General features: G+C 67.3%; 53 protein-coding genes (1 of these 53 only partly in view). 22 read left to right on the top strand and 31 right to left on the bottom strand.

The window, feature by feature from the left end; translation table 11 throughout:
- From NRB20_RS39105 to NRB20_RS32465, 4 genes are all read right to left on the bottom strand, one after another.
- Positions 1-3,916 (bottom strand): DUF6531 domain-containing protein (locus tag NRB20_RS39105; protein WP_194290090.1); only part of this gene is annotated, 3,916 nt, incomplete at its 3' end.
- Between the two features lie 373 nt (positions 3,917-4,289).
- Complete coding sequence (locus NRB20_RS32455; RefSeq protein ID WP_319945682.1) at positions 4,290-4,547, bottom strand: DUF397 domain-containing protein; 258 nt, start codon at positions 4,545-4,547, stop codon at positions 4,290-4,292.
- A complete protein-coding gene (locus NRB20_RS32460) occupies positions 4,502-4,699 on the bottom strand; it encodes a DUF397 domain-containing protein (RefSeq protein WP_153415240.1) in 198 nt (65 codons plus the stop codon). The genes NRB20_RS32455 and NRB20_RS32460 overlap by 46 nt, the downstream gene beginning before the upstream one ends.
- Positions 4,696-5,589, bottom strand: coding sequence for a helix-turn-helix domain-containing protein (locus NRB20_RS32465; protein ID WP_153415241.1), 894 nt, complete (start codon positions 5,587-5,589; stop codon positions 4,696-4,698). Before NRB20_RS32465 ends, NRB20_RS32460 begins: the two co-directional genes overlap by 4 nt.
- A 285-nt stretch (positions 5,590-5,874) precedes the next feature.
- Between NRB20_RS32465 and NRB20_RS32470 the strand changes: the two genes are divergently transcribed.
- From NRB20_RS32470 to NRB20_RS32480, 3 genes are all read left to right on the top strand, one after another.
- Positions 5,875-6,213 carry a hypothetical protein gene (locus NRB20_RS32470; RefSeq protein WP_153415242.1) on the top strand — a complete coding sequence of 113 codons (339 nt, stop codon included), beginning with the start codon at positions 5,875-5,877 and terminating at the stop codon, positions 6,211-6,213.
- On the top strand, positions 6,210-6,560 hold the full coding sequence (locus tag NRB20_RS32475) for a hypothetical protein (protein ID WP_153415243.1): 351 nt from the start codon (positions 6,210-6,212) through the stop codon (positions 6,558-6,560). Before NRB20_RS32470 ends, NRB20_RS32475 begins: the two co-directional genes overlap by 4 nt.
- A 136-nt stretch (positions 6,561-6,696) precedes the next feature.
- Positions 6,697-6,951, top strand: a complete 255-nt coding sequence (locus NRB20_RS32480; protein ID WP_153415244.1) for a hypothetical protein — start codon at positions 6,697-6,699, stop codon at positions 6,949-6,951.
- A 6-nt stretch (positions 6,952-6,957) separates the two neighbouring features.
- Here the strand turns inward: NRB20_RS32480 and NRB20_RS32485 are convergent, their stop codons facing one another.
- On the bottom strand, positions 6,958-7,893 hold the full coding sequence (locus tag NRB20_RS32485; protein ID WP_153415245.1) for an AraC family transcriptional regulator: 936 nt from the start codon (positions 7,891-7,893) through the stop codon (positions 6,958-6,960).
- Positions 7,894-7,996: 103 nt separating this feature from the next.
- On the opposite strand from NRB20_RS32485, the gene NRB20_RS32490 reads away from it, so the two are divergent.
- Complete coding sequence (locus NRB20_RS32490; RefSeq protein ID WP_153415246.1) at positions 7,997-8,416, top strand: nitroreductase family deazaflavin-dependent oxidoreductase; 420 nt, start codon at positions 7,997-7,999, stop codon at positions 8,414-8,416.
- Between the two features lie 120 nt (positions 8,417-8,536).
- Here NRB20_RS32490 and NRB20_RS32495 read toward each other — a convergent pair whose 3' ends face one another.
- Together NRB20_RS32495 and NRB20_RS32500 are read right to left on the bottom strand one after the other, a co-directional pair.
- Positions 8,537-9,244, bottom strand: coding sequence for a VC0807 family protein (locus NRB20_RS32495; protein ID WP_153415247.1), 708 nt, complete (start codon positions 9,242-9,244; stop codon positions 8,537-8,539).
- Positions 9,245-9,999: 755 nt separating this feature from the next.
- Positions 10,000-10,503, bottom strand: coding sequence for a MarR family winged helix-turn-helix transcriptional regulator (locus tag NRB20_RS32500; RefSeq protein WP_153415248.1), 504 nt, complete (start codon positions 10,501-10,503; stop codon positions 10,000-10,002).
- Positions 10,504-10,608: 105 nt separating this feature from the next.
- Between NRB20_RS32500 and NRB20_RS32505 the strand changes: the two genes are divergently transcribed.
- Both NRB20_RS32505 and NRB20_RS32510 read left to right on the top strand, forming a co-directional pair.
- Positions 10,609-11,061, top strand: a complete 453-nt coding sequence (locus NRB20_RS32505; RefSeq protein WP_153415249.1) for a nitroreductase/quinone reductase family protein — start codon at positions 10,609-10,611, stop codon at positions 11,059-11,061.
- A gap of 38 nt (positions 11,062-11,099) precedes the next feature.
- A complete protein-coding gene (locus NRB20_RS32510; RefSeq protein ID WP_153415250.1) occupies positions 11,100-11,531 on the top strand; it encodes a PPOX class F420-dependent oxidoreductase in 432 nt (143 codons plus the stop codon).
- A 29-nt stretch (positions 11,532-11,560) separates the two neighbouring features.
- Here NRB20_RS32510 and NRB20_RS32515 read toward each other — a convergent pair whose 3' ends face one another.
- Entirely contained in the window at positions 11,561-12,130 is a 570-nt protein-coding gene (locus NRB20_RS32515) for a TetR/AcrR family transcriptional regulator (protein ID WP_153415251.1), read from the bottom strand.
- The gene (locus tag NRB20_RS32520; protein WP_153415252.1) at positions 12,123-12,974 is read right to left on the bottom strand and encodes an alpha/beta fold hydrolase; all 852 of its coding nucleotides are present in this window, start codon (positions 12,972-12,974) and stop codon (positions 12,123-12,125) included. Before NRB20_RS32520 ends, NRB20_RS32515 begins: the two co-directional genes overlap by 8 nt.
- 426 nt (positions 12,975-13,400) lie before the next feature.
- Between NRB20_RS32520 and NRB20_RS32525 the strand changes: the two genes are divergently transcribed.
- Both NRB20_RS32525 and NRB20_RS32530 read left to right on the top strand, forming a co-directional pair.
- Positions 13,401-15,167 carry an ABC transporter substrate-binding protein/permease gene (locus NRB20_RS32525; protein ID WP_153415253.1) on the top strand — a complete coding sequence of 589 codons (1,767 nt, stop codon included), beginning with the start codon at positions 13,401-13,403 and terminating at the stop codon, positions 15,165-15,167.
- 46 nt (positions 15,168-15,213) lie between these two features.
- Positions 15,214-16,014, top strand: a complete 801-nt coding sequence (locus tag NRB20_RS32530) for an amino acid ABC transporter ATP-binding protein (RefSeq protein ID WP_153415254.1) — start codon at positions 15,214-15,216, stop codon at positions 16,012-16,014.
- 1 nt (position 16,015) lies between these two features.
- Here the strand turns inward: NRB20_RS32530 and NRB20_RS32535 are convergent, their stop codons facing one another.
- Positions 16,016-16,774 carry a glycoside hydrolase family 25 protein gene (locus tag NRB20_RS32535; RefSeq protein WP_153415255.1) on the bottom strand — a complete coding sequence of 253 codons (759 nt, stop codon included), beginning with the start codon at positions 16,772-16,774 and terminating at the stop codon, positions 16,016-16,018.
- Between the two features lie 123 nt (positions 16,775-16,897).
- Entirely contained in the window at positions 16,898-18,232 is a 1,335-nt protein-coding gene (gene ggh / locus NRB20_RS32540; protein WP_153415323.1) for a glucosylglycerate hydrolase, read from the bottom strand.
- Positions 18,233-18,460: 228 nt separating this feature from the next.
- Between ggh and NRB20_RS32550 the strand changes: the two genes are divergently transcribed.
- Positions 18,461-19,354 (top strand): SDR family oxidoreductase, encoded by an 894-nt coding sequence (locus NRB20_RS32550; RefSeq protein ID WP_454786553.1) that lies wholly within the window; start codon positions 18,461-18,463, stop codon positions 19,352-19,354.
- A gap of 195 nt (positions 19,355-19,549) precedes the next feature.
- A complete protein-coding gene (locus NRB20_RS32555) occupies positions 19,550-20,401 on the top strand; it encodes a polysaccharide deacetylase family protein (protein ID WP_153415256.1) in 852 nt (283 codons plus the stop codon).
- A 507-nt stretch (positions 20,402-20,908) separates the two neighbouring features.
- Here NRB20_RS32555 and leuS read toward each other — a convergent pair.
- Entirely contained in the window at positions 20,909-23,755 is a 2,847-nt protein-coding gene (leuS, locus tag NRB20_RS32560; protein WP_319945683.1) for a leucine--tRNA ligase, read from the bottom strand.
- 439 nt (positions 23,756-24,194) lie between these two features.
- On the opposite strand from leuS, the gene NRB20_RS32565 reads away from it, so the two are divergent.
- Both NRB20_RS32565 and NRB20_RS32570 read left to right on the top strand, forming a co-directional pair.
- Entirely contained in the window at positions 24,195-24,683 is a 489-nt protein-coding gene (locus NRB20_RS32565) for an SdpI family protein (RefSeq protein WP_319945684.1), read from the top strand.
- A gap of 46 nt (positions 24,684-24,729) precedes the next feature.
- Positions 24,730-25,350 carry an HAD family hydrolase gene (locus tag NRB20_RS32570; protein ID WP_319945685.1) on the top strand — a complete coding sequence of 207 codons (621 nt, stop codon included), beginning with the start codon at positions 24,730-24,732 and terminating at the stop codon, positions 25,348-25,350.
- 62 nt (positions 25,351-25,412) lie between these two features.
- Here NRB20_RS32570 and NRB20_RS32575 read toward each other — a convergent pair whose 3' ends face one another.
- The 3 genes from NRB20_RS32575 to NRB20_RS32585 form a co-directional block, all read right to left on the bottom strand.
- Positions 25,413-26,186, bottom strand: a complete 774-nt coding sequence (locus tag NRB20_RS32575) for an ABC transporter permease (protein WP_153415257.1) — start codon at positions 26,184-26,186, stop codon at positions 25,413-25,415.
- Positions 26,183-27,154 (bottom strand): ATP-binding cassette domain-containing protein, encoded by a 972-nt coding sequence (locus NRB20_RS32580; RefSeq protein WP_153415258.1) that lies wholly within the window; start codon positions 27,152-27,154, stop codon positions 26,183-26,185. Before NRB20_RS32580 ends, NRB20_RS32575 begins: the two co-directional genes overlap by 4 nt.
- Positions 27,155-27,277: 123 nt before the next feature.
- On the bottom strand, positions 27,278-27,793 hold the full coding sequence (locus NRB20_RS32585; protein WP_153415259.1) for an EXLDI protein: 516 nt from the start codon (positions 27,791-27,793) through the stop codon (positions 27,278-27,280).
- Positions 27,794-27,942: 149 nt separating this feature from the next.
- Between NRB20_RS32585 and NRB20_RS32590 the strand changes: the two genes are divergently transcribed.
- From NRB20_RS32590 to NRB20_RS32605, 4 genes are read left to right on the top strand one after another with little or no spacing between them, the layout of a single operon-like run.
- Positions 27,943-29,652 carry a thiamine pyrophosphate-binding protein gene (locus NRB20_RS32590; RefSeq protein ID WP_153415260.1) on the top strand — a complete coding sequence of 570 codons (1,710 nt, stop codon included), beginning with the start codon at positions 27,943-27,945 and terminating at the stop codon, positions 29,650-29,652.
- Entirely contained in the window at positions 29,649-30,308 is a 660-nt protein-coding gene (locus tag NRB20_RS32595; RefSeq protein WP_319945686.1) for an SRPBCC family protein, read from the top strand. Before NRB20_RS32590 ends, NRB20_RS32595 begins: the two co-directional genes overlap by 4 nt.
- Before the next feature lie 9 nt (positions 30,309-30,317).
- A complete protein-coding gene (locus NRB20_RS32600) occupies positions 30,318-31,349 on the top strand; it encodes a 3-oxoacyl-ACP synthase III family protein (protein WP_153415261.1) in 1,032 nt (343 codons plus the stop codon).
- Positions 31,349-32,536: an aminotransferase class I/II-fold pyridoxal phosphate-dependent enzyme gene (locus NRB20_RS32605; protein WP_153415262.1), complete on the top strand. Its 1,188-nt coding sequence runs from the start codon at positions 31,349-31,351 to the stop codon at positions 32,534-32,536. The genes NRB20_RS32600 and NRB20_RS32605 overlap by 1 nt, the downstream gene beginning before the upstream one ends.
- A gap of 100 nt (positions 32,537-32,636) precedes the next feature.
- Here NRB20_RS32605 and NRB20_RS32610 read toward each other — a convergent pair whose 3' ends face one another.
- The 3 genes from NRB20_RS32610 to NRB20_RS32620 form a co-directional block, all read right to left on the bottom strand.
- Positions 32,637-33,386 (bottom strand): anti-sigma factor family protein, encoded by a 750-nt coding sequence (locus NRB20_RS32610; protein ID WP_319945687.1) that lies wholly within the window; start codon positions 33,384-33,386, stop codon positions 32,637-32,639.
- Positions 33,383-33,970 carry a sigma-70 family RNA polymerase sigma factor gene (locus tag NRB20_RS32615; protein ID WP_153415263.1) on the bottom strand — a complete coding sequence of 196 codons (588 nt, stop codon included), beginning with the start codon at positions 33,968-33,970 and terminating at the stop codon, positions 33,383-33,385. The genes NRB20_RS32610 and NRB20_RS32615 overlap by 4 nt, the downstream gene beginning before the upstream one ends.
- Before the next feature lie 66 nt (positions 33,971-34,036).
- A complete protein-coding gene (locus NRB20_RS32620) occupies positions 34,037-34,651 on the bottom strand; it encodes a YqgE/AlgH family protein (protein ID WP_319945688.1) in 615 nt (204 codons plus the stop codon).
- 542 nt (positions 34,652-35,193) lie between these two features.
- On the opposite strand from NRB20_RS32620, the gene NRB20_RS32625 reads away from it, so the two are divergent.
- A complete protein-coding gene (locus NRB20_RS32625) occupies positions 35,194-35,955 on the top strand; it encodes a lysophospholipid acyltransferase family protein (RefSeq protein WP_153415264.1) in 762 nt (253 codons plus the stop codon).
- A gap of 2 nt (positions 35,956-35,957) precedes the next feature.
- Here the strand turns inward: NRB20_RS32625 and NRB20_RS32630 are convergent, their stop codons facing one another.
- From NRB20_RS32630 to NRB20_RS32640, 3 genes are all read right to left on the bottom strand, one after another.
- Complete coding sequence (locus NRB20_RS32630) at positions 35,958-36,275, bottom strand: GNAT family N-acetyltransferase (RefSeq protein WP_153415265.1); 318 nt, start codon at positions 36,273-36,275, stop codon at positions 35,958-35,960.
- Positions 36,276-36,420: 145 nt separating this feature from the next.
- Positions 36,421-36,852 carry a type II 3-dehydroquinate dehydratase gene (aroQ, locus tag NRB20_RS32635; RefSeq protein WP_153415266.1) on the bottom strand — a complete coding sequence of 144 codons (432 nt, stop codon included), beginning with the start codon at positions 36,850-36,852 and terminating at the stop codon, positions 36,421-36,423.
- A gap of 181 nt (positions 36,853-37,033) precedes the next feature.
- Positions 37,034-37,633, bottom strand: coding sequence for a hypothetical protein (locus tag NRB20_RS32640; RefSeq protein WP_153415267.1), 600 nt, complete (start codon positions 37,631-37,633; stop codon positions 37,034-37,036).
- A 280-nt stretch (positions 37,634-37,913) separates the two neighbouring features.
- Here NRB20_RS32640 and NRB20_RS32645 point away from each other — a divergent pair, with 280 nt between their 5' ends.
- On the top strand, positions 37,914-39,593 hold the full coding sequence (locus NRB20_RS32645) for an NTF2-like N-terminal transpeptidase domain-containing protein (RefSeq protein WP_153415268.1): 1,680 nt from the start codon (positions 37,914-37,916) through the stop codon (positions 39,591-39,593).
- 76 nt (positions 39,594-39,669) lie between these two features.
- Here NRB20_RS32645 and NRB20_RS32650 read toward each other — a convergent pair whose 3' ends face one another.
- The 6 genes from NRB20_RS32650 to NRB20_RS32675 all read right to left on the bottom strand — a co-directional run bounded on the left by NRB20_RS32650 (position 39,670) and on the right by NRB20_RS32675 (position 46,344).
- Positions 39,670-40,050 carry a DUF3054 domain-containing protein gene (locus tag NRB20_RS32650; RefSeq protein WP_194290096.1) on the bottom strand — a complete coding sequence of 127 codons (381 nt, stop codon included), beginning with the start codon at positions 40,048-40,050 and terminating at the stop codon, positions 39,670-39,672.
- Between the two features lie 28 nt (positions 40,051-40,078).
- Positions 40,079-41,212 carry a lysylphosphatidylglycerol synthase transmembrane domain-containing protein gene (locus NRB20_RS32655; RefSeq protein WP_319945689.1) on the bottom strand — a complete coding sequence of 378 codons (1,134 nt, stop codon included), beginning with the start codon at positions 41,210-41,212 and terminating at the stop codon, positions 40,079-40,081.
- 38 nt (positions 41,213-41,250) lie between these two features.
- Complete coding sequence (locus tag NRB20_RS32660; RefSeq protein ID WP_153415271.1) at positions 41,251-42,804, bottom strand: adenylate/guanylate cyclase domain-containing protein; 1,554 nt, start codon at positions 42,802-42,804, stop codon at positions 41,251-41,253.
- Positions 42,805-43,073: 269 nt separating this feature from the next.
- Entirely contained in the window at positions 43,074-43,751 is a 678-nt protein-coding gene (locus NRB20_RS32665) for a response regulator (RefSeq protein WP_153415272.1), read from the bottom strand.
- A 1-nt stretch (position 43,752) separates the two neighbouring features.
- Positions 43,753-44,943: a MacS family sensor histidine kinase gene (macS, locus tag NRB20_RS32670; RefSeq protein ID WP_153415273.1), complete on the bottom strand. Its 1,191-nt coding sequence runs from the start codon at positions 44,941-44,943 to the stop codon at positions 43,753-43,755.
- A 159-nt stretch (positions 44,944-45,102) separates the two neighbouring features.
- Positions 45,103-46,344 carry an AI-2E family transporter gene (locus NRB20_RS32675; RefSeq protein ID WP_406603908.1) on the bottom strand — a complete coding sequence of 414 codons (1,242 nt, stop codon included), beginning with the start codon at positions 46,342-46,344 and terminating at the stop codon, positions 45,103-45,105.
- A 223-nt stretch (positions 46,345-46,567) separates the two neighbouring features.
- Here NRB20_RS32675 and NRB20_RS32680 point away from each other — a divergent pair, with 223 nt between their 5' ends.
- Both NRB20_RS32680 and NRB20_RS32685 read left to right on the top strand, forming a co-directional pair.
- Positions 46,568-47,245, top strand: a complete 678-nt coding sequence (locus tag NRB20_RS32680; protein ID WP_153415275.1) for a DUF1707 SHOCT-like domain-containing protein — start codon at positions 46,568-46,570, stop codon at positions 47,243-47,245.
- A 38-nt stretch (positions 47,246-47,283) separates the two neighbouring features.
- A complete protein-coding gene (locus tag NRB20_RS32685) occupies positions 47,284-48,096 on the top strand; it encodes an alpha/beta fold hydrolase (RefSeq protein WP_153415276.1) in 813 nt (270 codons plus the stop codon).
- Positions 48,097-48,629: 533 nt separating this feature from the next.
- Here the strand turns inward: NRB20_RS32685 and NRB20_RS32690 are convergent.
- The 4 genes from NRB20_RS32690 to NRB20_RS32705 all read right to left on the bottom strand — a co-directional run bounded on the left by NRB20_RS32690 (position 48,630) and on the right by NRB20_RS32705 (position 54,750).
- Positions 48,630-51,659 carry an MMPL family transporter gene (locus NRB20_RS32690; RefSeq protein ID WP_319945690.1) on the bottom strand — a complete coding sequence of 1,010 codons (3,030 nt, stop codon included), beginning with the start codon at positions 51,657-51,659 and terminating at the stop codon, positions 48,630-48,632.
- A gap of 1 nt (position 51,660) precedes the next feature.
- Positions 51,661-52,401: an NYN domain-containing protein gene (locus tag NRB20_RS32695; protein WP_153415332.1), complete on the bottom strand. Its 741-nt coding sequence runs from the start codon at positions 52,399-52,401 to the stop codon at positions 51,661-51,663.
- Between the two features lie 91 nt (positions 52,402-52,492).
- Positions 52,493-53,329 (bottom strand): tRNA (guanosine(46)-N7)-methyltransferase TrmB, encoded by an 837-nt coding sequence (gene trmB / locus NRB20_RS32700; RefSeq protein WP_153415277.1) that lies wholly within the window; start codon positions 53,327-53,329, stop codon positions 52,493-52,495.
- Positions 53,330-53,388: 59 nt separating this feature from the next.
- Positions 53,389-54,750 carry a lipase family protein gene (locus tag NRB20_RS32705; protein WP_153415278.1) on the bottom strand — a complete coding sequence of 454 codons (1,362 nt, stop codon included), beginning with the start codon at positions 54,748-54,750 and terminating at the stop codon, positions 53,389-53,391.
- A gap of 796 nt (positions 54,751-55,546) precedes the next feature.
- Here NRB20_RS32705 and NRB20_RS32710 point away from each other — a divergent pair.
- Together NRB20_RS32710 and NRB20_RS32715 are read left to right on the top strand one after the other, a co-directional pair.
- Positions 55,547-56,677 carry a hypothetical protein gene (locus NRB20_RS32710; RefSeq protein WP_319945691.1) on the top strand — a complete coding sequence of 377 codons (1,131 nt, stop codon included), beginning with the start codon at positions 55,547-55,549 and terminating at the stop codon, positions 56,675-56,677.
- Positions 56,664-56,814 carry the 5' end (the start) of a hypothetical protein gene (locus NRB20_RS32715; RefSeq protein WP_319945692.1) on the top strand. It continues 1,379 nt past the right edge of the window, so only the first 151 of its 1,530 coding nucleotides appear in the window; it begins with the start codon at positions 56,664-56,666; its stop codon lies beyond the right edge, outside the window. The genes NRB20_RS32710 and NRB20_RS32715 overlap by 14 nt, the downstream gene beginning before the upstream one ends.

Raw genomic sequence — 56,814 nt, forward strand, 5'->3', positions numbered from 1 at the left:
TGACGGCCGCGTTCGGTGCGCCCGGGGTGCTGGTGATGTTGGAGAGGGGGTCGTAGGTGTAGTGCTCGGTGGGGGTGTTGTTGGTGGTGATGGTGGTGATTCGGCCGGCGGGGTCGAGGGTGTAGTCGCGGTGTTCGGGGGGTTGGTTGGGGCGGGTGGTGGTGTGGTGGGTGAGGTAGCCGTCGGGGCGCCAGGTGTAGTTGTCGCGGCGGAGGATTCGGGAGGTGGGGCCTGGGTGGGTGCCGGGTGTGGTTGGGGCGGTGCGGTTTTCGTGGGGAGGTGGGGTGGGGGTTCGGGTGGTTAGTTCGCGGTGGGTGATGTGGCCTGTGGGGGAGAGGGTTTGGTGGAGGGTGAGGGTGTCGAGGTGCCAGCCGGTGGGGCGGCCCAGGCGGTCGTGGGTGAAGTTGATGGTGTGGTTGTCGGCGGTCATGGTGGTGACGCGGCCCGACGGGTCGTGGCCCCAGGTGGTGACCGCGCCTGAGGGGGTGCGGCGGGCGGTGCGGCGGCCGTGGGGGTCGTAGGCGTATTGCGTCGGTGGCTGGTTGTCGATGCGTTGGGTGGTGAGTTGGCCTGCGGGGTTGTAGGTGAATTCGATTGTGTGGGTGGGGTCTTGGCCGGTGCCGGAGGTGGCGGTGCGGACGCGGCCCAACAGGTCGTGGGTGTAGTGGAGGTATTCGCCGGTGTCGGCTTGGATGCGGACCAGGTTGCCCAGGGGGTCGTACCAGTGGCGGCGGGTGAGGCCGGTGGGGGTGGTGACGGTGGATACGCGGCCGCTCGGATCGTTGGCGTAGCGGGTGGTGGCGCCGGTGTAATCGGTTTCGGCGGCGAGGTTTCCGGCGAGGTCGTAGGTGTAGGTCCAGGTTTGGGCGAGGGGGTTGGTGACGGTGGTGAGGCGGCGTTCGCCGTCCCAGGTGTAGCGGGTGGTGGTGTGGTCTGGGTCGGTGCGGGCGGTCAGGAGGTCGAAAGCGCTGTAGTGGTAGCGGGTTTCGCCGCCTGCGCGGTCGGTGTGGGTCAGGAGGTTGCCTTCGCCGTCCCAGGTCCATTGTTCGTGGTGGCCGTCGGGGTCGGTGCGGCGCAACAGTTTTCCCTCGGGCGACCATTCGTAGTGGGTGGTGTTGCCCAGGGCGTCGGTGACCGCGGTTTGGCGGCCCAGGTGGTCGCGTTCGATGTGGGTGGTTGCGCCGTCGGGGTCGGTGACGGTGGTCGGCATGCCCGCGTCGTCGACGTCGATAGTGGTTGTGGCGCTTGTGGATTCGGTGATGCTGGTGACCGCGCCGTGGTGGTCGTGGCGGAATTCGGTGCGGATTCCGGCTTCGTCGATCGTGGCGGTGAGGTTGCCGTGGGCGTCCCATTCCTGGTGGCGGGTGGAGCCGTCGGCGTCGGTGATGGTGGTGGGGCGGTTGCGGGCGGTGTAGTCGATCGTGATGGTGTGTTCGTCGGGGCGGGTGATCTTGGTCAGGTCGCCGTGGGTGTTGTAGCTGTAGCCGGTGTGGTTTCCGTCCGGTCCGGTGATGCGGACGGGTTTGCGGTTGCGGAGGTAGAGGGTGGTGGTGCGGCCGCCGAGGGGATCGATGAGGCCGGTGAGTTGGAGGTCGGAGGTGAATTCGTAGATGGTGGCCGCGCCGGTGGTGTCGGTGACGGTGGTGCGGTGGCCGGTGCCATCGGGGTAGGTGAAGTAGTCGAATTCGGCGCTCATGATCCCGCCGGTGCCGCGTTGGTGGGCGATGCGTCCGGCGGGGTCGTAGGTGTTGAGCATCGAGGTGTTGTTGGAATCGGTCCAGGACGTCATCCGGTGTTCGGTGTCGTAGGTGTAGGTGTAGGTTGCGCCGACGCCGTTGGTGACGGTGGTCAGATCCCCTGCCTGGTAACCGAATTCACGAACCCTCGTGACGATCTCATCGCTGTCGCCACGGCCACCGCTATCGGCATCGCTATCGTCACCAGCACCAGCACCAGCATCGCCACGGGCACGGGCATCGCCGTCGCCATTGGCATGGGCATCGCTATCGCCGCTGCTATCGCTGTCGACATCGGCACCGCTATTGCCATTGCTATCCGCATCGGTACTGGAATGCCCGTCGCCACCGTGATCGCCATCGCCATCGCCATCGCCATCGGCACCGGCACCGGCAGCGCTGTCGCGATCGGCATTGGCATTGCGATCGGCATTGGCATTGCCATTGCTGTCGGCGTTGCCATCGCTGTCAGCATCGGTATTGGAATGCTCGTTGCCGTTGCCGTTGCCGTTGCCGTCGGCATCGGTACTGCGGTCGTTATTGGTACCGCCGTCGCTATCGGTATTGGTGTGCTGGTCGGGGTCGGTGTTCGGTGGGGTGGTTGGTGGGTGGCCGATGACCGAGAGGGCGGTGATGCGGCCTTCGGCGGTGTCGATGCGGACGTGGTAGCCGCCGGAGTGGGTGATGTGGGTGGGGGTGCCGTCGGGGGTGTAGTGGAATTGGATCCAGTTGTGGTGGCGGTCGCTGATGCCGCTGATGGCGTAGTTGCCGAGTTGGACGTCCAGGCCGGCGAGGGCGGGTTCGGGTTCGAAGTGCCAGGTGATTTCGGCGGTGGGGTCGTGGACGCGGTAGCCGCCGGTGTCGGTGCGGGTCAGGGTCCAGTCGAGGCCGGGTTTGGTGGGGGTGACCGGGATTCCGGGTTCGGAGAGGGGATAGGGCAGCAGGATGCCGTCTTCGCCGACGAAGGTGATGGCGTTGGTTTCGGCGACGATGCGCATGTCGAGGGTGGCGGACCAAGATGGTCCGAACCAGCGGCCGTAGCGGTAGTTGGAGCGGTGTCGTCGTTTCAGGATCAGCGGGAGGATGCCGGGGAGTTCGAGGTCGGTTTCCGGGAGTAGGAATTCGCCGGTTGCGGCGTCGACGGGGTCTTTGCAGCTGGTGGTTTGGTCGTCGGTGCGGTTGTTCTCCGAGGTCGGTTTGGTGGCCTCGTCGCTGACGCCCTCGTCCTTGGTGGCGCGGTCGTGGGCGTTGTTGCTACTGGTGTCGTGGTTGCTGGTGTGGGTGTCGCTGTCGTGCGAGGAAGTAGAGGTGTCGGTGTCATGGGACGAGGTATGAGTGTCGGTGTCGTGTGAGGTGGTGTGGGTGTCGTGGCTGGTGGAGGCCGGTTTGGTGGTGGTGTGGGTGTCATGGGTGGTGGTGTGGCCGCGTTCTTTGAGGGCTTTTTTCAGGTCCTGCCAGATCGTTTTCAGCTTCTTCAGCAGGGGGGTGAGTTTTTTGAAGCTGGCGGCGAGTTTGGCGAACAGTTCCGAGATCGTGGTCACTGTTTTGGCGACGTAGGTGGTGGCTTGGGCGGCGACCAGGGGTGTGGCCGCCCCCAGGGTGAATACTTCTTCCGCGGCCCAGGAGGCGAGGTGGCCGATGGCTTGGGCGATGAGGTCGCGGACGGTTTGGCGGACGAACGAGACGATCGCTCCGGCGAGTTCGACCGCGGAGGCGGCGGTGGAGGCGGCGTTGGCGGCGGTGGTGATCAGGCCGGTGGTGGTCGCGGCGTGGGTTTTGTATGCCTCGGCGGTGGCGCCGGTCCAGTCGGTGATGTCTTTCTCGACCGCGGATTTGTGTTGTTCGGCGGCTTGGGTGAGTGCGTTGGAGACGTTGGTCCAGGTCGTCGCGTAGGCGGTGATGGCGTCGGGGTCACCGGCGACCCAGTTCAGTGCTTTGCGGAGGGGTTCGACGTGTTCCATCAGGAAGCTGACCCCGTAGGAGGCCAGGGTGCCGATGGGGTCGATCACCAGTTGCGCGGTGTCCATCGCGGTGCTGGCGACGGTGAGTCCGGCTTCGATCCAGGATCCTGAGGAGATCGATTGGTGTAGTCCGGCAACGTCTTCGGCGATCGCGATGCCGGTGTACCACTGCGTCGAATCCTGCTTCTGCGCCACCAGCGGATTGGTCTCAGTGCTCATCGCATTCCCCCCGTGCCGCTATCCCGTACCTGCGCCCTCGTCACCGCTTCCAGCGTCGAGTGTTCAACAGGTAATATAGCCAACCCTTGCAACATCTTTCGGGTCCGAAGTCGGAACTATCCAGGTCCGAGGTCGGTGCTCACAGCACCGCTGGATCCGCTGTCGATCCTCGCCGCCGCTTTCCTGATCATCCGGTCAGCGATTGCTACGGCTGGCCGCGAGGTTGCGCAGGTCGAACCCAGCTGCGCGGACTCAGGAGACCGCGGACGTTGGGCGCTATGGCTTTCTGGAACGTCCCGATGTGGTGAATACGTCGACTCGGGTCCGGCGTTGAACTTCGTGAGGTTCGCTCGGTCGCCAATTCTTGTTGGGATCAGTCGAATTGGCTGTCTCGGATGCTGATGGTGAAGGCGTTCCACTCGTCGGTGTCGAAGACGAGTGTGGGGCCATCGGGATTCTTCGAGTCGCGGATGCCGACGTGTTGGGCTGTGAGCCAAGCGATCTCGACGCACTCCCGAGCCGAGCCGCTGTATGATGCCTCGAACCACTGCACGTGGATGACAGATCGCGGTGATCCCTTGGATGTCAGTCGAATTCGCCGCTTCGGATGCCGGTTGTGAAGGCCGTCCACTGCTCGGTGTCGAAGACGAGTGCCGGGCCATCGGGATTCTTGGAGTCTCGAACGCCGACCTGACCAGCGGTGAGCCAGGCGACCTCGACGCAAGCCTCCTTGGCAGTGCTCAGGCTGGATTTGAACCACTGTGCATGGGATAGGTCCGTCATGACTCGTGCCTCCTCGCGACCTGCCTGAGCAGGCTTCGTGACTGTTGTTCATCCAGGGCGGCACCGCCCAACTCCGCGTGGATCTCCCGATAGCGTCCCACATCCTCAGGCTCCTCGAAAAACATTGTGCCGATTGCACCTTCGGTGTAGACGATGGGTGGCTCCGCCTGGAACCGAGGGCTATCGGCTGGGAACTCCAGGATGATGTAAGGCGGCACGGCGATACCTCCGGCGGGTATGCTGGCCGAGAACGGCAGGACGCGTACGGTGAGGTTGGCGCGGGTACTCAGATCGGCGATATGACGAAGCTGTTCAGCCATGACCGCGTGCGATCCGACTACTGTGTGCAGGACGGATTCGGTGAGGATGAACTCCGCTGATGCCGGGCTGCGTTGCCGGGTCAGGATCGAAGCGCGACGTATTCGGAGATCGACTCGACGTTGGACGTCTTCTGGAGTCTCATCCGGAAGATACTGGTGCTCAACGGCTTTCGCGTATCTCAAGGTCTGGAGCAGTCCTGGGACGACGAGCGGCTGATAGAACAACAGTCTCGATGCCCCCGCCTCCAACCCCAGGTACGTGTTGTACCCCGGAAACAGCAGATGCCGCGACGCCTGCCACCACGACTTCGTCGCCATCTGCTGGGCGAGCGCCTTCAACTCCTCGATCCGTTCGGCCCCGAGCTCGTACAGCTCCCCGAGGGCCTCGATATCTCTCAGTCTGACTTTGTCGTTCTGCCCCTTCTCGATTCGGCCGAGCGAGGTCTTCCCCATCTCCATGAGTTGGGCGGTGCGTTCCAGGGTGAACCCGGAGCCTTCGCGGGCGTCGCGGAGTGCGCGGCCGAGTTGGCGGCGCGGGAGGGTGGAACCGGGTTGATCGTCCTTCGTCATGAGCTCCCCTTCTCGCTCGGTCCGAAATGCTCGGTCCGGATCGGACCTTTATTCGGTCCGAATCGGACTTTATTCTAGGGCGGATCGGACCAGACTCTGGGCCGATACGTGAATTCTTTCCGGCGAGGTTTCGCAACTGTCGCGATGTTGTTCGGCTGCCGCAGGATGGACGGCACGGTTCCGCAATTCGGATATCGCCCGATCGTGCTGTTAAGAGCTGGTCAGAGCGGGTGTCGAATTACTGGAATATCCATTTGATCAGATGCCGCAAGGGGAATGCGAGAAATGCTGTTCTACACCGGAAGTGGAGATGAGCTGGTGATTCCGTCGGGGGTGTGCGACCGTGCCGAACTGGAATTGTCCCATATGCTGATGCAGCAACATCACGTATGCCGAATGGACGGGTGCGCGTGGAAATGGGTCGCGTACGGCACGCTCGTCCATCACGGCCGCATCGTCCCGCCGGAATCGAGTCCGCGCCAGCGCGCCCACGCTCGCGGTATCGAATTCCCGGTCACCCCGGTGACATCGCCCGCGAATTCCCTTGAGCCACAAACCTTCCGGCATGTCCTGGATGCCCTGGACAAGCTGGCCGCCGATATGCGCGCGGAGGTGCGGAAGTGAGCGCGGTGAACGCCTGGGAGGCGTTGTCCAGCATCATCACCGTGATCGCGGTGAGCGTCGCGGCCCTGCTCACCCTGGCCTGCCTCTGGCCCGAACCAGACCGCCGCCCACCGCACGCCCGCTCCCGCGCCCGAAACCCCTACGCCGGTATCCCGGCCCCGTGGCCCGCCCACTGGAGCTGCGACTTCCCCGGCCGCCCCCTGACCGTCGACGAAGCCCACCGCGCCATGCAACTCCACCGCGAACACGACTGTGCGAGAAAGAGAGTCGCCATGACCATGCTCGTAGCCGAGGGCCGCATCACCCCCGATTCCTCCCGCCACTACCGGCGGCGAGCGCGAGCGTGACAGATGGATCGTGGGTGGAGATGTTCACCCCCGCACCGGCTGAGCCGTGGTCGTCGCCGAGTGCCCTTGGCCGCGAACAGGATTCCGGATGAACTTCGCTCCGAATCGCCCTGCTTCGGCGATCGGATGGTTCACAATGGAGGAATCGATCGCCTTCCCCGAGAGCGGCATTCAGGTGTGCAACGGTGCGTTCGACAACGACCGGTACGGTTACGTATTCGCCGAGAAGGGCATCTACCAGAACCAATCATTCGGCGCGGGCACGGAGAATCGGTGGGTCGATCTGAGCGACGGCGGTGAGGTATCGGTGAAGCAGCTGCACTCGGACGGGACGACGACATACGGAACCATCCGAGTGTCCCAGGTGGACAACGACTATCACCGTTGGTGAGCGGCGTCAGCGGGCCGTGCTCCTCGCGCGTATCGTGTGGCGGTAGGCGCCGGGGGCCTGTCCGCGGTCGCGGCGGAAGGCGCGGCTGAAGGCGGGCAGGGAGGTGTAACCGACTGTGCGGGCGATGGTTTCGAGGGTGTCGTCGGTATCGCGGAGGCGGAGGGCGGCGAGGTTCATGCGCCAGCGGGTGAGGTAGCTGCCGGGGGTTTCGCCCGCGACGGTGCGGAAGCGGCGGGCGAGGGTGGTGCGGGAGACGGCGAGTTCGGCGGCGAGCAGGTCGGTGGTCCAGGGGCGGGCGGGGTTCTGGTGGAGTTTGGTCATGGCGACGCCGACCAGTGGGTCGCTCAGCACGGCGAGCCAGGAACCGTTCTGCTGCACCGGCTTTCGATCCAGCCAGACGCGGATCAGCTGGATCAGCAGGACGTCGATCAAGCGGTTGAGCACAACCGCGGTGGCCAGTTGCGGAGTCGCCAGTTCGCGGGCCAGCAGGCGCACGGTGTCGTCCAGACAGCTGCCGCCGTTGTCCGCGCGGATGTGCACCAGTTCCGGCAGCGAGGTCAGGACCTGCGTGGACACCACCGGGTCGTACTCGTAGCAGGCCCCGAGAATGTGGGTGCGGACCTCGCCCTCGCCGAGCCGCAGCACGCTCGCCTCGGCACGGGCGTGCTCGGCCCGGACCGAATCACACGGCCGCGCAAGGGCTTCCGAGCCGTCGCCGAGGGTGTGTTCGGACCCGGTCGGCAGCAGCACGACGTCGCCGGGCATCAGCCGCACGGGTTCCCCGCCGGGCAGGCGCAACCACGCCGTGCCCGCGATGACGGCGTAGAACACGGCCGGACCGCTGTCGGGCCAGGACACCTTCCAGCTGTCGGCGGCCTCGATCCGCACCCCCAGCGAACCGCGGACCCCGGTGACGGTGAGCACATCGGCCAGCAGATCCATATATCCGACAGTACCGACGATCTGGATCCGGTGAAACAAACAGCTAGCTTTTCGGCTGTTTCAGTCATCGCTACGGTCGCTGCACGCCCATATTGTGGTGTTCATGACTGAGGCAATCGATCTGGACGAGATGAACCGCAAGGTCATCGCCGAATTCCGCAGCACCGACGGAGTCACCGAGATATTCGCGGGCACGCCGATCATCCTGGTCCACCACATCGGCGCGAAATCCGGCATCGAACGCGTCGCCCCGCTCGTCTACTACGCCGAGGGCGACCGCCTGTTCATCTACGCCAGCAAGGGCGGCTCGGACGAAAACCCCGCCTGGTACCACAACCTCCTGGCCCACCCGGAAACCAAGGTCGAACTCGGCCCCGACACCTTCCCGGTCCGCGCCCAGGTGCTCACCGGCGCCGAACGTGACGAGTTCTACCTCAAACAGGCTGCCGCCCAACCCCAATTCGCCGAATACCAGAGCAAGACCAGCCGCGTCATACCGGTCATCGAACTCGTCCGTATCTGATCGGAGTTGCGACTTCCCCGGCCGCCCCTGACCATCGACGAAGCTCACCGTGCCATGCAGCTCCATCGCGAACACGGCTGTGCGAGAAAGAGAGTCGCGATGACGATGCTCGGAACGGCTTCAGGCGTGGGCTGCCGTGGCCTCGGCACGCGCGACCCGGGCGCGGGCCCGGCGAACCACGGCCGTGGTGACGGCGATCAGCACCGCGAAGGTGACGATCATCATGACCGTCGACAGCCACACCATGGTCGAGACGGGCAGGCGGTAGACCAGCACCACGCGCACCGCGGCCTCGATGCACAGTCCGCCGCCCCAGACCAGGCTCAGTGCGCTGACCACGCGCCGCATCGGCGGGCTGGTGCGGTACCGCTCCCGGAACGCGGCGGCGGCCTCGCCGGACATGCCGTGTTGTGCGCTGACGTAGATCAGCGGCCTGCCGAAAGCCGTGCTGAGCAGGAAGGCCGCGCCGATCAGGGCAGTGGTGAGGGAGTCCTTGGCGATCGCGAAACGGGCGTCACCGGAGACGAACGTGAGCACCAGGCCCAGCACGAAGCTCGCCAGGATCACCGAGGCGAACGGATCGATCCGCCGCTTGCGCACGATCTCGGCGATCACGAACACACCCGACAGCACCGTTCCGCCGGTGAGCGCAACCAGATCACTCGCCCCGGCGGCATGCAGCGCGTAGTAGGCCGCCATCGGAATACCGGCGTCGCGGAGCAGTTGGCGGGCAAGGGCTTTGCGATCCATCCCGGGTGCGGCGGTTTCGTCCTGCCCGGAACCGCTCGCCCCGGGTTTCCGAAGGTCCTGTGAATCCGCGAATGCCATTGTGCGCGAGCCTTTCTCGATATGCTGGTTGCCGAGTCACCCCGGGGTTGCCGGGGTTCCCGTCTCGCCCTCCATATTTCGCGATCGGCCCACCGGCGCGCATCGGCCGGAGGGTGGAGCAGGGTGGAGACACTCATCTCCACCCTGACAGTCGAACCGTCCCGAGCGCCGTATTCGTGTGTCGCGCTTTCGGCTCGGTTACCAACGTTCGCAACACTTGCTTCCGGGGCGGAGTCGGGCCAGCTGGTCATCGAAGAGGGTGTTGCGAAGAAATGCTCGGCCTGTGACGCAGCGGCCGACCGCAGAGTGCAGGTGCTTTCGGCCGCCCGTTGCTGCGCTTGCCCTCAGGACGGATGCCCCCGCGAGACGAGCGCCGCCGACTGGTGAGGTCGCCTGTTCAACTGTCGACTCATCTATTCGCAGCATTTCGTGGTCGGGGTCCGCTACCTCCGTGACGTCCCGCAGGTGACCAGGCGGGGTAACTCGTCAACTGTCCGTCGCGAGTTGCCGACGGTTTCCATCCGTCAGGTGACCGGAAGCGGAGCGTGGTGACGTAGCGGCTCCAGGTTGCTGCCACCTCGGCGACGAGCGGGGACGCGGGGCCGATGCGGCGGGCCGGTTCGCGCATCGTCCGGGGAGATGGTTCGACGTCGCGGCCCGGAGTTCGTGGCGGCCCCAGCCGGTGCCGGGCCGCTGGTGGCATCGAGCACAGCCGCTTCGTGTCGGGGCTGAGTCGGGTTGCCGCAGCACGTTTTTCATCGTGGTGGCCGGCGGCCGTTGGTGAGGATCGACAGCAGCGTGCGGCGGAGCCGGTCGCGGTCGGCGTCCGGAATGTCCGTGAGCAGATCGCCGACTTCGGTGGTGAACTCGGTGTGGAACGCGTGCGCGGTCTGTCGCCCGGTGGCGGTCAGCGCGACCTGCACGGCGCGGCGATCGCCGACCACGGGCTGCCGCTGGACGAGATCGCGTTGTTCGGCGCGATCGACCAGGCCGGTCAGCGCGGCACGTTCCACCTGGAACATGTCGGCCAGGGCGGCCATCCCTTTCGGTTCGGTCAGCAGCACGCACAGCAGCCGGGACTGCATGGCCGTCAGCCCGTGCCGTTCGGCGACCGTGGTCTGCAGGTGGTTGAACATGCGGGTCACGTGCAGCAGCGAGGTCACCAGGTCCGGCGAGGAATCGGACGCGGTGAGCGGATCGAAGCCGTCGCCGCGGCACCCGGCCGCGAGGACGTCGCCGGTGTGCCCTGACTCTCCCACTCCCCGATGATACCTGGGCTATATAATTAATGGCGCGTACTATCAGTGGAGCGAATAATATTCGAAGGGCGGTACTGCCCGCTTCCGGCTGTGAAAGGTGACTTGATGAGCTTCGATACCCGCGCGGGAACTCGTGGTGGGCGCCAGCCCGCCGGCGTGCTGGCCCGGCTGCTGAATACGGTGATGGCCCGGCGTATCCGCCGCAGTGGCGGCGTCGGCGGGATGAAAGCGCTGGTGCTGACAACCGTGGGGCGCAAGACCGGCCAGGAGCGCGCCACCCCGGTCAACTGGTTCCCCGGCCCGGACGGCAGCTGGCTGATCGTGGCCTCCGCCGCCGGTGCCTCCGGCAATCCCGGCTGGTACTACAACCTCGGCGCTCATCCCGACAAGGTCCGCATCGATATCGACGGCCGCAGCGTCGCCGTCGCCGCCGAACAACTGCGGGGCGGCGAACGGGCGCAGGCGTGGAAACAGATCGCCGAGAGCGCACCACGTTTCGCCGGTTACCAGACCAAGACCGACCGCGAACTACCCGTCATCCGTCTCACCGCCCGCTGACCCACCCACCACAGCCGATCCACTCCGAGAGGACCATGATGACCTTCACCGATACCGAATTGAGCTACATGGCAGGGCAGCGGCTCGGCCGGCTCGCCACCGCTCAGCCCGACGGCACGCTGCAAGTCAGTCCCGTCGGATTCCGCTACAACGACCGCACCCGCACGATCGACATCGCCGGGCACAACATGGCCGCGAGCCGCAAATTCCGCAATGTCGCCGACAACGGCCGAGTGGCCTTCGTGATCGACGACGTCGCCTCCGTCGACCCGTGGCAGCCCCGATTCCTGGAAATCCGCGGGCACGCCGAAGCCATCGCCGAGCCCGCCGATTCCGCCTACGCGGACGCCGCCCCGCCCGGGTTCGACGGTGCGATCATCCGCATCCATCCCGAACGGCTGATCAGCTTCGGCGTCAACAACCCGCCCGACATGGGACAACGCGCGATCAGTACCCGCAACGTCGACTGAGACGACACCCTGCGGCTGATCGGTCGGCATCACTCCCCGACGCTGCGCAGTCCGCGATCGATGAAGCCGATCATCCACTCGTAGCTGTCCTGCGGGTCGCCGGTCCAGTGGAAGCCGCCGGAGGCTTGCAGGACGGCGAAGCCGTGGAAGGCGCAGCGCAGGGTGCGCACGGCGTGGTCCATATCGGCCTCGGGGATGCCGTAGCCGCGCAGGACCGCCGCGATCGAATCGATAACGCGCCCACTGGATTCCAGGAGGGGATCGTCGGGGCCGGTGAAGCCCGAGGCGTTGATCGCGGTGTAGCGGCCGGGGTGCGCGGCCACGTAATCGCCGAAGGCGTGGGCGAAGGCGCGCAGGGCGTCGGTGCCGGAGTGGCCGTGCATGGCGTCGCGGATGAGGGTGTCGGCCTGGTTCATGGCCAGGGCCGCGATGTCGTGCTGGAGTTCGGCCAGGTTGGTGATGTGTTTGTAGAGGGAAGGCGTTCGCACGCCGAGCTTTTCGGCGAGCAGGCCCATGCTGAGGTTGGCGAAACCGATCTCGTCGGCCAGTTCCGCGCCCGCCCGCACCACCTCGGCGCGGCTGAGTCCGGCCCTAGGCATGCTGTTGTCCGGCAAGGAATTTCACGGTCAGCTCGGCGACCCGGTCGGCGGCGTCGGCGTGCGGGTAGTGGCCCGAGCCCGGGATCAGCTCGACCCGGCCCAGTCCGGCGGGCATGAGGGCGACGACCGCGTCGGCCTCGGCCTTCGGATCGGCCCAGTCCGGATCCTCGGTGCCCATCACGATCAGCGCGGGGCAGGAGATGTTCGGCAGCTGCGTGTGCGCGTCGGCGGGGGTGGACTTGCCGGTCTTCAGGAAGTCCGCGAAACGCCCGGGCTCACGGAGTTTCGCCGCGAGGGCGGCCATGGCCTCGGCGTGGTCGGCGGGCTTGGTCGGGTAAGCGACGTCGAGGTAGCTCATCCACGCGCCGAGGCTCTTGAACGCCTGCGTGCCGATCAGCCGCAGCGCGCCGCGACGGTAGCGCCCGACGGTGAACAGCGCGCCCATCGCGACGGTCTGATTCTTGGTGAAAGGGCCGAGTTCGATTACGGCACTGACCAATTCGGGTTCCTGGGCCGCGGCGATGGTGGCCGCGCCGCCGGAGAGCGAGTGACCGATGATGACCGCGGGACCGCTCAGGTGCCGGATCAGGGCGAGTAGATCGCCCGCGACGTCGGTGCGGGAGATGGCCTCGCTGCCGTCGTGCGAGGTCCAGTTCATGCTGGATTCGCCGTGGCCGCGCATATCGGCGTTCGCGACGCGGTATCCGGCGTCGACCAGCAGGGGGGCCAGGTGGCGGAAGGCGTTGCGGTGATCGCCCATGCCGTGGGACAGCACGATCAGCGGGCCGTCGCCGGTCACGTCGTAGGCGATCTGGCCGTTGCCGATGGTCAGGAACTCGGTCATGTCAACTCCCGGGGAGCTAGTAGCTAAAGCTGATAGCCATAAAGCTAATCCGATTAGCCATTAATGTCAACCCCTGCCGCCAACCTGCGTTGCGCTGCTGCCGGCGTGCTGCGCCCCTTGGCCTGTGTCTACTGCGAACCTTGCCGCTGACCTGCTGCGACCTTGCCGCTGGCGCGCCGTCACTCCTGCCGTTGGCGTGCTGCGGCCTCGCTGCTGATCCGCTGCGACCGCTGGTCTGTACCTGTTGCGAATTCTGCCGCCGACCTGTTGGGATCTGCCGCGCTCGAATCAGGTTGATCGGAGAGGTTTCCGCGCGACGTGCGCAGGTGGATGATGGCTGCCGTGCCAGAGGATCCCCGCCTGTTGCGTCCGTCCGTGCCGGGGATCCGGCTAATGTCTCGGACTATGGTCCGTATACCTCGTTCGATGGTTCGTGCGCTGGTCACGGTGTTGTCCCTGGTCGCCGTGCTGGTCGTGGCCGGTTGCGGTTCGAACGGGGGCAATTCGTCGGCCGGTCGCGATCTGTGCTCACCGCCCGGGGAGGCGTCGGCCGCGGCCGCGCCCACGAATCTGGCGGCGGGGGCGTCGGCGGGCGCGGATCGGTTCACCACGCAGACCGTCGAAACGTTGGATCGGATCGATGTGAGCAAGCTCGGGCTGCTGTCGCCGGGCGTGCTGAGTGTGGGGACGTTGTCCGACGCGCCGCCGAGCATCTGCGTGGACTCCAAGGGGCAGTTCACCGGATTCGACAACGAGCTGTTGCAGGCGATCGGTGCGAAACTCGGTCTGCGCGTGCAGTTCTCGGGGACGGAGTTCTCCGGTCTGCTGGCGCAGGTGGCGAATCGGCGGTTCGACGTCGGGTCGTCGAGCATCACCACCACCGATCTGCGACGTCGGCTGGTCGACTTCACCAACGGTTACGACTTCGGGTACTTCTCGCTCGTGGTGCCGAACGGCAGTGCGATACACGGCTTCTCGGATCTGCGGCAGGGGTTGCGGATCGGCGTCGTGCAGGGCACGGTGCAGGACGAGTACGTCGTCAACACGCTGCACCTGGACCCGGTGAAATTCCCGGACTACAACACCGCCTACGCGAACCTGAAAACCGGGCAGATCGATGCCTGGGTGGCCCCCTCGGCGCAGGCCACCGGCGCGGTCAAACCCGGGGACGCGACCTCGATCGTGCAGAACACGTTCAGCCTGGACAATTTCACGGCATGGGCTGTGCGGCAAGGGAATCAGCCGCTGATCGACGCGCTGAACGCCGGTCTGGACGCGGTGATCGCGGACGGCACCTACGCCAAGTTGTACGCCAACTGGGAGCCGCGACCGTTCCCGCCGGGGTGGAAGCCGGGGTCCAAGGCCGCTGTCACGCCGCAGCTGCCGGATTTCGCGAAAATCGCTGCCGAACACCATAGTTCGAATACCGCGCAGGCCGCACCCAAGTCCACGCTGGCGCAGTTGGGCGATACATTCTTCAACTGGTCGCTGTATCGCAAGGCATTTCCCGACCTGTTCAAGACCGGTCTGCCCAACACGCTGATCCTGGCACTGGTTTCGGGTGTTCTCGGCTCTGTGATCGGTATGTTACTGGCGGTGGCGGGTATCTCCCGGACGCGCTGGCTACGTTGGCCCGCAAGGGTTTACACCGATATCTTCCGTGGACTGCCCGCCGTGGTGATCATCCTGATCATCGGTCTCGGTATCGGACCGGTGGTGAAGAACCTGACCGGCGGCAATCCGTACTGGCTCGGCGCGGTCGCGTTGGCGCTGCTGGCCTCGGCGTATATCGGGGAGATCTTCCGGTCGGGTATCCAGTCCGTGGAGGCCGGGCAGTTGGAGGCCGCGCGCGCGATCGGATTCGGGTACCGGCAGTCGATGACGCTGGTGGTGATTCCGCAGGGTGTGCGAAGAGTGTTGCCCGCGTTGATGAACCAGTTCATCGCATTGATCAAGGATTCCTCGCTGATCTACTTCCTCGGGTTGTTGTCCACGCAGCGCGAACTGTTCGCCGTGGGGCGGGATCTCAACGCGCAGACCGGAAATCTCTCACCGCTGGTCGCCGCGGGCCTGGTGTATCTGCTGCTGACCATTCCGTTGACGCATCTGGTCAACTACATCGACCGTCGGCTGCGCACCGGGCGGGCGGAGAAGGCTGTCGAACCCGTCGCCGAGAGTCTGGCCGTGGAATGAGGATGTGCCGACCACGAGACGTGTACGCGGGGAAGAAGGTGCAGGCATGCGTGACGAGAAGGGAAAAGGCTTGAGCAACAACGAAACCGATGGCCGACCGGGTGCCGCGACCGGCACCCGGACCAGCAGCTCGCTCACCGGCGCCGACCTGCACCTGACACTCGGCGGCAACCCCGTGCTGCGCGGCGTCGACATCCACGTCGACGCGGGCCGGACCACCACCGTCATCGGCCCCTCGGGCTCGGGCAAATCCACCCTGCTGCGCGTGCTGAACCGCCTGCACGAACCGGATTCCGGCGATGTGCTGATCGACGGCGTCTCGGTGCTGGGCGAGGATCCGGACCGGCTGCGTCAGCGCATCGGCATGGTGTTCCAGCACTTCAACCTGTTCCCGCACATGAGCGTGCTGGACAATATCGCGCTGGGCCCGCGCAAACTGCGCGGACTGTCCCGCGACGCGGCCCGCGCCGTCGCACTCGAACAACTCGAGACCGTTGGCCTGGCCGCCCGCGCCGACACCCGCCCCGCGAATCTCTCGGGCGGACAACAACAACGAGTCGCCATCGCCCGCGCCCTGGCGATGAAGCCCGAACTCATGCTCTTCGACGAAGCCACCTCGGCCCTGGACCCCGAACTGGTCAAGGGCGTGCTGGCCCTCATGACCGACCTGGCCTCGGGCGGTATGACCATGATCGTCGTCACTCACGAAATGGGTTTCGCCCGTTCGGTTTCCGACAGTGTCATGTTCATGGACCAGGGCAAACTCGTCGAATCAGGTTCTCCCGAAAAGATTTTCGACGACGCGCAAACCCCGCGTCTGCGGCAGTTTCTGTCTCAGGTCCTGTAGCTCAGCTGCTTCCGCTGCTGCCGAAGGACGGGATGTTGGCGTAGCGGCCGAAATCGCCCTGGGCGCCGCTGTAGACGTTGATGTCGGTGCCGCCCGCGATGCCCGGGACGCGGCCGGAATCCGTTGTCTGCCAGAAGGTCCAGGTCGGCCAGCCGCCCGGGACGTCGGGTTGGGGCTTGCCGCTGTAGTCCGCGATCCAGAGCGGGTAGCCGGTGAACTGGTTGGAGTTCGCCATGGCCGTGCGCCAGAAGCGGGGGTAGGTGTAGACGATCGGGACGCGGCCGGTCAGGGACTGGACCGTGGTGAGGTAGCGGTGCGTCCAATCGATGAGTGCGGCCGGCGGGAGACCGCCGGAGTTCTCCATGTCGAGTACCGGGGGCAGATCCAGCGGGCCGTTCTGACCCAGGACCACCGCTGCGTACAGGGCGGCCTGCGGTTCGGGCGGCAGGTTCGGCTGCGCGAAATGGTAGGTGCCGCGGGCGACCCCGGCCGTGCGCATGAGCACGCTGTCGGGGACGAAGAACGGGTTCACGTAGTTCAGTCCCTCGGTTGCCTTGAGCATCGCGAAGGTGTGGCCCGAACCGCGCACGGCGAACCAGTCGATCAACCGGCCGTCCACGTGCTGCCACGACGAGACGTCCGGACCGGTGGGCGCGGCGGTTGCCGGTCCGGTTGCCGAAAGTATGCCGACTGCGGCGACGGCCGACAGCGACAGGAGTGAGCGACGAACATTGGGGCGAGCCGTTATGCGTCGATACATGGTCAAAAGGGTAAGCGGATGTGGCTGTTGTGACCAGAGTCATGACTGTGTTCTGTGACAGTGGATTGCCTGGGATGTGCTGTTTCAGTGCATTCGCACTGAAACGCGGTCGGCGAGGGCCGGTCAGCCCAGCCAGTCCAGCACCGAGGCCGCGGTCCAGGACTGCTGCATACTGCCCAGCGGCGCGCCGCTGAACGGGTCGTAGTACTCGGCGAAACTGCCGTCCGCGGCCTGCCGCAGACCCTCCGCGCGCAACATGAACGAGCGTTCCGCCCACCCCCGGCGCGCGAAGACCCAGGAGAACAGCCAGCTCATCACCGGCCAGACCGGGCCGCGCCAATATTCGGTGCGGCGGAAATCCTTCGACACCGGGGAGGTGGACGGCGGCAGGGCGTAGCGCAGATCCGGATGTCCGCAGTAGCGCGGGCCCTCGAAGACGCGCAGCAGATTGCGTTCGGTCTCGCGGGGCAGGCCGCCGCACAGCAGCGGCGAGAACATCGCGAGCGTATCGGTGCTGATCCACGAACCGAGCCGCAGATCGTAATCGCGGGCCGCACCCGAACGCGGATCGGTCGTCGCGATCACGCCCGCGCGGAAATACGCGGCCCACTCGTAGAGCTCGCGCACATCGGCGCGCGGCAGCCGGTAATCCTCGCCGATCGAGGCCAGCACCTCGCAGGCCAGCACGAAGATCGCGGTGACGAACACGTCCTCCACCGCGAAACTCAGCGTCGAGGCCTCCTGGAAATCGTCGTATCCGCAGCGGCGCATCTGCTCGACCAGCCACAGGTAGCGGTCGTACTCGCGGTCGGTGGGGCGCTGCTCCGGATTCACCAGCGTGGTGTCCTCGCGCTGGTAGGGCGGTAGATCGCCCGGGACGACGTTCTCGTAGGCGCGATCCCAGCGCGGCGAATTGTCCATCCCGGACTCCCAGCCGTGATAGATCGTGATGCGCCCGTTCTGTTTCGGATCGCGCGAATGCGCCAGCCAGCGATGCCAGCGCATCAGATCCGGCCAGCGGCGATCCAGGAACTCCTCGGCGGCCGCGCGGGTGCTGCGACCGTGCCGCCGCGAATGATCCAGGATGCGCTGCACCGCGATCGCGTGCACCGGCGGCTGCGTGATGCCCGAGGTGTCCGGGCCGTCGGGGGCGTTGGCCGCGAGCCGGCGGCACTCCCAGCGCGCGGGGCCCGGGAAATAACCGTCCACACCGTTGGCGAACACGATGTGCGGGATCATGCCGTTCTTCCACTGCGCCGAGAGCAGCGTGTCGAGCTCGACCACCGCGCGCTCCACGCTCAGCGGGGCCAGACCGACCGAGACGAACGCCGCGTCCCAACTCCACATGTGCGGGTACAGGCGGGGCGCGGCGCTGGTCATCGTGCCCAGATCATTACCGCGCAGCAGGTACGCCGCGCGGGCAGCCAGCTGTGTCGGTGTGAATCCGGGCCCGTTCATCCCCCCATTCTGCGACTTCACCTTCAGATATGCGCGTTGCGCAGCGCGGCCGTGCTGCGGCCGGTCCGTCGGTGCCTCGTGGTCGGTGATGCTCACCTGTGCCTCGGTTCGTGAGTTGCGGTGGGGAATGAGATGAACGCCACCATTGTGGATAACCGCTCCGCGTTACCCGCACCCGGTTCGTACGTGCGGGCGCCGGGGTGCGGAAACGGCCGTTACCGTGGGGGCATGGTTGCCGAGACGACGAGACCGACCGCGCTGATCACCGGTGCCAGCCGAGGGCTCGGTGCGGCCATCGCGCGGGAGCTGGCGGCTACTCACCATCTGCTGCTCGGTGCGCGTACGCCTGAGGCGTTGGCAGGGATTACGGCGGAATTGTCGGGGATCACCGCAGGTCGGTCTGTGAATGGCGGAGATCTGTTGGAAAGCGACGTCGATCATTCCGAGGGCGGTGTGGGGAGGTCGGGGAGCGCTACCAATCGGTTCGTGGGTAGTGGAGATCGGTCCGGGCTGGGTGCGGAGCGGTCGAGGTTCGAGGGCGGCGGGGATCTGTCCGGCTGCGGGGAGCTTCCCGGTTTCACGCCGTGGCCGGTCGAGCTGACCGACTATGAGGCGGTCGCCGCCGCCTGTGCCCCGATCGAGCGCCTGGACGTCCTGGTCCACAACGCCGGTGTGGCGGATCTCGGTACCATCGCCGAGTCCTCGGTGGCGCAGTGGCGAAACACCTTGGAGGCCAACGTGATCGCGGTCTCGGAACTCACGCGACTGCTGCTCCCCGCCCTCCGAGCCGCGAAAGGTCATGTGGTGCTGATCAATTCGGGCGCGGGCCTGCGAGCCAACCCCGGCTGGGGCGTCTACGCCGCCAGCAAGTTCGCCCTCCGCGCCTTCGGCGACGCCCTCCGCCTCGAGGAACCCGAATTGCGCGTCACCTCAATACATCCCGGCCGCATCGACACCGACATGCAACGCGCCATAGTCGCAGGCGAAGGCCACGACTACCACCCCGAACAATTCCTCACCGCCCCCACCGTCGCCCGCACCGTCCGCACCGCCATCGAAACCCCTCGCGACGCCCACCCCACCGAAATAGTCCTCCGTCCGATCGCCCGCGACGCCGTATAGCACCCGTCGTCATCCGCGGGATACCCATCGCGGCAGAGGGAGTTGCGGCTCAACGGCCACTACGACTGCTTCCAGTCGAAAGTATTGTGGCGCTTGGGGTCCGGGAAGGGGCTGGAAATTTCTCTCCGCGCGGGGGTGGGCGGTGTGGGGTAGGTTTTCGGTGTCTGTGTTTCCGGGGTGAAGTGGTCTGCGCGTATGAGTTCGACGGTGAATCGAAGGCAGTGGTTGACGCTGTTGGCGGCGGGGACCGCGGCGGTGCTGTCGGGATGTGATGCGAGTCATGGGGTTTCGATTCCCGGGGCGGGGGCGAACCACCTGGTGAAGGGGGTGCCGTCGCAGACTGCTGTGCCGACGACGTCCGTGTTGCCGACCACGCGGGTCGCGGCGCCGCTGTTGCCGCCGCCGCCCGGGGGGCCGAAGGCTCGGCTGACTCGGCGGACGCTCACCGCGCTGCCGGGGAAGGGGAACAATCTCGCGCTCACCGTCGATGACGGCGCGGATGCCGCGGTTGTCGGTGCGTACATCAAGTTCGCGCAGGACACCGGTGCGCGGTTCACCTTCTTCGTCACCGCCTCCTACAACTCCTGGATCGTGCACCGGGACGCGCTGCGGCCGCTGGTCGAGTCCGGGCAGATCCAGTTGGGCAACCACACCTGGGACCATCCGGCGCTGACCAGGCTCTCCACCGCGGGCGTCGCCGGACAGCTCGAGCGCACGAAAACCTTCCTGCGCAACAACTTCGGGGTCGACGGCACGCCGTTCTATCGTCCGCCGTACGGCTTCCACAACGCGACCGTGGACCGGATCGCCGCCGAACACGGCTACACCGTGCCGACCCTCTGGTACGGCTCGCTGAGCGACTCCTCGATCGTCACCGAGCAGTACCTGATCCAGATGGCGCACCAGTACTTCAACCCGCAGGCCATCGTCATCGGCCACGCCAACCATCCGGCTGTCACACACTGTTACAACCAGATGGTGGATGTGATCAAAGAGCGCAAGCTGTCCATGGTCACCTTGAACGACGTCACTGTGCCGCCTGCCTGAGCGGTACGGGATTGCCTTTCGCTCAACGTATTTGGAAGTGGCGGCAATTCTCCATTTGTGGAATGTCAGGGAGATTCGCCATGCGGCGAACGATTTCATTCTTTCGGGAAGAAGTCCAGGTAGGCGGCGTACTGGATAGCGTTGTGGGCCATCGTCAAAACTGGACGGTTGACAAATAACGCTCGTGAAAACAATTCATGGCTACTGATCCGCAATTCGTAACGACTGCGCCTTCAGGGCGATAGACCAGGTATCGAAGGGAATTGTCACAAGGACCGTTCCCGTGATCCGACAGGAGTTGCCCTCATGGATCTCGGTACAGCATTCAACGTATTCCTCAGCCTGTTCGGTATACACATCGGTACCGGCGGCGACCTGCACCTCGGCACCGGGTCGGGTTGAGGATCCACCGTGAACGGCCGTGGACGGGCGGACAACGTGCCGCCCACGGCTGCCGCATCGGTGAGACCGGGATCGTCCGCCGGTCACGGTCTCCGGAATCGGTTGTCAGGCAACGACGTTGACCAGACGGCCCGGAACGACGATAACCTTGCGCGGAGTCTTTCCGTTCAGGAACTCCAGGAGTTTCTCGTCGGCGAGGGCGATGGTCTCGATGGCCTTCGCGTCGGCGTCGGCGGGGACGCTGATGCGGCTGCGGACCTTGCCGTTGACCTGGATGGGGTACTCGACCGAATCCTCCACCAGCAGTGCGGGATCCGCGATCGGGAAGGGGCCGTGTGCCAGAGCGGTGGTGTGGCCCAGGCGTTCCCAGAGTTCCTCGGCGATGTGCGGGGCCATCGGGGCCAGCATCAGGACCAGGGGTTCGACCACCGAGCGAGGTGCGCCCTCGGGGTGGTTCTTGGTCAGGAAGTTGGTCAGCTCGATCAGCTTCGCGCCCGCGGTGTTGTCGCGCAGGTTGGCGTAGTCGTCACCGGCGCCGGCAATCGTCTTGTGCAGCAGGCGAAGTGCCTCGGGAGAGGGTTCGGCGTCGGTGACGCGCACCGCACCGGTCTCCTCCTCGACCACCAGCCGCCAGATGCGTTGCAGGAAGCGGTGCGCGCCGACGACGTCCTTGGTCGCCCACGGCCGCGAGGTGTCCAGCGGGCCCATCGACATCTCGTAGAAGCGGAAGGTGTCCGCGCCGTACAGATCGCACATGTCGTCGGGGGAGATGGCGTTCTTCAGCGACTTGCCGATCTTGCCGTACTCCTGGAACACCTCCTCCTCGACGCCGGACGGGTTGACCCAGAAGAACTTTCCGCCCCGCTCCTCGATCTCCGCCGCCGGGACGTACGCCCCCCTCGCGTCGGTGTACGCGAACGCCTGGATATACCCCTGGTTGAACAGTCGGCGATACGGCTCGACACCGGTCACATCACCCAGATCGAACAGCACCTTCTGCCAGAACCGCGCGTACAGCAGATGCAGCACCGCGTGCTCCACACCGCCGACGTACAGGTCCACGCCGCCCGGATCCTGTGCGCCGTGTTCGGCGGGACGCGGTCCCAGCCAATACTTCTCGTTCTCCGGCGCGCAGAAGGTGTCGGTGTTGGTCGGGTCGGCGTAGCGCAGCTGATACCAGGAACTGCCCGCCCAGTTGGGCATGACATTGGTGTCGCGGCGGTACTTCTTCGGGCCGTCGCCCAGATCCAGTTCCACGTGCACCCAGTCGGTGGCCTTGGCCAGCGGCGGGGACGGTTCGGAGGCGGCGTCGTCGGGGTCGAAGGTGACCGGCGCGAAGTCCTCGATCTCCGGAAGTGTCACCGGCAGCATGGATTCCGGCAACGCGTGGGGTGCGCCGTCCTCGTCGTAGACGATCGGGAAGGGCTCGCCCCAGTAGCGCTGCCGGGCGAACAGCCAGTCGCGCAGCTTGTACTGCACCGTGCCCCGGCCGTGCCCGTCGGCCTCCAACTGTTCGATGACGCGCGCCTTGGCGGCCTCGACCTCCAGCCCGTCCAGGTAGCCGGAGTTCACCAGCGGACCCTCACCGGAGTACACGGCCTGTGAAACATCCCCGCCGGCAACGACTTCCAGGATCGGCAGGCCGAACGCGGTGGCGAATTCCCAGTCCCGCGCGTCGTGTCCGGGCACGGCCATGATCGCGCCGGTGCCGTATCCGCTGAGCACGTAGTCGGCGATGAAGATCGGCGCCTGCGCGCCGTTCACCGGATTCGTGGCGTACGCGCCCAGGAAGACGCCGGTCTTCTCCTTGTTCTCCTGACGCTCCAGATCCGATTTCGCCGCGATCGACTTGCGGTATGCCGCAACGGCTTCGGCCGGAGTCGCGGTCTCGCCGAAGGTCCAGCGCGCGTCGGCGCCGGCGGGCCAGGAGGCGGCGGTCAGGGTGTCGACCAGATCGTGTTCGGGAGCCAGCACGACGTAGGTCGCGCCGAACAGCGTGTCGGGCCGGGTGGTGAAGACCTCGATCGTCTCGGAGCCCGCCTCGAACCGCACCTGCGCGCCGCGTGAACGCCCGATCCAGTTGCGCTGCATGGCCTTGACGTTCTCGGGCCAGTCCAGGTGATCCAGATCGTCGACCAGCCGGTCGGAGTAGGCGGTGATGCGCATCATCCACTGCCACAGGCGTTTCCGGAACACCGGGAAGTTGCCGCGCTCGGAGCGTCCCTCGGCGGTGACCTCCTCGTTGGACAGCACCGTGCCCAGCCCCGGACACCAGTTGACCATCGAATCGGACTGGTAGACCAGGCGATACGAGTCGATCAGCGCGTTGCGCTCGGTCGCGGACAGCTCGGCCCAGACCGTGCCGTCCTCGGGAACCCTTGTGCCGCTGTCGAATTCGGCGATCAGCTGGTCGATCGGACGCGCCTTACCCGCCGCCGTGTCGTACCAGGCGTTGTAGATGCGCAGGAAGATCCACTGCGTCCACTTGTAGAACTCCGGATCGGTGGTGGCGAACGAACGCCGCCGATCGTGACCCAGACCGAGGCGGTCCAATTGCCGCTGCATGGTCGCGATATTCGATTCGGTGGTCACCCGCGGATGCGCGCCGGTCTGCACCGCGTACTGCTCGGCGGGCAGCCCGAACGCGTCGTAACCCAGCGCGTGCAGCACATTGCGGCCGGTCATCCGGTGGTAGCGGGCGAACACATCGGTCGCGATATATCCGAGTGGATGCCCGACATGCAGCCCCGCACCCGACGGATACGGGAACATGTCCTGGATGAACAGCTTGTCGGCCGGAATGTCACCGTGCAGCGGGCCGACCGGATTGGGCGCGTGGAACGTGCCGCGCTCCGCCCAGTTCTGCTGCCATTTGCGCTCGATACGTCCGGCGAGGTCGGCGTTGTAACGGTGTGCGGGCACCTCGCCGGTCCCGTCGCCACGTCCGTTCACGGCTGCGTCGGTCGGTTCGTTCGCACGAGTGTCCTGCACGATCCTGCCTTCTACTAATCGAGCTCCCCGGAGTGAATATTGCCCCTCAGGGTAGAACGTGCGCACGTCAGCGCCCAAAAAGGGGCGGCTCTCTCCCACGCGGCGGCGATCGGTGTGGTCATTCACGGGGACTCGGTACCTGGTGCGTGTCACCAAAGAGCCGGTAGAGCAAGCGAAGCCACAGTTCCGGTTGCGGTGGGTGGAATCTCGTTGGAGCCGCTTCGCCTCGGGCGCTGATGGCCGATCACGCCCAGTACTCGCTTGCGGCGCTGGTGGAAAGAATGGGGCGCGAGCGACTCGCGGCTCTGTCGATCGCACCCACCGTGGCCCTACGCCTGTCCTTGGATGATTTCGCGAGCCGTGCCGGATCTCGACGTCGTTGCTGTGTGAGCCGGATTCGGTGGCCTTCCCGGCATGGCGCTGGTCACACGGGCCGGGGGCGCACCACGCGGGGATCCGGTACGCGAGTACCGTCGTCGGGGTGATCGTGGTGGCGTTGATCCTGTTCGTGCTGGCGGCGGTGGCCGTTGTCACCGGGGTACTCGGGTTGACCGGCGCACTGCCCCCCAATCGGTACTTCGGCGTGCATACGCAGGAGGCCATTCAGAACGAAGAGGCGTATCTGCTCGCCAACAAGGTGGCCGGGCCGACCTCGATCGGCGCAGGACTGCTGCTGATCGCGGGTGGTGTGGTCGCGCTGCTGGCCGGGCCGATCGCCGGAATCCTCGCCGCGGTCGTGGCCGCGGTGATCGCGCTGTTCACGCTCGGCGCCGGTGTGAATGCCGCCGGACAGGCCATCGCGCGGCTCGCCCCGGCCACGGAGGTCGGGAGTTGCGGGAGCGCGTGCGGCTCGTGTTCGTTGCGCGACGCCTGCCAGCCCGCGAACTGAACGGGTTCGAGACGATGAATCGCATCCGTGTGTCGCGGGGTTCGCGGTGAGTTCCGGAGCGCTGACCGTCGGTTTCGACCTCGATATGACGCTGATCGACTCGCGTCCCGGCATCGGCGCCTGCTACCGCGCGCTGTCCGAACGCACGGGCGTGCCGATCGACTGCGATCTGGTGGTCACCCGGCTCGGCCCGCCGCTGGAAGAGGAGATCGCGAACTGGTTCCCGGCCGCGGACGTCGCCGCGATCGCCGAGCTGTACCGCTCGATGTATCCCGAACACGCCATCGCCGGAACGGTGATGATGCCGGGTGCGCGCCGCGCGGTCGAGGCCGTGCAGGCCGCCGGTGGCCGTGCGGTCGTGGTCACCGCGAAGTTCGAACCGAATGCGAAACTGCACCTGAAACATCTGGGCATCCCCGCCGACGCGGTCGTCGGAAACCTGTGGGCCGAACGCAAGGCCGAGGCGTTGCGCGAATACGGCGCCGGTATCTACGTCGGCGATCACACCGGGGATGTGCGCGGCGCGCGCACGGCCGAGGCGTTGTCCGTCGCGGTCGCCACCGGTCCGTGCAGCGCGGAGGAACTGCGCGCGGCAGGCGCGGACGTCGTGCTGGCCGACCTCACCGAATTCGAAACCTGGCTCACCACATACCTTTCGGAGCGTTAGCCCCCGGCATGCCCGAACCCCCAGGCTCCGGGATCATGCCTGGGGGTTCGGGGAATACGGAATCAACCGATCTTGCGGCGGAACAGCGAGCGTGACCAGAGGTAGCCGATCACGGTGAACGCGACGCACCACGCCACGGCGATGATGCCGTTGTGGCCGATCGGAGTTCCCATCAGGAGGCCGCGGATGGTTTCGGTCAGCGGCGTGAACGGCTGGTACTCGGCGAACTGACGCACTCCGGCGGGCATGGTGCCGGTCGGAACCAGGCCGCTACCCAGGAAGGGCAGGAACAGGATCGGCATCGGAGTGTTGCTGGCACTCTCGGGCGTCGCGGCCGACAAACCGAACCCCACACCGAGCCAGGACAATCCGAAGATGGTCAGCGCGATCAGACCGAAGGCGAGCACCCATTCCAGCACGGTGGCGTGCGAGCGGAACCCCATCGCCACCCCGACGGCGACCATCAGCCCCACACCCAGCAGCCCCTGGATCAGCGTGCCGACGACCTGCCCGGTCAGGATCGAGGAGTGCTCGATCGGCATGGTCCGGAACCGGTTCACGATCCCCTTGGTCTTGTCCGACGCGATCGAAACCGCAATGCCCGCAACGAGATACGCCGGAATCATCAGCATCATCCCGGGCACGATGTAGTCGATGTACTTCGCACCGCCGGTGGCCTGCCCCAGCGCCCCGCCGAAGACGTAGTTGAACAGCAGCAGCAACACCACCGGCATCAGGATCATGCTGATCGTCATGCCCGGATATCGCTTGGCGTGCACCAGATTCCGGCGCAGCATGGTGGTCGAATCGGCCAGGGTGTAGGTGAGGGTGCTCATCGCGCGGTTTCCTTCTCGGCAGTGGCTGCGGCGGCTTCGGGGGTGGATTTTCCGGTGAGGGACAGGAATACGTCGTCCAGGTCGGCGGTGTGCACGGCCAGGCCCTCGGGTTCGATACGGGCGGAATCGAGCCGATCCAGCACGGCGCGAAGGGATTTCACCGATCCGTCGCTGGGCACGGCGAGGGTGAGTTCGTCGGGCACCCCGCCCAGCAGATCGGCGGCGATGTCCAACTCGGCCCGATCGGCGAAACTCAATCGGATGTGCCCGCCCGGCACCAGCCGCTTGAGCTGATCCGGCGTGCCCTCGGCGACGATGCGGCCGTGGTCCAGCACCGCGATCCGATGCGCGAGATCGTCTGCCTCGTCGAGGTATTGGGTGGTCAGGAAGATGGTGACGCCGCCCGCGACGAGTTCGCGGATGATGTCCCACATGGCGCGGCGGCTGCGCGGATCCAGGCCCGTGGTCGGCTCGTCCAGGAAGATGATGCTCGGCTGCCCGACCAGCGTCATGGCCAGATCCAGCCGCCGGGTCATCCCGCCGGAATAGCTCGCGGCGGTCTTGTCCGCCGAGTCGACCAGGTCGAACTGCTCGAGCAGGCGCTGTGCGGTACGCCGGTTCTCGGCGCGCGGCAGGTGGTACAGATCGCCCATCATCAGCAGGTTCTCCCGGCCGGTGAGCAGTTCGTCGACCGCCGAGAACTGCCCGGTGACGCCGATCGCCGACCGCACCCGCGCCGGATCGGCCGCGACATCGTGCCCGCCGACCCGCGCCTCGCCGCCGTCGGCGCGGATCAGCGTGGACAGGATCTGCACGGTGGTGGTCTTGCCCGCGCCGTTGGGGCCGAGCAGGGAGAAGATCGTCCCCCGGGGCACGGTCAGGTCGATACCGTCGAGCACGACCTGTTCGCCATACGATTTCCGCAGGTCGGAGACCGATATGGCCGGTGTGCGGGAGCTGTCGCTCATGATTTCCTCTCATCTACTGATACGCATGAATGCATGCGTCGACTGAGCCGTGTCCGCGGTGGAATGCGGACAAAGTGGTTCGGTGTGGAGTTGTGCGGGGGCGGGGCTACCGCCCCCACCGGGTCAGATGTCGAGATCCTCGATGTTGGGCCGGTCGGCGATACCGGCCACCCGGTCGTAGATCTGGTCGGGGATCTTGTCCTTCAGTTCTTCGACCGAATCGAAGATGTCCATCGTGAAATCACCCCAGTCCGGATCGTTGACGCCGAGCATGCGCCGCCAGTTCGTCAGATCCTTGATCCAGTTGGTCTCGGTGGGGTACTCGTCCCACTTGGAGTCCTGCGTGTGCAGGACGATCTTTCCCTTGCGGCTGCGGTAGATTCGGATCCGCTCGAAGGCGTTGTCGGTGTACTCGTGGGCCTCGGTGAGCAGCGATCCGGAGAAACGCACCTGGCGCGCGCCGTTGTGGCCGACACGCAGGACGATCTCCTCGAAGCCCGCCAGCCGGCCCTCCTCGAGCTCGATGAACCGGCGCAGCGCCGTCACGATCGCGCCCGACAGATTGCCGCCGACCAGCTCTTGCGCACGCTGGAACAGGGGTAGGTCGTCGTCGGAGACGTATACGGTCTTGTTGGGCATGACTCCACTATACGTAGACGTATACATACACACAAGAACCTGATCGGAACTTCTCGAAATCCGGGTGAACCGCCCGCCGTCCTGCGTCGTAGTCCGGGTGAGCGCGGCTGATCACGGCCCGCTCGGCGCAGCAGCGGGAAGGAGCGCCGATGTCGGTGACAGCGGTGGGGTATCTGGTGCGGGCCGTCGCGGATCTGGGTGTGCGACATGTCTTCGGCGTCGACGGGGCCAATATCGAGGATCTCTACGACGCGATCTTCGAGGGTTCCGGCGCGGTGACCGGGGTGGTGGCCAAGCACGAATTCTCCGCCGCCACCATGGCCGACGGCTATGCCCGGGTGGGCGCGGGGTTGGGGGTGGTGGCGGCCACGTCGGGTGGCGGCGCGATGAATCTCGTTGCGGGGCTTGCGGAATCGTTCACCTCGCGGATTCCGGTGCTGGCGTTGGTGGGACAGCCGCCGACCGATATGGAAGGCGTCGGGGCATTCCAGGATTCCAGCGGGAAGGCCGGAAGTATCGATGCCGCACAGCTTTTCGCGCAGGTGTCGCGGTATTGCGCGCGCGTGGAGTCGGTGACGGAGCTGCCGGAGCAGCTGGCTCGTGCGGTCGAGGCCGCGCGGGGTGGGGGACCGGCGGTGTTGTTGCTGCCCAAGGACGTTCAGCGGGCGCCGATGGGGTCGGTGCCGCCGTTCCGGCCGCGGCCGACCGTGCACGTGCGGTACGAGATCGGGCTGGGGCGGGTGTGGGAGGCGCTGCGGACCGCGCGCAACACCGGCAAGATCTCGGTGATCGCGGGGCACCAGGTCGCCTCGGACGATGCGCGCGCCGAGTTGCGGCGGCTGGTCGCGGCCCTGGACGCCGCGGTCGGTGTCGCCCCGGACGCCAAGGACGTCTACCCCGCCGACCAGCCCGGATTCTGTGGTGTCGCAGGGATAATGGGGCATCCCGAACTGCTGGACGCGGTGCGGGGAAGCGCGCTGTGTCTGCTGGTCGGTACCCGGCTGCCGGTGACCGCGCGGGGTGGGTTGGAGGCGGCGTTGTCGGGGACCGCGGTGGCCTCGATCGGCGCTGAGCCGCCATATCCGGACGCCGTGCACGCGACCAGTGCGGATCTGCGCGTCGAACTCGCCGAACTGGCAACGGAATTCGAGAATTCGGCGCCCGAGAATTCGGCGGAGTTGCCCCCGGACGGGCTGGTCCAGCCGCTCAGCGTGCTGGAGGTGCCCGAATCCGCCGGGCCCGGACTGCGTTATCGGCAGATCGTCGAAACCATCGGCGCCACTATCGAACCCGGGACCGATGTCTTCGCCGACGCCGGTAATACCGGGGCCTCGGTGGTCCATCACCTGCAAGTCCGGCGGGACGGGCGATTCGTGGTCGCGCTGGGTATGGGCGGGATGGGGTACGCGTTCGGGGCCGGGATCGGCTGCGCCTTCGCCCGTGCCCGGCGCACGCTCGTGATCGCGGGAGACGGCGCGTTCTTCATGCACGGCATGGAAATTCACACCGCGATCCAGTACCGGCTACCGGTGACTTTCGTGATCTTCAACAACAACGCGCACGCCATGTGCGTCACGCGGGAGCAGCTGTACTACGGAGATCGATACAGCTTCAACAGGTTTCAACCCTCCGACCTGGGTGCGGGGATCGCGGCCATGTTCCCGGGGCTGCCCGCGTTCTCGCCGCGCGATCTCGCCGAACTCGCCGACGCAGTGCGCGTGTGCGTGAAAACCCCTGGCCCGTCCTTCATTTCGATCGACTGCGACCCCGACGAGATACCGCCGTTCCATCCGTTCCTGTCCGCCTTGTCCGCTCAGACCGTCCAGTCCGACCCGTCCGTACCGAGGAGGCATTCGTGACCACCAGCGCCCTGCCCGCACTCAGCGATATTCCCGACCGCGAGATTCCGGGAATACTGCGGATCGAGAATTCCGATCGCGAGGCGACCACGCCGATCATCATGGACATGCTGCGGTCGGTCTATCCGCACGACCAGGTGTTCGGGCAGTTCTGCCCGGTCCAGGCGTACATCGAGGCACCGCCGCGCGAGGTGTTCGACTATCTGGCCGACACCCGCTGCCTGGAGGAATGGACCTACAGCCTGCGCGGATTCACCGAAACCGAGGAACCCGGACTCTGGGTGGCCCGGGACCGGCTCGGCCCGGACACCGAGATCTACACCCGCACGGTCGCGCATCCGGACGCGATGACCGTCGACTACCACTGCGCCTGGGATCAGGGCAGACATCTGTGGATGGTCTACCTGATGCGCGTGGTCGACGCGCAGGTGGTGTTCGACAAGCCGGGTTCGGTTGTGCTGTGGGTGAATTGCCATCACCCGTTCTACGACGAGAATCCCTATCCCGAGGCCGCGCCCCCGAAACGTCCGGTCTGGGTGGGGGATTTCTGGGAGATGTTCTCCGCCGGACATCAGCTCGAACTCGACAATCTCAAGGCGATCTGCGAATACCGTGCCGCGCACGGACTTCCGATCACACCCGACTGGATGAAGTGAGGCTTCGCGATGGAATCGACCGATCCCGGCCTCGCGCCGGTCAGCCTGATCGATGTGGCGAGTTATCTGCCCGGTGAACCGGTGGGTACGGAGTATTTCACCCCGTACATGCGGTCGGCGCGGATGGCGAAGAACGTCATGTTCCGTTCCCCGGCGACGCGGCATCACGTCGATCGCGACGAGACCGCGATGGAGATGGTCGCCAGGGCCGTCGAACCGCTGGTGGAAAGGCATGGGGCGCAGGCGATCTCCGAGGTCGACGTGCTGCTGACGCATACCCAGCTGCCGTACAACCCGATCGTCGGCTGCGGTCCGGAGGTGGCGCGGCGGCTCGGCCTGCGGCCCTCGATCGTGCTGGACATCCAGAACAGCGGCTGCGCGGCGTTCGTGTCCATGATGCAGTTGGCGCGAATGATCCTGCGTACCACCGACGCTCGTTCCGCGCTCATCGCCACCATCCAGAATTCGGCCGGGACGGTGTTCACCCAGCCCGACATCCGCAAACTCGCGCAGGCACCTGTGCCCGGCGACGGCTGCGGCGTCGGGCTGCTGGTCAAGAACGCCGACGCGCCGATCCTGGACATCGAGACCCGCACCTATCCGGAATTCGCCGGGGATATGGACTTCGACACCGGTTCGGACCGCAAGTGGTGGGAACCCGGCGAGGGTCAGCCCTGCGTGAGTTTCACCGAATCCAAGATCACCAAGGTCTTCGCGCGCGGCAACCGCCTGGTGCCCGAGGTCGCGCTGGCGGTGTGCGAACGCATCGGCGTGAAAGGCCGCGACATAGACACTTTCGTCACCAACCAGCCCAACCGCCTGTTCCTGCGCAACTGGCACGACGCCCTGGAACTCCCCGCCGAACGCCACCCCGACACCTTCGACCGCTGCGGAAACCTCTTCGCCGCAGGCATTCCCGTCACCCTCGACATCGAGAACCGCGCCGGCCGGCTCCGCAACGGCTCGATAGTCCTGATGTCCGCCTTCGCCCACGCCGGTGATTTCGCCGGCGCCGCCGCGGTCCGCTGGGGAGCCGCGTGATGAGTACGCACGTGAGTGGAGACGAGTCGCGGCCGTTCGTGGTGCGCGGCGGCGGGAAGTGGGCGGTGCGACACGGGACTCGGCGACATGATCGGGGTGCGGGGGAGCGGCGGTTCGATCTCACCTTGAGCGAGAATCCGTTCCCGCCACTGCCTTCGGTGATCGAGGCATTGAATTGCGCTCTGGCGCATGCCAATCGGTATCCGGAGTTCCTGCCGGAGCGATTGCCTCGGATGATCGCCGATCGGGTCGGGGTGGACGCGGATCAGGTGGTGGTGGGGGCCGGGGCGACCGGGGTGGCGTTGCAGATCATGCAGACGGTGGCGGGGCCGGGGCGCGCGATGGTGTTCGCCGCGCCGACGTTCGACGGGTATCCGCTGATGGCGGCCATGGCTGGGCTGGAAAGCATTGCGGTGCCGCTGGATTCGTCGGGGCGGCAGGATCTGTGGGGGATGGCGCGGGCGATCGGGGAGCGGACCGCGCTGGTGGCGGTGTGCCGTCCGCACAATCCGACCGGGACCGTGGCCGCGGCCAGCGAGTTGAAGGCGTTCCTGTTCGGTGTGCCCCGGCACATTCCGGTGATCCTGGACGAGGCGTACGCGGAATTCCTGAGCGTCGAGGAGCTGCTGGATCCGCTCGAACTGATCGCGCGATATCCGAATCTGCTTGTGCTGCGGACATTTTCGAAGGCATACGGGCTGGCCGGACTGCGGATCGGCTACGCCTTCGGTCATCGGGATCTGATCCGCCGGGTGCGTCGCCTGCAAGTCCCGTTCGGCATGCCGGAAACCGCGACCGCCGCGGTGGCCGCCTCCTATGCCGCGACGTCCGAGCTCAGCGAGCGGGTCCTGCGAATCACCATCGAACGGGAGCTGCTTCGAACCTCCCTGCGCCGCAACGGCATCCGCATCCCACGCAGCCGAGGCAACTTCCTCTACCTGCCCGGACCCGGCATGGTCGAGACACTGGCCCGCGCCGGAATCGCGGCGAAGGGCTATCCCGACGGCAGCGCGCGCATCGCCGTCGGTGACGCGGCCGCGGGTCGGGCGGTGGAACGAGCCCTGTGCGGCCCGACCCTGGTCCGCAGCGATCGTGCCCGGATCGAAGAGTCCGGCGCGTGGTCGCTGACCGCCCCGGCCGCATATCCATCGGTGCCCCCGGACGACTGCTCCGTCGACCACCCGTAGCACCGCTTCGAGCCCACCGAACCTGTCGAATACGCTGTATCGCACCAGGATTCGACTCGGTGAGCTCGAAGCTGCGGTCGTGTACCGCCGAGATTCCCTGCTACAGAGAACTGCTCAGGATCACCTGATTGCTACTCGCGTCACGAATCTGCACCGCGCGGATCTGATCCGGCGGCACGGCGGTGGTCCCGTCGGGAGTGAGGGTCTGCCCCGGATGCGCGGTCCACTGCGCGACCATTGCCTCGGTGCCGTCGGTGTGGATCACCCACAGCGCGCCCTGCCAGGTGTACTCGGTCTCCGAAGGTGAATAGCTGCAAGTCATTTCGATCCGCGTCCCACCGCCGGGCACCGCGACGAGTTTGTAGCTCGCGGTGACCGGCGACGGTAGCACCGGGGCCAGCTGACGTTCCGCGACGACCTGTTCGGTCGAGGGCGTCTCGGTGTGCCGGTCGAGCGCGGCCGTGATCGGCACGGCGATCGCCACCGCGGCAGCGGCGGCCGCCACCGCCGCACCGATCGTGAGCCAGCGTTCCCGGGCCCGGCCGCGCGGTGCCGGAGGCGGTACCTCGGGCTGCGAATCCGGTTGTACAACAACGAGTTCCGGCGTCACCGGCGCATCGATCAACGCCAGCGCGACCTCGGGATCGACCTGACCGAGCAACCCCGGCAGCCCGGAGAATTCGGCCACCGCCGCCCGGCACGACGCGCACTCCTCCAGATGCGCCTCGTAACGGAGACGTTCGGCACGGGTGAGGGATCCCAGGACGTACGGCGCATCCCACATCGCGTAGTCGTCGTCCCCGTCCGGGAACACCGCCTCGCCCTCCCCGACCCGGGGGATATCCGTCACTTCGTCACCCCCATCTCCTGTAATGCCGAACGCAACGCGCGCATCCCGTAGTGCATACGGGATTTCACGGTGCCCTCGGGAATGGACAGTTCCCTCGCGATCTGCTGAGTTGACAGGCCACGGTAGTACGCGCGGACGATCACCTCACGATGGTCGGTGCTCAACCGGGCCAGGGCGTCGGTGATCAGCCAGCTGTCCAGCGTCCGATCCGCCTGATCGGGACTCGCCTGCTCGGGCGGATTGTCGGTGCGGAACTCGCGCCGATTGCGGGCGCTGCGATGCTCGTCGACGGCCATGTTGCGGGCGACGGTGAACAGCCAGGCCCGCGCCGAAGCGGTCGACTGGTCGAGCACGTTCGGCCGCTGCCAAGCCCGCAGCAATGTCTCCTGGACGATGTCCTCGGCCCGACCGGAATCGCCGACCAGGCTGTAGGTGTATCGCCACAGCGGCCGCGCATGCTGGTCGTACAACGTCCGCAGCAGCTGGGCCTGGGCCTGGGTCGCGTCGTCCGGGATCGGTGGCGCGATACCTCGGAACGGTTGCGTGTCCGCGTCGTCGCTGGTCGCCCGGGGCGGGTTCGCCATCGGCTCACCGGCCAGGGCGCCGCGGTGGGGGCGCGGATGTCGTAGTCACACTAGCTATATACGCAGTCAATTGCGTTCTAGTTCGATCGGATGCGTGGCCAGCAGCGATAGCGGCAGCGGTTGGCGGCGCAACACCTGTGCCCAGAGGTCGCCGGGCTGCGCGATCGGGTCCGAGGGCAGCGCCGAGAGCACGATCCAGTCGCCGCGTTCCAACTCGCCCTCCAACTGCCCGAAGGTCCATCCGGCGTAGCCGGCGAAGATGCGGATCCCCTCGACCAGCGGCGCGATCGTCTCCGGATCCGAATCCAGATCCAGCAGCGCGACCCGGCCGTCCACCCGGCGCAGCCCGTCGATCCGATTGATCGTGGTACCCACCTTGACGGTGGTCAGACACAGCGCGGCATCCCGTTTGACCGGCCCGCCCACATACAGCGTGCGCGGCGCGGCGGCCAACTCCGCCCAGCGCGGCAACACATCCTGCACGGCGGTATCGCTCGGACGATTCAACACCACACCGAGACTGCCCGCGTCATTGTGTTCGACGATGTACACGACGGTCCGCCGGAACGCGGGCTCGACCAGATCGGTAGCCGAGACCAGCAGCGTCCCGGGCCGCACCGCTTGATCCTCGTGCCGGGATTCCCGTCGAGAGCGGTCGCCGTGTTCCTCTGCGCGTGCCACCCAGCCATCATCGCATGGTGCTGTATCTTTGGCCTCCGCTTCGCTGCGGCGGGGTCGGGGCCCCTGAGGCTCGATTCTTCCCTCCTCCGCTCCTCCGCTTCGCTCCCCAGCTCCGTCAGTCCAGAATCGAGCCGGGCCCCGACCATTGCTGTTGGCGTTATCCGGAGTTGGCGGAACTGGGTGACCTCGGGGTCGGCGTTGTCGATGGTTGGCGGAACTGGGTGACCTCGAAGTTGGCGTTGTCGATGGGTGACGGACTGGGTGGCCCTGGAATTGGCGTTATCGGTGGGTGGTGGAGTTGGGTGACCTTGGAACCGGCCTCGGCGGTGGTTGACGGAACTGGGTTGATCCCTGTGGTTGGCGTTGTAGGAGTTGTGTACGGGGTGACTTGTGCGGGGTGGCTGTCGACGTGGGGTGTTCGGCGACGAAGAGGGCGTTGCCTGGGGCTGTGATGGCTGCAAAGCTGGCGGCGGGTGAATCGGATCGGCGAATTGCCTGTGCGGGTCCTGGTCCGCGGCGGAAGCGTGTGGAGGCGTTGAGGTATGGAACGGCCCGAGGTCGTGCTCGAGAACAGCGATGCGGTGTACGACTTCTATCGGGGGCATCGGCAGCATCGGTTGCAGGCGTGGGGGGCTTACGCGGTGTTGGCGCGGCGGTTCCGGCCTCGGGTGGGGTATGCGGCGGGGGCGCGGGAAGTGTTGCGGGGGTTGATATCCGAGCGGCGGCCGTTGCTGATCGTGATCAATCATCTGTCGCAGCAGGATCCGTACACCGTCGCGGCGGCGGCGTGGCGCAGCGGGTTGCGGCCGGTGATCGGGCGGACGCGGGTGCTGGCCAAGGACGAGCTGTTCGTCGAGGCGGACCTGCGGCGGCGGATCGACATGATGGGCGGGATTCCGGTCTTCCGCGGTAAGGACCACGGGCTGCGGGCGGTGAACGCGGCCGGACAGCGGATGATCGATATCTGCGCCGAACGGATGGCCGGGGGCGACAGCATCGCGATATTTCCCGAAGGCACCTGCAACGACGTGGACCCCACCCAGGTGCAGTCCGTCGGCAGCGGCGTCGGGCACATCGCGTTCCGGGCGATGAAACTCGGCGCGCGTCCGGCGCTGGTCAGCCTCGGGCTCAGTTACGGCCCGCGCGCGGATCCGGCCGTGGAACCGACCAAGCCCGAGGCGATTTCGGCCAGTTTCCACTTCGGCGTCCCGGTGCCCGAACTACCCGCCCGCCCGGCCGAGGTCGCGCGACTGGTCCGCACCGAACTCCAGCAGGCCCTGGACGGCGCGGTCGCGGCCTACTGAGCTCACTGCGGTAGTTCGAACCGCTCCCGCGCCCACGCCGGAACCAGCGCCAGATATTCGGGCTGCGACTCGACGACGTGTCGCACCATCGGACACAGCGGCAGCACCCCGAACCCCTGCTGCCGCGTACTGTCCAACGCGGCGTCCACGAGTCGGCGCGCGTACCCCTGCCCCGCGTAGTCGGCGAAGACCTCCGTGTGCACGAAGGCCCGCTCCGAGGCGGTGTCCTGATATTCCGCGATACCCGCGAGTTTCCCGTCGACGAACAATTCGAACCGATCCTCGACGGTGTTGTCGCGGACTTCCGGGCCGGATGTCATCGCCCGAGCCTAGAACCCGCGGCCCCGCGGTGGCGCACCGCGGGGCCGATGTCGCCGAATCGATTCCGCATCCGCGCGATATGCCCGAATTCGCGCGCGGCCCGCGCGACAGCACCGGACGCGCGTGCTCAATATCCGCGAAGTATCAACGCGTGCAGAGGAATTCGATCGCCGCCGCATACCCCTGGATCCCCAGCCCGGCGATAACGCCGGTGGCGATGGGCGAGATGTAGGAATGATGCCGGAACTCCTCGCGCGCATGCACATTCGAGATGTGCACCTCCACGATCGGCACCTCCGGAATGACCAGCGCGTCCCGCAACGCGACCGAGGTGTGCGTGAGTCCACCCGGATTGATCACGATCGCCGACTCCGCACCCCGCGCGGCATGGATCCGATCGATCAGCGCGCCCTCCGAATTCGACTGGAACGCGCTGATCTCCCGATCGAAACGCCGCGCGGTCCGGCGGCACAGCCCGATCACGTCATCGAGGCTGTCCGAACCGTAGACCTCGGGCTGACGCGTGCCCAACATGTTCAGGTTCGGCCCGTTCAAGACAAGGATCGGAGCTGGCATCCTCTTATTCTGCCTCCGCTTCGCTCCGGCGGGCCGTGGCCCCCCAAGGGTCGATTCTTCCCTCCCTCCGCTCAGTCCAGAATCGACCCGGGCCACGGCCTTTGCTGTCGGCGTTGTCGAAGGTCGGCGAAACCGGGCGGCCCGGAGGTGGCGTTGTCGGGGATGGGCGGAACCCGGTGTCCTACAAACCCTTGGGTCCTTCGGCGCGCAGGGTGTCCACCTTGCTCATCGCCTCGCGCAGTTCCGCGAGCCATTCCTCGGCGTGTTTGCCCGCCAGTTTCACCGTCCAGGCCAGGGCGTCCGAGCGGGAACGGGCCACACCGGCGTCGACCAGCGTGTCCAGCACCTTGCGTTCGGGCTGACGCAGCCGCGTCATCACCGGAACGGCCTGATGGGTGAACAGGATTCGTTCCTCGCCCAGCAGCACGCCCCAGGAGACCGTGCGGCCGAACCGGCCCTGCGCCTCCTGCGCGATCCGCATCCGGGCCGGACGGGTCGACTCGCGGAAACGGGCGACCTGACCCTCCTGCGTGGCGCGCGAGATCTTCTCGGTGGGCTGATCGGTTTCGGGTGCGTCGGCGGGGCCCTCCGGTGCGTCGGGGCGCAGCGTGCCCACCACGACGATCTCGTCCCGGTCGATCTCGATGATCGGTGCGCCGCTGAACCATTCGGTTGGCAATCGACCAGCGAACCAGTCCGGCGCATCGGCGGCATCGGGGAGATCGGCCTGCTGCCAGCCACCCGGACGACCGAAACCGTGCCCGCGTTGTCCATGTCTCATGGCTTCCCACCTCACTTGCATCATCTGCTCTGTAACAGTGATTACAAGATTACGCCGATAGATGTCCGAAGAATTCCGCTGTCCGAGAACGGACTTTGGGCAGACCAGGCGGCGAACACGGGAGGGAATCCGTAGGCGGTGCGATGGATGTCTCCGAACGGGCACTATTGTGGTCGCTGAGCATGGAAAATGCGGACGGCGTCAAGGCGGCCATCGGGACCGGATCCGTCGGGTACGGTTGTTCTCGTTGCTGAAGTGACAAGAGTGAAGAGTGGGCGATATGGATGTGTGGGGATCCCGCCGCATTCGCGTTCGAAGCGCAGCGGCACTCGCGGGGGCGGCAGTCCTGGCGATCTCGGTGGGGGCGTGTGGGTTCCAGAGCAACCCGACGGACCCCGAATTCATCGTCCATCGATTCACCGACCTGCTGGACGAGAAGAACGCCACGGACGCCGCGGACCTCACCTCGTACCCCAGCGGCGCGCAGGCAACGCTGAAGCAACTTTTCAACGGGCTCAATTCCGGCAAACCCGATTATCAGGTCGTGCAATACATCGGGCTCGATGCCACCTCGGCGATGTTCAATCTCAAGGCGGACTGGAACTTCGGGCCCGACAAGGACTGGAACTTCGAACTCCAGGGCAGCATCCGGAAATTGGCGACCGGTTGGCGAATCTCCTGGGACCCGACCCTGGTGATCCCGCAGCTGGACAACACCCGCACGGTGAAACTGGTGCGCACCGACGCCACCCCGTCACCCAAGGTGAACGACAACGTCGGCGCACCACTGATGACCGAACAGAACATCAACACCATCAAGATCGACCCCGCCAAGACCACCGACCCGGTCGCCACCACCAACGCCCTCGCCGACGCCATCTCCCCGGTCGCCCCGCTGATCACCGGCGGAGATCTGATGCAGCAGTTGCAGGCCGCGCAGGGTAAGCCGATCGTCGCGGTGTCGTTGCGGGACGACGATTTCGCGATCCTGGAACCGCGGATGGCGTCGATTCCGGGCGTCGTCATGGACAAGCAGGCGAAACTGGTCGTCGCGGACCGCCGCGTCTGGTCGCCGCTGACCGACGCGTACATCAAGGTCTGGCAGGCCAACAAGGACGCGCACCGCGGCTGGGGCGTGCAGTTGTTCGGGCCCGACGGCGCCGAGATCACCCAGCTCGCCGGACATCAGGGACCGCCCGGTCCGGACATCGCCGCCACCATGGATCAGCGGTTGCAGCGCGCCGCCGAGGACGCGGTGGTCAGCGTGGGCACCGCGGCCTCGATCGTGGCGATCCAGCCCTCCACCGGCGCAGTCGTCGCGGCCGCGCAGAACAATCAGGCCAGCGCGCAGGGTTCGCCCGCCTTCACCACCGCCTATCCGGCCGGCGGCAACATGGACCTGTTCAAGGCCGCCGCCGGGGCCGCGAAGAACAAAGCGCCACAGGATGTTTCGGTGCAGGATGCGGCGCAGGCGGCGGCGGATCTGGGCGTCGGCATCGGTTTCAAGGTGCCCGGACTCGACGAGACCAGCGGTCGGCTGCCCATCGCCGGACGCGGCTTCGAACAGGTCAAGGAGGGCGGTTCGGATCCGATCCTGGCCAGCACGTTCGGGATGGCGATCGCGGCGGCCAGTATCGTGCGCGGTGCGGTGGCCCCGCCGATGATCGAGATCGGCCGCCCCGGCACCACCGACGCGCAACTCTCGGCGCTGCCCGGCCCGGTCCTGGACAAACTGCGTGCCATGCTGCGCGATTCGGCCGCCAGCGGCCCGGATCTGGGGAGTCTGCGCGCGTATCAGGGCGTCAACGCGTACGCCTCGACCGCGGGGACCGCCGGGTGGTTGATCGGCAACATGGGTGATCTGGCGTTCGCGATCCACATCGACGATATCGACAGCGGGAACGCGACGTCGCGGATGGCGGCGCTGATGCTGAAGTCGTTCGCTACGCCCGACAAGTGAACCGAGTTCGACAGGTGAGCCGAGCCCGACAAGTGACCTGAGCCCGATAAGCGAAGCGGCGCAGCGCTTTTCGTCGTCAGCTGAGAGCCTTCCAGGCCGCGCGCCAACCGAGCAGGAACAGCGCCAGCACCGTGGCGGCCACACCGATGAAGGTCCATGCGATGCCCTGACCGCTGATCACGCGCAGCAGCATGCCGATGATCAACGTCGACAACCAGATCGTCACGCCCGTAGGCCACAGCGTCCGGGCGTCGAAGCGGGCCACGGCGTCGGCGAATCCGCCACGCGCGCCGAGCAGGGCGGCCAGCGCCCAACCCACCAGCAGTCCGATCACGAACGGCCACAGGGTGCGGAACAAGCCCGCGCTGATGATGCCCTCGTGGTGGCTGTTGCGCCCGATCACGCAGAACACGATCACCAACACCACGTCCACGAGGAACGGCACCGATCTCTTCACGCCGGTCAGCGTAATCCGCGCGGGCGGTTCACTCGGCCGGTGGTGGCGGCTCGTCTCCGGAATCGGTCCCCGCGGCCGGGCGGTTCTCCCCGCGCGTCCGCTGGTCGGTGAGCAGCGAACGTTCCTCGAATTCCTTCTCGTACTCCGCATCTCCGGCCTGCGTGCCGCGGAACAGGAACGCGAACACGACCCAGCCGACGATCGCCACCATGATGAAACTCACCAGCCGGTACACCCCGGCGGCCGCGACCGCCTGCGCCGTCGGCAGGCCCGCGATGGCGGTGAGCGAATAGATCAACATGGCGTCGACGTAGACGATCCCGCCGGGCGCGAACGGGATGCTGCCCACCGCCTTACCCATGCTGAACACGATCATCAACGCCGCCACCCGCGGCTGTGCGCCGACCGCGTAGCAGGCCGCGCCCAGGCACGCGACGTCACCGAGCCGGTGCATCAACGCCCACACCGTGACCAGCGCGCCGTCGCGCCGATGCAGATCGACCGATTCGAGCTGATGCAGGATCTCCTCGATCCGATCCATCCCGTCCTCGGGCGGATGCCGCCGAATCCGGTTGATCAGCCGCAGGATTCGGCGCAGCAGCGCGCGCAGCGAACCCGGATTCCCGGACGCGTAGTTCCCCGCGACCACCACCAGCACCAGCGCGCCGAGCGACAGCACCACCTTCCACGGCCCGACCCGGTCACCGACCAGCGCCGCGCCGCCCAACCCGAGCAGCACCATGCCCGCCGCGCCGATGACGCCGGAGAACACCAGCTGCCAGGACGCCACGATCGGACTCGCACCCCAACGCCGGGTCTGGCGGTAGGTGAAGGCCGTGGAGAACATCGGGCCGGCGGGCAGGGTCACCGACATCGCGGTCGCGCCGTAGACCACCGACAGCGAACGCCGCTGGGTGACCTGCACCCCGCCCGCGTTCATCAACTGCTTCTGGATCCGGGCGAAACCGCTCATCGAGATCGCCTGCATCAGCACACAGGCCGCGGCCCAACCCCAGTGCAGCTCGGTCAGGCTCTGCCAGGACTCGTGCAACCGCGGATAGATGTAGAGGCCCTCGGCGACCAGCAGGCCCGCGACCGCCGCGCCGAGCAGGTATTTCACCCACCAGAATCGGCTACGTCCGGCCCGTGCCGGGACCGGCACGGGTTCACCGGCTGGTTCACGATGGGCCGTCACAAGCCTCAGCCTAATGAGTGCGGCCGTTCGGCAATAGTGTCGCCGTCTGTACCGGACGTGGGCCAGGCCAGGCGGGTCTTGCGGCGGCGGCCGCGCAACTGCACCTCCTCGCCCGAGACCCAGTGCGCCTGCTCCTCGGCGTCGGCGAAATACAGGGCGCTGCCCGAGGTCAGCACCCGTTCGGGACGGTCCTTGGCCAGTTCGGTCAGCCGCGACGCCTCGTTCACCGGATCGCCGATCACCGTGTACTCGAAACGGTTGGCCGCGCCGATGTTCCCGGCCACGGCCAGCCCCGCCGAGACTCCGATGCCGATATCCAGGCCGGGCACCTCGCGCAACGCCTCGCGCAGGTCGCGGGCGGCGGCCAGCGCCGCGGTGGGCGCGTCGGGGCGGTCCAGCGGTGCGCCGAAGATGGCCAGCGCGGCATCGCCGACGAACTTGTTGATCAGGCCGTTGTGCCGGTCGATGACGTCCACCACCACCCGGAAGAACTCGTTGAGCAGGCTCACCACCTCGGTCGGCGGACGTTCCGCGGCCGTCGCGGTGGAGCCGACCATGTCGACGAAAAGCACTGCCACGAAACGGGTTTCACCACCCAGCTCGGTGCCGTACTCGAGCGCGCGGCGGGCGACCTCCTCGCCGACGTGCTGACCGAACAACTCCTGCAACTCGCGGCGTTGCGCGGCCTCCTCCATCATCCGGTTGAACCCGACCTGCAACAGCCCGATCTCGGACCCGTCGAACACCTCGACCTGCACGTCGTGCGCGCCGCCCTGCACCCGGTCGATGGCCTGCGAGAGCTGCCGCACCGGATCGGAGATGCTCGCGCCGGTCAGCATCGACAACGCCAGCGCCTGCATGATCACCACCCCGCACAGCAGCAGGATCGACACCGCCAGCGACTGCGAGGAGAAATGCACCTGCGAGGTGATCTGCGTGGTGCACAGCAGCACGATCGCGATGACCGGCGCGAAGGTGCCCATCCCCCAGGTCATCGCCATCCGGGTGCCGACGCCCGGGGTGAGGGTGTGATCGAAGGTGCCCATCGACAGCGCGTGCGCCGCGACCGGCCGCAGGATCCGCTCGCCCAGCATGTAGGTGAAGCCGAACACGATGGTCGCGGCCATACATTCGGTGACGATGATCGCGCCCGCGAGCTGCGGCGTGTCCACGATGATCGTCGCGGCCAGCACCGCGCCACCGACCACCCACAACACCAGATGCAGAATCGACTGCCGCAGCGGCGCGTGCAGCGCCGCCATCTGCTCCTGACGGCTCGGCGGCCCACCCCGCACCTGCCACCGCATCACCGGCCGCAGCATCAACGCCGACGCGGTAAGACTCAACACCCCGCCGACCGTGAACACCAGAATGGGAATCAGCAGCCCACCCGTACGCCGCAACCCCGTCGGCGACCCCTCCGGAGCCGGCAGCCCGTACTGGATGAACGCGTAGACCAGGATCGCGCCGAACGCGTTCGCGGCGAGCATCGAAGCCAGATACAGCGGCCACCGCGTCCGCATGGTCTGTTTGACCGCTTCCAGATGTGTCGAATCCATGCCTGCTACCGGAATGTGGGAGGTGCGGCGGTAGCGGCTCGCAGGGGTACGGACACGATCACCAATCTACAGCTGTATTTTCGGCCTCCGCTCCGCTCCGGCGGGTTCGCGGCCCCCTGAGGCTCACCGATGAGCCCCGTGTCGGGCACTCGTTCCTCGCACCCGCCACGCGTCTCATCGGCAAGCCGGGCCGCGAACTTTGCTGTCGGCCTTCAACGGGGTTGGCGGAACTGGGTGATGGAAGGGGAGTTTCCGCGGATAATGGCAGCTCACTCCAGGCCCTGTTCGATGGCGTAGCGGGTCAGTTCGACGCGGTTGGCGAGTTGGAGTTTGCGCAGGGTGGCCTGGACGTGGTTCTCGACCGTGCGGTGGCTCAGGTTCAGGCGGGTGGCTATCTGCTTGGCGGACAGGCCCTTGGCGACCAGGCGTAATACTTCGGTCTCGCGGTCGGTGAGGGCGGGGCGGTGCGGCGTGTCGCGGTCGGCGGGGGCGCTGGCGATGCGGCGGAACTCGCCCAGGACCAGACCGGCCAGGCCCGGGGTGAATACGGCCTGACCCGCGGCGGTGGCGTGGACGGCGGCGATCAGCTCGGCGGCCGACGCGCTCTTGACCAGGTAGCCGGTGGCGCCGGCCTTGATGGCGTCCAGGACGTCGGCGCGTTCGGCGGAGGCCGAGAGCACCAGCACCCGGCTGTCCGGCGAGACGCGCAGGATGTCGCCGGTGGCCTGGGCGCCGTTGCCGTCCGGGAGTTGCATATCCATCAGCACCACGTCGGGGCGTACCGCTGCCGCGCGTCGGGCGGCGGCCGCCACGCCGTCGGCCGTCGCGCACACCTCGAATCCGGCTTCGGTCAGATCCCGCGACACGCCGTCCCGCCACATCGGGTGGTCATCCACCACCATCACCGAAACAGCCTGCCGTGCGGCATCTTCCGTGTCGTGGCTCATCTCATCCCTTTCCACTCGGGCGGTGCCGGGGCAGGTGGAACTCCCATTCGGTGCCGTCGTCGGTGCGCAGGTCGGCGGTGCCGCCCAGGGCGGTGACGCGGCCGATGATGGAGCGCGAGACACCCATTCTGCCCTGGGCGGCGGCCTCGGCGAGGCGGCCCTCGGGGATGCCCGGACCGTCGTCGCGGACCGAGACGATCACCTCGTCGCCGGTATCCTCCAGCAGGACATAGGCTTTCGCGGCCGGGCCGACGTGCAGGGCGGTGTTGGACAGTGCGGCGGCCACGGCAGCGGCGAGTTCGCGGGCGGCGTCGTGGGCGACGGGAACCGGATCGGCGGGGGTGGAGACCGAGACCGAGGTGGAGGCGTGGGTGGTCAGCAGGGGGCGCAGATCCTGTTCCGCGGCAGGGGAATCCGGGAGATCGGGGACGGGCGCGCTCTGTTCGGACAGCAGAATGCGCAGCGCCACTTCCTGTTCGGCGGCGCGCTGCGCCAATTCGGCCGTGGGGCCGCCGATCTCACTGCCGCGACGCTTGATGTAGCTGAGCACCTGCAACACGCCGTCGTGCACCTCGCGGGCGAGCCGTTCACGCTCCCGGGACGCGGCCGTGAGCAGCGCCGCGCGTTGCAACTGACGATGCGCACGACGCGCGGTATCGGCCGCCAGCCCCAACGCCAGCCCCACCGACACCAGCATCGGCGCGGTCGCATCCGACCACAGATCCAATTCCCACTGCGCGCGAACGGCGATGCTCACCGCCGAGATCAACACCCCCGACGCGACCCCGCCCACCGGACCCGACGCGATCGCCGCCGAGATCACCGCATTGGCCGCCCACAACGTCGTCGGCACGGTCTGATGCCCGTGGAACCAGGCGTAATCGGCGACCAGCCGGGTCGCGGCCATCAGCGCGATCACCACCAGGTGATCCCCGATCACCACCGTCGTCCGCACCCGCGGCGAGGTACTGATCCGCCACTGCGACAACAGCGCCGCCGACACCACCGACCACAGCACCAGCAGCCCGACCAGCACCCAACTCAACGCCGGATGCCGGTAGTGCGGCACCGAAGCGATCTCCTGCCCGATCGCATACAGCGCCGTGACCAGCCGAAACGCCTGCGCGGCCCGCCACAGCGGCGCGGTCGCCCCCGCCCCCTCGGGCCCCTCGACCCGCGTGCCGCCGACCATCAGACGCGCCCGTCAGCGCGCGTCGCCGGTCCGCGCGGGCTCGCCTGCCTCGATTCGCCCAGTGCCGGGCTCGTCGGTGCCTGACCATGTGACACCGTGCGGGTCGGTGCCGGGTCTGTCGGTGCCGGGCTGGTCGGCAGCGGCCGTTTCGATGCAGGGTTATCGGGCATCGGGCTTTTCGGCGTCGCGCCCGGCCGCGTCGAGGTCCGCCGGATCGGAGTCGGTGCTATCCGAATCAGCTTGTCCCGCATCGGGATCCGCCAGTTTGTATCGATCCGGATCCGGATCGTCATCGGGCCGTGCGTGGAACATCGGCTGCCGTCGGGTCCCGCTGTTCAGCTCCTGATACAACTCCTCGGAACTGTCCGACAGCAGCGAATGGATCGCGGTGTTCATCACCGCCGCGAACGGCACCGCCAGCAGACCGCCGACCAGCCCGTACAGCACCACGCCGGTGGTGATCGCCAGCACCACCGCCAGCGGATGGATCCGCACCGCGCGGCCCAGCAGCAACGGTTGCAGCACATGGCTTTCCAACTGCATCACCGCGATCGTGATGCCCAGCACGATCAATGCCGTCACCAGCCCCTTGGTCATCAACGCCAGGAACACCGCGATGGAACCCGCCAGCAGCGACCCGATGATCGGGATGAACGCCCCGATGAACACCAGCGTCCCCAGCGGCAACGCCAGCGGCACCCCGAGAATCGCCAGACCGGTACCGATACCGATCGCATCCACCGCCGCCACCGCGACCGTCGCGCGCACGAACCCGACCAGCGTCCCGAAACCCAGCCGCCCGGCGGCCCGCACCCGTTCCCGCTGCGGGGTCGGCACCACCCGGGTCACGAACTCCCAGATCTGATTACCGCCGTAGAGGAAGAAGATCAGGATGAACAAGGTCAGGAAGGTGCCGGTGAGGAACTCCCCGATCGCGGCCGCGGTGGTGAGCGCGCCGCTGGTCAGCGACTCCTGATTGCGCTCCAGCATTTTCACGATGGTGTCGCCCGCATTACGGATCTCGTCGTTGCTCAGATGCAGCGGGCCGTTGATCAACCAGTCCTGAATGGACTGCACGCTGGTCTTGAACTCGTTCGCCAACTGCGGCACACCGGTGACGATCTGCTCGATCACGAAAGTGAACAGCCCGGCGATCACCCCGATCGAGCCGACCAGCGACACGAACACCCCGATCGACCGGGGGATACCCAGCCGTTGCAGCAGATCCACCAGCGGCACCAGCAGCGCCGCCGCGAGCAATGCGATCGCCACCGGAATGACCACGGTGGCCAGGCGCCGCGAGAGGTAGCCGATCACCACGACCGTCAGCACCAGGACCAGCAGCCGCCAACACCATTCGGCGCTCACCCGGACGAACGGATGCACCGAATCGGCCGCGATCCGTCGGCGGGTCCCGCCCCCGGGCGCCTCGGAGTCCTGCGCATCGGACACGTTCCGGCCCGCACCAACGTCAGTCACGCGGCCGAGCCTAACCGTCGCGACCGTCGTGGGCACGTGTGCACACCGCGGGGGTTTTCGTGCCGTCAACCACACCCTGACCGGGGGGTACATCTCAGGGATTGCCCTGATGTGCAATGCCCGCGACGTCGGTAGCCTCGATGTCATGGCTGGTGAAACGGTTTCCGCCGGACCGGTTCCCGAGACCGGGGGTGCGGCGGGCGATCGGGATCTGCGGGTTTCGGACGCCGAACGTGAACATGTCGGGATGCTGCTGCAACGCGCGGTCGGGCTGGGAATGCTCTCACTCGGCGAATTCACCGAGCGGATGGACACCGCCCTGGCGGCCAAGACCCGCGGTGAACTCAACGCGGTACTGATCGATCTGCCGGGGGCACGCCTGGTCGGACAGCCCGACCCGGCCGCCCGCCCCACCCCCTCGTACGCGCAGGCCCCCGGGCCCGCGCCGAGTTCGTCGGCGGTCATCCGCTCGCGGATCTCCTCGGTGACCCGCAAGGGCCCGTGGCAGGTCCCGCCGACGCTGCACCTGAACAACTACTGCTCCAGCGTGAGCCTGGATTTCACCCAGGCGGTGATGGCCACGCAGGTGGTGGAGGTGCGGATGGACGACTATTGCAGTTCGTTGACCCTGATCCTGCCCGGCGCGGCCACCGTCGACGTCGACGGACTCGAGTTGATCGGGTCGAGTGTGAACAACAAGGTGCGCACCGGGCCGCCGATCGGGCCGCTGCACGTGGTCGTGCACGGTCGGCTGCGGTTCGGCTCGGTGACCGCGAAACAGCCCCTCGCGGTGCAGTGGCGTCGGCTGGTATCGGGGTTCTGATCGGCTGAGGGCCAGGTCACACGGGTATCGTCGGCGGCATGGTGCAGCGTGCCGCGGCCGAACCGGACCCGCATTTCCGAGGCGGCCGGGGTGAACCGGTCCTGCTGCTACACGGTCTGTTGCTCACCTGGCAGTCCTGGGGCGCGGTGATCGACGAACTGTCCGGTGATCACGACGTCTTCGCGCCGACCCTGCCCGGTCACTGGGGCGGTCCGGCGGTGTCCGGGCCCGCGACCTTCGCGGCCCTCGCCGATTTCGTGGTCGATGTGATGGACGAAAATGATTGGCCCACAGCGCATCTGGTCGGCAATTCGCTCGGCGGCTGGCTGGCGCTGGAACTCGCCGCGCGCGGGCGGGCCCGGTCCGTGGTCGCCATCGCACCCGGCGGGCTGTGGGATGCGGAGGTTCCGGCCACCAAGCAGTTGATCCGCAAGTATCGGGCGTTCGGTCCGGTACTGGGCGTCGGCGCGGGCGCGGCGGCCCCGAAGATGGTGCGCAGCCTGGTGATTCCACTGCTGGCCCACCGCCCGGCCGCGGTCCCGCACGCCCTGGCCACCGCCTGCGCCGCGGCCCCCGCGCACTGCCACATTGTCGATGACCTGGCCCGGGACCCGGCCCTCACCACCGGATTCACCGCCCTCGCCGAGATCGACGTCCCGGTCACCGTCCTGCTCTGCGAACACGATCGCCTCCTCCCCTCCGGATTCCAGGGCCGCGGCGCCACCGCCCCCGGCATCGACTCCCGCACCCTCCCCGGCGTCGGCCACGTCCCCATGCTCGAGGCCCCCGACCTCGTCACCACCGAAATCCGCAGCGCGTTGGCTCGAGCGGTCCCGCGTAAGCGCGGATGAGCAGCGCTGACTCCGGCACGGCGTCGGCCTCGTCCCCGTGCTCGAGACGCCCGACCTCGTCGCCACCGAGATCCGCAGGGCGTTGGCTCGAGCGGTCCCGCGTTAGCGCGGATGAGCAGTGCTGATTCCGGCACGGCGTCGGCCTCGTCCCCGTGCTCGAGACGCCCGACCTCGTCGCCACCGAGATCCGCAGCGCGTTGGCTCGAGCGGTCCCGCGTTAGCGCAGATGAGCAGCGCTGACTCCGGTCCCAGTGCCGGTCGGTATCAGCGTTGCCGAGACTCGCATCCCAGTGACGGTCGATATCAGCGTCACTGAGACTCGCCCAGTTGGTGGCGTCTTTGTGTCACACGGCATAGCTGCGACACGTGAGATCGGTCCGCCGAGTGCTTTCTGCGCGCGCCACCGACGACTTCGGCGTCGTGTGAGCGCATACGACCGGTCAGCCGGAAGCGTTCGCCCGCATCACCGCACGGTCGTATCACGCACCTGAAACTCGCTGTGCGCCAAGGCGATCAGCCGGATCGGGGATGGCTCACTCGCGGTTCTGGCGGCGGAGCAGTTCGTTGACGCTGACGGTGCGGTTGCTGCCGCCGTGGTGTTTGCCCTCTTCGGATTCGTCGGGTTGGGCGGGGCGGTTACGGGAGGAGCGCAGGTCGGCCATCCACTGTTCGATACTGCTGCGGCTGGCCTCCTGGCGCGGGTCGGCCGGGGTGGGCCGGGTCGCCGGGGTGGGCGTGGTCTGCGCCTCGGGAGCCGCGTCGGCGGTGGGGACGACGGGTTCGGCCTCGGTCGGCTGACCGTCGGCCGGATCGTGCGGCTGATAACGCTGGGCCCGGATCGCCGGATGCGGCGGCACCGCGGACTGGTTCGGCCGCGGCGGCAGGATGCGCGGCGTCGCACCCGCCGAATCGGCCGGCGCCACACCGGGATCCGGCTGATCCGACATGCCCGAACCCGGCGGCACCGGCGGCCGCGGCAGATTGCGCGGCGGCGAGATCTCGGGGGACCGCGGCGTCGCCTCGGCCGTGGTCACCGGCGTGACACCCGGCAGATCCAGCGAGGACTGCGGCGGCGCACTCGGCGCCGCGACGTCCTCGGACTCCTGCGGATCGGGCCGCTGCAACACACCCGGCGGCGGCAGAATCCGCGACTTCCCCGAACGTGACCGCCGCGCGGCCCCAGGCTTCGCGGCGGCCTCGGCGTCGTCGGACTTCCCCTCGGGCGAATCCAGCCGCTCGGTCGGCGCCTCCGGATCGGCGTGCCGAATGAACCTGGCGCGCTTGGGTTTACGCCCCGACTTGGCCGGAGTGCCATCCGGCATCATCGGAATCTGCATGGTCACCGGATCGGTGACGGGCGTGGTCTTGACCAGGTCGACGACCTCACCACCACCGGGCCGCTCATCGCCCAGCATCGGCTCGCCCAGACCGATCTTGGCCTGGATCCGCTTCATCCACGCCGGAGCCCACCAGCAGTCGTCACCCAGCAGCTTCATCGTCGCGGGCACCAGCAGCATGCGGATCACGGTGGCGTCGATCAGCAGCGCCGACACCATGCCGTACGCGATGTACTGCATCATCACCAGATCGGAGAACGCGAACGCGCCCGTCACCACCAGCAGGATCAGCGCGGCGGCGGTGATGATCCGGCCGGTCTGCGCGGTACCCGACTTCACCGCCTCGGTGGTACTCGCGCCCACCGCGCGCGCCTCCACCATGCGCGAGAGCAGGAACACCTCGTAGTCGGTGGACAGGCCGTAGATGATCGCGATGATCAACACCAGCACCGGCGACATGATCGGTTGTGGCGTGAAATTCATCAGCCCGGCCCCGTGACCGTCGATGAAGATCCAGGTCAGAATGCCCAGCGTCGAACCGAGACCCAGCGCGCTCATCAGCGCCGCCTTGATCGGCAACACCAGCGAACCGAAGGTCAGGAACATCAGCAGCGTGGTCACGAACACGACCAGCACCACCATCAGCGGCATCCGGCTCAACAGCGCGTCGACGCTGTCCTTCTGCATCGCCGGGGTGCCGCCGATGTAGACGTCGACGCCGTCGGGCACGCTCATCGACCGCAGATAGTCGATGGTCTCGTTGGCGTTGTCCGAATTGGTGAGCGTCGCGGAGGTCTTCCAGACATCCGAACCGGTCGGTGGCTGCCCGGGCACCCCGAACTGCGTGACCAGCCCGGGAGCCTTGTCCGCCTGCTCCAGAATCGAATAGATCTTGGTGGAGTCCTGGGTGACGATCACCAGGTTGATCGGATCGGTCCGGCGCGTCGGGAACAGCTCGTCGAACTCCTGCTGCGCGACACGGGTCGGATTGTCCGGCGGCAGATACGTTTCGCTGATCCCGCCGAACTGCAGGTTCTTCACCGGAATGATCAACAGCAGCAGCACGATGCACAGCGGCACCGCCACCTTCAGCGGATGCTTCATCACCCACTGCGTGCTGCGGCCCCAGAAGCCGTTCTCGATCTCCTCGGTGGTCTTGGTCTTGCGGAACCACTTGAGGCCCAACATGTCCACGCGCTTGCCGAGGATGCTCAGGATCGCGGGCAGGATCGTCAGCGAGGCCACCGCGGCGAGGGCGACCGTCGCGATCGTGCCGTAGGCGACCGATTTCAGGAAGCCCTGCGGGAACAGCAGCATGCTGGCGCTGGCCGCGATGATCATCGTCGCGGAGAACGCGACGGTGCGTCCGGCCGTCATCACCGAACGTCGCACGGCCGCGCGGGTGTCGTAACCATCGGCCAATTCCTCGCGGAACCGGCTCACTATGAACAGGCCGTAGTCGATCGCCAGACCCAGCCCGATCATCGACACCACCGCGCCCACGAACGAGTTCACCTCGGTGAACTTCGTCAGGGCCATCACGATGCCGTTCGCGCTGATGATCGTCAGACCACCCACGATCAGCGGCAACGCCGCCGCGACGACGCCGCCGAAGATGAAGAACAGCAGCACCGCGACGCCCGGGATCGCCAGCACCTCCATGCGCCGCTGATCCGAGGCGATGGTGTCGTTCAGCGTGCCCGCGACCGGTTGCAGACCCGCGACCTGGACGTTCACCCCGGGAATGTCGAAGGCGCCCTTGACATCCCGGAAGTTGTTCATCGTCGAGGTGTCGTCGTCACCCTTGAGCTCGATTGCGGCGAAGGCGACCTTGCGGTCCTTGGAGATGGTGACCGAGGCCGAATACTGTGCCGCGCCGGGCACATTCCACGGCGAGACGAAGACCTTGTCGATCTGATCCGGATACTTCTTCGGCAGATTGGTCAGGTTCTCGATGATCGGCTTGTTGAACGCCGCGTCGTCGACGGTCTTCCCGTCCGGCGCGGTGTACAGCACGATGACGTCACCGGTGTGATCACGCCCGTACGTCGAGTCCAGCAGCTGCGCCGCCTGGGTGGACTCCGAGCCGGGATCGTCCCATCCGCTGGAGCTGAGATGTTTGTCCACACCGAGTCCGAACGCGCCCAGGCCGAGCAGCGCGGCGACCATCACGCCCAGCACGATGTAGCGGAATCGGTAGACCGAATCGCCCCAGCGGGTGAACACTTTAAGCGACTCCTTGCGCGGGGCGGGAGGTGAGCAGTGCGGACAACGGCCGGAAGGGCTGGAGCCAGGCACCCTCGTCGGGCAGCGACTCGAGGCTGACCCGGGGAAGTGGTTCGCGGAACACTCCCGGGATGTCCTCGAGGTCGATGAACTCGAGGATATCGGACGTCACGGCCCAGCTCGCATGCTCGCGGAATCCGAGCACCTGCACCGGGACGCCGCCTGCGGCGATCTCCTCGAGGGGTTCGCGGAACGCCTGACCGTCGGCGGAGGCGACCATGATCCCGGCCAGACCCGTGCCGCGACGGCGTAATTCGATGTGCGCCAACATATCGCTGTCGACGTCGGAGTCCTCGTCGATCTTGGGTTTGGCGAAGACCGCGTACCCGACGTTGCGCAACGCCTCCACCCAGGGCCGCACCACATCGGCGGTGCCGGGCGCGATATTGGTGAACACCGTCGCCTCGGCCTCGATCCGGCCGGTGCCCCCGGCGGACAGTTCGGCGGTGCGGGCCAGCAGCCAGCGGCCCAGAGCGTCGAACCGCGGCCGGTACGCCGCGGTGGGGCGGCCGCCCAGGATCGCGCCCAGGCCCATGTCCAGATTCGGCGCGTCCCAGACCAGCAGCACCCGCCGCACATCGGTACCGCTGCCCTGCGGCGCCGATCCGGCTCCCGAGCTTCCGGTGGACGGGGCCGGGGCGCGGCCGCTGGGAGTGCTGTGCGACACCTCGGCGACGGCCATCACGTCGTGGTCCATCTCACTGACCGTCATGACCGCGCATCACCGCCCCCACGACTGGCTGAGCTAACTGTTCGCTCGCTTCGCACACTCATCATTCGATCTTCCCCCAAATCAGCTCGGTGATGTCACTTCCGGCCCGATGCGCCTTGCTCTCGAATTTGGTCACGGGCCGGTCGAAGCCGATCGGGGCGGATTCGGCGAAGCGGTCGCGATCGCCGCCCGCGGCCTCGTTCAGGCCGATGAACTGCGGTTCCGCCGCACCCACCGCCGCGATGTGCTCGGCGTAGTCGGCGTGGTCGGTCGCGACGTGCAGAATCCCGCCCGGCTGCAGACGGCTGGCGATGAGCGTCATGGTGCTGGGCTGCAAGAGGCGGCGCTTGTGGTGGCGGGCCTTGGGCCAGGGGTCGGGGAAGAACACCCGGACGCCGGTCAGTGAATCCTTGGCAATCATGTGTTCGAGGACCTCCACCGCATCGCCGCGCAGCAGCCGGATGTTCTCGATGCCCTCGCGTTCGATGCGTTGCACCAGCTGTGCCAGGCCCGGCCGGTAGACCTCGATGCCGATCAGGTCGAACTCGGGTTCGACCTGTGCCATCGCGGCGGTCGCGGTGCCGGTGCCGCAGCCGATCTCGATGATCAGCGGGGCCTGCCGGCCGAACCAGGCCGGTGCGTCCAGCGGGTCGTCCGAGACGTCGCGGCCGATCCGCGGCCACATCCGCGCCCAGGATTGCTGCTGCGTAGCGGTGAGTGCGCCACGGCGGGAGCGGAAGCTGGTGACCCGGGGATGCAGGCGCGAGCCGGTCGGGTGGGCCGGTGCGGCGGCGGGCTCCGGTGCGTGGTCCGAGGCGCCGAGGGCCGTCGATGCCGTGGACCTCGGCCCGGGGACCGGCTCTGCTGGGTGGTTCGCGGCGTCGTTCACGGCGTCCATTGTCCAGTATCGGATGATCAGCACAGCAGGCGACCGCGCAACCCTTCCCGGACTATCGATCAGGCCGCCAGCGTGCGGGTCGGCGTGGACGGCGGGCCCGACGCGCCGCGCAACGGTCGTCCCAGGGCGACTCGTGTTGCGGTGCGCGTCATTTCGAGCAGACCCCGCCAACTCGACGAATCGGTGAGCACCGACCAGATCGTGCGGGTGCCCGGCTCGGGCAGCGGACGTCCGGCGATCCGGTCGGCGAGCCAGTCCAGCGTCAGCGGGGTGGCCAGCGGCAGCAGGCTGAAATGTTCGCTGAGCCGGTCGCGCAGGTAGGTGACGTTGGCGCCGCCGCGACGGTAGCGCGCGACTTGCTCGTCGATCGCGCGGACGTTGATGACCTGGTCGTTCACCGGTTGGATCAGCAGGATCGGGCAGTTCGGCACGTGGCCGCCCAGGCGCAGGTCATCGAACATCGCGCGCATGTGCGGTTCGGCGAGGATCTCCGCGAGCGGGCGGTCGAGGTAGTCGCCGACGTCGCGTCCGGTGAGGCGGGGCAGCGCGAGCATCGGGGCGGAACGGGCGGCGACGTCCAGCAGGTGGCGGCCCTCGGCGTCGAGTTCGGCGTCCAGGAGTTCGTCGAGCGCCGGGTAGAGGCGGCGCAGGGCGGCGATCATGATCGGCGGGAATCCGGCGAAGCGTCCGCCGTTGAGGTCGGTGAAGACCTGTCCCGGATCGCCGACCGGGGCTCCCAGGACCGCGCCGACGATATCGAGTTCGGGGGCGTAGCTCGGGGCCATCTCGACCAGCCAGGATCCGGCCATGCCGCCGCCGGAGTAGCCCCACACCGCGACCGGGGTGCGGGCGTGCAGGTCCAGCGGGGCGAAGCCCACGGCCGCGCGAATGCCGTCCAGGCTGCGGTAGCCGGGTTCGCGGGGCGCGCCGAAATTACCGTGCGGCCCTTCGTGATCGGCGATGCTGATCGCCCAGCCGCGTCGCAGCGCGCCCGCGACCAGCATCCATTCCAGCTGGGTGATCGAACCGGGGGCCACCGCGCCCAGGCGCAGGGCATAGGAGGGCGCGCACTGTTCGGCGGTCGCGTCGATCGCCGATTCGAAGGCCAGCAGCGGGCGTTCGACCTCGGGATCCGCGTCGGCGGGCAGCAGCACCGTGGTGATCGCGGCCTCGGCGTCACCGTTCATATCGGTGCTGCGATACAGCAGCTGCCAGGCCGAGACCTGCTGCGGAACCAGGCCGAACAGCCCGATCCGCACCGCGCGGGTGCGCAGGATGGCGCCGGGTGCGTAGCGGCCCAGATCGGCGGGCGGAACCAGGAACGGATCCCGTGACGGCAGCAGCGGACGCGCCGCGCCGATCGTGTCCCGGACGCCGGATATCGCGTCGACCCGTCCGATGACGTCCTCGATGACGGTCATCGCAACCTCCTCACTGAGCCTGGTGACCAGGCCGTCCCCCGCACCCGCCCACCCGGACCGGCACCGGGCACAGCCCTGCCCCACATCGACGGTGCCGCCGACGGCCTCACCCTAGCGACCGCCCCTCGCCCCGAAAACCTCACCACACCCGAATTGTGCTGTCTCTCAATGAAACAGCCGCCATCCAAGGCCGATTCCCGATTGCCCCCTGTGATCAATGACACAACATGCTCGGTGCCGACCGGGCCAGCACCCGCCGCCTACAGCGGTAGCCGCCGCGGGCCGGGACAGTGCGGCGAGTACCGGACCGGATGCTCGATGTTCGAGGGGCGGGCGGTTGACAGTCGGGTGGCATCCTGGCTGTGCGAGGTGCGGTAGCCGCCGCAGGCTGGGGCAGTGCGCGGCGAGTGCCGGACTGGATGCTCGCGGGGCAGGCGGTTGACGGTCGGGTGGCATACCGGCTGCGCGAGGTATCGGTCTGCCAGGGAGATCGGCGATTTCCCGGCCCGGACTCGGCGAGTCGCTGCCGTTGGCGTCGTGATCGGGCGCGGCCGAGCATGGTCTGTCGCTGCGGTGAGTGGTTGGGCGATCGGTCGAAATCGCCGCACACCGTGTCTGGATCCGCACCCTTTCTGTGGTTCGGGGACGGCGTGTCGTGGCCGTGTCGGGCGCGGTTGGCGGGTGGAGGTTGACGGGGTGGGGTTCAGGTTCGATATTCGGCGGGGTAGATACGGTGGTCCGTGCCGACAATCCGGGTGAGTTCTGCGAGAATTGCCCGCTGGAAGGGGGTAGAACCGTGCCGACAGACTCCGCGGCAGCCAGGTTGGTCGCCGAACAGGGCGGACCCGCGCCGGAACTGGACCAGTTGATCGCGAATCTGCGAACGGGTCCGGGGAGTGATCCGACCGTGGCCGGGCAGGTCATCGCCGCCGCGAGCGGGTGGCGGCGTCCGGTGCGCATTCAGGTCACCGGCCGCGCGGGTGCGGGCAAGACGACGCTGCTGCATGCGCTGGCATTGATGTCGGCCGAGGAGACCACCCCGGTCGACGAGCCCGGCCATGCGGATCCGGTGCTGGACGCCGATCTGCTCGTCTACGTGCTGTCCTCCGCGCTGCAACCGGGCGACCGCGCGGTGCTGTCCCGGCTGCCGCGCGACCGCACCGTCGTCGTGCTGAACAAGGCCGACGCCGTCGGGTCCCGCTGGGGCGATGCGGTGGCCGCGGTCGACCAGTGCTCCTACGAAATGGGTATGGCCACGCTGCCGGTGGTCTCCGAACTGGCCGTGCGGACCAGATCGGGCACACCCTCGCAGGAGGATCTGGCCACGTTGCGGCGGCACGCCTCGACGACCGATCCGTCCTTCACCCTGACCGGGGAACTGTTCTGCTCGCCGGATTTCGGGCCCGATATCGCCGAACGGCAGGCGGTGCTCGCGCACTGGGGCCTGTTCGGGGTGTCGACCGCGATGGCGGCCCTGGCCCACGACCCGGATCTGGGTCCGCAGACGATCCGGCAGATTCTGCACACGGTCAGCGGTATCGATCCGGTGCACGCCCTGCTGCACCGCCGGTACGAGCTGTCCGCCGAACAGCGCGGCGGCGACTTCCTGGACGAGCTGGCCCGCCTGGCCGCCCGCGCCGGTGGTCCGGGTGCGGGCCGGGCCCGCGATCTGATCGAGGACTACCTGGCCGGTGACGAGGCCCTGTGGATCGGACTGCGGGCCGGACTGGCCTGTCCGGAGGTGGTCCACCTGGCCGCGGGCTATCGATCGCCGTACCCGGCCGATGCCGATGACGCGATCGCCAGGGCCCAGCGCTGGCGCGCGGTGCTGTCCAGCGATATGCCCGCGTCGGCCCGCCGGGCCGCACTGCGCGCGCACAACGGATACATCCGATTGTTCGAGCGGATGAGCAGTGCCGGACTCTGACCCGCCCCCGAGTTCCGCCCCGGCAACGCTCTCGCCGGAAGTGCGGGCGGTGCTCGGGCGCTGGAATCCACAGGGCGCGGCCCTGTTACGCGCGGCCGGGGGCGCCGCGGACAACGGGGCCGTGCCGGTAGCGCGCG

The sequence above is a fragment of the Nocardia macrotermitis genome (assembly GCF_009604405.1).
Taxonomy (GTDB): domain Bacteria; phylum Actinomycetota; class Actinomycetes; order Mycobacteriales; family Mycobacteriaceae; genus Nocardia; species Nocardia macrotermitis.

Excerpts from the sequence above, each read along its gene's own strand:
- NRB20_RS32480 (WP_153415244.1), top strand. The coding sequence starts at position 6,697 with ATGGAGGAATCGATCGCCTTCCCCGAGAGCGGCATTCAGGTGTGCAAC.
- NRB20_RS32465 (WP_153415241.1), bottom strand. The coding sequence starts at position 5,589 with ATGACGAAGGACGATCAACCCGGTTCCACCCTCCCGCGCCGCCAACTC.
- NRB20_RS32660 (WP_153415271.1), bottom strand. The coding sequence starts at position 42,804 with ATGGATTCGACACATCTGGAAGCGGTCAAACAGACCATGCGGACGCGG.
- NRB20_RS32605 (WP_153415262.1), top strand. The coding sequence starts at position 31,349 with ATGAGTACGCACGTGAGTGGAGACGAGTCGCGGCCGTTCGTGGTGCGC.
- NRB20_RS32590 (WP_153415260.1), top strand. The coding sequence starts at position 27,943 with ATGTCGGTGACAGCGGTGGGGTATCTGGTGCGGGCCGTCGCGGATCTG.
- NRB20_RS32460 (WP_153415240.1), bottom strand. The coding sequence starts at position 4,699 with ATGACGGACCTATCCCATGCACAGTGGTTCAAATCCAGCCTGAGCACT.
- NRB20_RS32600 (WP_153415261.1), top strand. The coding sequence starts at position 30,318 with ATGGAATCGACCGATCCCGGCCTCGCGCCGGTCAGCCTGATCGATGTG.
- NRB20_RS32640 (WP_153415267.1), bottom strand. The coding sequence starts at position 37,633 with ATGAGACATGGACAACGCGGGCACGGTTTCGGTCGTCCGGGTGGCTGG.
- NRB20_RS32510 (WP_153415250.1), top strand. The coding sequence starts at position 11,100 with ATGACCTTCACCGATACCGAATTGAGCTACATGGCAGGGCAGCGGCTC.
- NRB20_RS32505 (WP_153415249.1), top strand. The coding sequence starts at position 10,609 with ATGAGCTTCGATACCCGCGCGGGAACTCGTGGTGGGCGCCAGCCCGCC.
- NRB20_RS32585 (WP_153415259.1), bottom strand. The coding sequence starts at position 27,793 with ATGCCCAACAAGACCGTATACGTCTCCGACGACGACCTACCCCTGTTC.
- NRB20_RS32580 (WP_153415258.1), bottom strand. The coding sequence starts at position 27,154 with ATGAGCGACAGCTCCCGCACACCGGCCATATCGGTCTCCGACCTGCGG.
- NRB20_RS32645 (WP_153415268.1), top strand. The coding sequence starts at position 37,914 with ATGGATGTGTGGGGATCCCGCCGCATTCGCGTTCGAAGCGCAGCGGCA.
- NRB20_RS32680 (WP_153415275.1), top strand. The coding sequence starts at position 46,568 with ATGGCTGGTGAAACGGTTTCCGCCGGACCGGTTCCCGAGACCGGGGGT.
- NRB20_RS32525 (WP_153415253.1), top strand. The coding sequence starts at position 13,401 with ATGGTTCGTGCGCTGGTCACGGTGTTGTCCCTGGTCGCCGTGCTGGTC.
- aroQ (WP_153415266.1), bottom strand. The coding sequence starts at position 36,852 with ATGCCAGCTCCGATCCTTGTCTTGAACGGGCCGAACCTGAACATGTTG.
- NRB20_RS32485 (WP_153415245.1), bottom strand. The coding sequence starts at position 7,893 with ATGGATCTGCTGGCCGATGTGCTCACCGTCACCGGGGTCCGCGGTTCG.
- NRB20_RS32575 (WP_153415257.1), bottom strand. The coding sequence starts at position 26,186 with ATGAGCACCCTCACCTACACCCTGGCCGATTCGACCACCATGCTGCGC.
- NRB20_RS32665 (WP_153415272.1), bottom strand. The coding sequence starts at position 43,751 with ATGAGCCACGACACGGAAGATGCCGCACGGCAGGCTGTTTCGGTGATG.
- NRB20_RS32695 (WP_153415332.1), bottom strand. The coding sequence starts at position 52,401 with ATGGCCGTCGCCGAGGTGTCGCACAGCACTCCCAGCGGCCGCGCCCCG.
- NRB20_RS32530 (WP_153415254.1), top strand. The coding sequence starts at position 15,214 with ATGCGTGACGAGAAGGGAAAAGGCTTGAGCAACAACGAAACCGATGGC.
- NRB20_RS32685 (WP_153415276.1), top strand. The coding sequence starts at position 47,284 with ATGGTGCAGCGTGCCGCGGCCGAACCGGACCCGCATTTCCGAGGCGGC.
- trmB (WP_153415277.1), bottom strand. The coding sequence starts at position 53,329 with ATGGACGCCGTGAACGACGCCGCGAACCACCCAGCAGAGCCGGTCCCC.
- NRB20_RS32705 (WP_153415278.1), bottom strand. The coding sequence starts at position 54,750 with ATGACCGTCATCGAGGACGTCATCGGACGGGTCGACGCGATATCCGGC.
- NRB20_RS32470 (WP_153415242.1), top strand. The coding sequence starts at position 5,875 with ATGCTGTTCTACACCGGAAGTGGAGATGAGCTGGTGATTCCGTCGGGG.
- NRB20_RS32520 (WP_153415252.1), bottom strand. The coding sequence starts at position 12,974 with ATGACCGAGTTCCTGACCATCGGCAACGGCCAGATCGCCTACGACGTG.
- NRB20_RS32555 (WP_153415256.1), top strand. The coding sequence starts at position 19,550 with ATGAGTTCGACGGTGAATCGAAGGCAGTGGTTGACGCTGTTGGCGGCG.
- NRB20_RS32550 (WP_454786553.1), top strand. The coding sequence starts at position 18,461 with ATGGTTGCCGAGACGACGAGACCGACCGCGCTGATCACCGGTGCCAGC.
- NRB20_RS32625 (WP_153415264.1), top strand. The coding sequence starts at position 35,194 with ATGGAACGGCCCGAGGTCGTGCTCGAGAACAGCGATGCGGTGTACGAC.
- ggh (WP_153415323.1), bottom strand. The coding sequence starts at position 18,232 with ATGAACGGGCCCGGATTCACACCGACACAGCTGGCTGCCCGCGCGGCG.
- NRB20_RS32515 (WP_153415251.1), bottom strand. The coding sequence starts at position 12,130 with ATGCCTAGGGCCGGACTCAGCCGCGCCGAGGTGGTGCGGGCGGGCGCG.
- NRB20_RS32490 (WP_153415246.1), top strand. The coding sequence starts at position 7,997 with ATGACTGAGGCAATCGATCTGGACGAGATGAACCGCAAGGTCATCGCC.
- NRB20_RS32615 (WP_153415263.1), bottom strand. The coding sequence starts at position 33,970 with ATGGCGAACCCGCCCCGGGCGACCAGCGACGACGCGGACACGCAACCG.
- NRB20_RS32535 (WP_153415255.1), bottom strand. The coding sequence starts at position 16,774 with ATGTATCGACGCATAACGGCTCGCCCCAATGTTCGTCGCTCACTCCTG.
- macS (WP_153415273.1), bottom strand. The coding sequence starts at position 44,943 with ATGGTCGGCGGCACGCGGGTCGAGGGGCCCGAGGGGGCGGGGGCGACC.
- NRB20_RS32630 (WP_153415265.1), bottom strand. The coding sequence starts at position 36,275 with ATGACATCCGGCCCGGAAGTCCGCGACAACACCGTCGAGGATCGGTTC.
- NRB20_RS32495 (WP_153415247.1), bottom strand. The coding sequence starts at position 9,244 with ATGGCATTCGCGGATTCACAGGACCTTCGGAAACCCGGGGCGAGCGGT.